Origin of the sequence: Nakamurella flavida (assembly GCF_030811475.1) — a bacterium.
Classification (GTDB): Bacteria; Actinomycetota; Actinomycetes; order Mycobacteriales; family Nakamurellaceae; genus Nakamurella; species Nakamurella flavida.
The window spans coordinates 3643335-3701005 of the sequence record NZ_JAUSQV010000001.1 but is presented as its reverse complement, the minus strand read 5'-3'; the positions used below and the strand labels follow the sequence as shown (position 1 = coordinate 3701005).

The following is a 57671-nucleotide window of genomic DNA, read 5'->3' as shown; positions in this document are numbered from 1 at the left end:
CCCAGCCCGTTGACGTAGGGCAGCGCGATCCCGGCGACCAGTCCGCCCGCCCCGAACGCTCCCAGGATGCCGATGTAGATGGACCGCATGAGCGGGTTCTTGCGGACGAAGGAGATGCCCTCGGCGACCAGGGAGAAGATGTTCGTGGTCGTGCTGCGTTCGCCCACGAACGCCGGGATCATCCCGCGGGAGAGCAGCACGGTGCCGGCCGAGAAGAAGTACGTCCCGGCGTCCACGAGCAGGGCGATGGTGATCGCCGCCGAACTGGTGGTGGTGGCGACCAGCCCGCCGGTGGCACTCGCCTCCTCCCCGGTACCCACCGTCGTCGCGCCGAAGAACTGGGCGATGGTGGACAGCAGCGCGAACAGCACCGCGGCCACCGGGACCATGCCGTACACCGAGACGTAGTTGATCTGGTTGGCCACCGCCAGCCGCTCCCGCGGGACGATGTTCACCCACATCGTCTGCTTGGCCGGGGTGCTGAACAGACCGATGGCCTCGACGAGGAACTGCGCCACGTACAGGAACCCGAGATTGCTGGTCAGCGCGATGGAGACGTACAGCAGGCCCGCGCAGATGTCTCCGATGATCGCGACCTTGCGCCGGTCGAACTTGTCGACCAGCGCGCCGGCCACCGGTGCCAGGAGCAGATCGGGCAGCAACCGGGTCAGCAGCACCCCGGAGACCGCGGCCCCCTGGGCCAGGTTGGAGGAGTTCTGCGTCAGCTGGTAGGCCAGCGCGGAGGTGGCCAGCAGGCCGAGCCAGTCACCCAGGCTGGAGATCGCGATGGCCGCCCACAGCCGCCGGAAGATCGGGATGCGGACCAGCACGCCGAACGAACTCGGCTTGGCCCTGCTCATCGGGTCCCGCCCGGTCGGGCCGGATCATCACGGCGGGGCTGGGGCGTCCCGGGACCCGCGAGCCGGTCGGCGTCGAGCGGGCCCGGCGGGCGGCGGGGCGACATGGGGTGATCGTAGGTGCCCGACCCCCGCCGTCGACCCGTTGCGACGCGGCGTCGGGCGGAACCCGGGTCCACCCCGAACCCACACCCGGGACGGCCCCGGCGGTGCACCGCGCCGGACCGGGGTCTCCCCCGATCCGGCGCTCCCGCTCAGGTGCTCGGTGCCGCCTTCGCCCGCGGAGCCGCCTTGGCCCGGGTGGCGGTGGCGGTGCCCGCCTTGGCCGTCCGGGTCGTCGTCTTCGTGCCCGCCGTCTTGGTGGCGGTCTTGGTCGCCGTCTTGGCACCGGCCTTCGCCGGGGCCTTGCGGGCCGGCGTCTTCTTCGGTGCCGGGCCCCGGGCCCGACGCTCGGCCAGCAGCTCGGAGGCCCGCTCCACCGTCAGCGACTCGACCTCGTCGCCCTTGCGCAGGCTGGCGTTGGTCTCCCCGTCGGTGACGTAGGGCCCGAAGCGGCCGTCCTTGATCACCATCGGCTTCTTGGTGTCCGGATCCTCGCCCACCTCCCGCAGCGACGCGGCCGAGGCGGCCTGCCGACCGCGGGTCTTGGGCTGCGCGTACACGGCCAGGGCCTGCTCCAGGTCGACGGTGAACAGCTCGTCCTCCGCCGTCAGCGACCGGGAGTCGGTGCCGCGCTTGAGGTACGGGCCGTAGCGGCCGTTCTGCGCGGTGATCTCCTCACCGGTGCCGGGATCGACACCGACCACCCGCGGCAGGGTGAGCAGCTTGACCGCGGTGTCGTGGTCGATGGTCTCCAGCGTCATCGACTTGAACAGCGAAGCGGTGCGCGCCTTGATCGCGTTCTTTCCGGTCTTGGGGGTGTCCTCCGGCAGCACCTCGGTGACGTACGGGCCGTACCGACCGTCCTTGGCCACCAGCGGGTAGCCGGACTCCGGGTGCGTCCCCAGTTCCTTGTCCCCCACCTCGGCCTGGGCGAACAGCGCCTCGACCACCTCGGCGGTGACCTCGTCGGGGGCGAGCTCCTCGGGCAGGTTGGCCCGCTCGGTCAGCGGGGCACCGTCCGGGTCCTCCGGGTTCGGGCCGATGACCCGCTCCAGGTAGGGGCCGTACCGACCCACCCGGACCAACGTGCGACGACCCTGCTCGTCGGTCAGCAGCGGGAGCGAGTTCACCTCGCGCGCGTCGATGTCCTCCAGCCGCTCGCCGACCAGCTTCTTGAGCCCGCCGGCGTGGGCGACCGAGCCCTCGGCGCTGGGATGGCCCTCCTGCTCGCCGAAGTAGAAGGACGTCAGCCAGTCGGTGCGGCGCAGGCGACCTGCGGCGATGGAGTCGAGCTCGTCCTCCATGGCCGCGGTGAAGTCGTAGTCCACCAGCCGGGGGAAGTGCTGCTCGAGCAGACCGACCACGGCGAACGCGATCCACGACGGCACCAGCGCCTGGCCCTTGCGCCAGACGTACCCGCGCTCGGTGATGGTGCGGATGATCGAGGTGTAGGTCGACGGGCGGCCGATGCCCATCTCCTCCATCGCCTTGATGAGCGAGGGCTCGGTGTACCGGGCCGGCGGGCTGGTGGTGTGCGAGCCGGGCACCGGGTCCCGGGTGTCCAGCTGCTGCCCGACGGTCAGGTTGGGCAGGCGGCGCTCGGCGTCGTCGGCCTCGCCCCCGGCCTCCGCGTCGACGGTCTCGACATAGGCGCGGAGGAACCCCGGGAAGGTGATGGTGCGGCCGGACGCGGCGAACACCGTCTCCACCGCGGGGGTGGCGCCGGTGCTGACGGCCATCTTCACCGACAACGTCTGCCCCTTGGCGTCGACCATCTGGCTGGCGATGGTGCGCTGCCAGATGATCTCGTACAGCCGGAACTCGTCGCCGGACAGCGACCGGGCCAGCTGGCCGGGCGTCTTGAACGCCTCACCGGCCGGGCGGATGGCCTCGTGCGCCTCCTGGGCGTTCTTCACCTTGCGGGTGTACTGGCGCGGCGCGTCCGGGACGTACTCCGGCCCGTACAGCTCGCGGGCCTGCGTGCGGGCGGCGTCCAGCGCGGTCTGGCTCAACGTGGTCGAGTCGGTCCGCATGTAGGTGATGTAGCCGGACTCGTACAGCCGCTGCGCGGTACGCATGGTGCGCTCGGAGTTGAAACCGAGCTTGCGGCCGGCCTCCTGCTGCAGGGTCGAGGTCATGAACGGCGGGTAGGGCTTCCGGGTGTAGGGCTTGTCCTCGACGCTGGTGACGGAGGCCTCCCGGCCGTCCAGGCCGTCGGCCAGTGCCCGGGCGGCGTCGCCGTCGAGCTGCAGCACACCGGACTGGACCGAGGACGCCTTGAGGGCGCCGGTGGACTCGTCGAAGTCCCGGCCGGAGGCGATGCGGCGGCCGTCGACGGTGGTCAGCGCGGCGGAGAAGGCGGTGGTGGAGGCGGCGTCGGCGCCGGGGGCGAAGGTCGCGTCCAGGCCCCAGTAGGTGCCCGAGCGGAAGGCCATCCGGGCGCGCTCGCGCTCGACGACGATGCGGGTGGCCACCGACTGCACGCGTCCGGCGGACAGCTTGGGCATCACCTTCTTCCACAGCACCGGCGACACCTCGTACCCGTAGAGCCGGTCGAGAATGCGGCGGGTCTCCTGGGCGTCGACCAGGTCGTTGTCCAGGTCGCGCGGCGAGGCGGCGGCGGCCCGGATCGCGGCTGGGGTGATCTCGTTGAACACCATCCGCTTGACCGGCACGGTCGGCTTGAGCGTCTGCAGCAGATGCCAGGCGATGGCCTCGCCCTCGCGGTCCTCGTCCGTGGCCAGGAAGAGCTCGTCGGCGCCGGCCAGCAAGGCCTTGAGCTTCGCGACCTGGGCCTTCTTGTCCGGGGAGACCACGTACAGGGCCTCGAAGTCGTTGTCGGTGTTGACCCCGAGCCGGGCCCACGGCTCGCCCTTGTACTTCGCGGGCACGTCGGCCGCGCCCCGCGGCAGGTCGCGGATGTGACCGACGGAGGCCTCGACGACCCAGCCCTCGCCCAGATAACCCGAGATGGACTTGACCTTGTTCGGGGACTCCACGACGACCAGGCGGACCCCCGTGCCGGGGGCGGTGTTCTTGCGGGTGGCCATCAGGCTCGGCTCCTCAGTTGCTTGCGCGGGTCGACCCGTGGGGTCCGTACCGCGGTGGCCCGTCGGTGGGCCCTGCGGCGGCGGCATCCGATCGTGCTCGGCGACTCGTCGGGTGCAGGATGCCACAGCCCCGTCGATGCTCGGTGTGACTGCTCGGTGTGACGACGGGGCCGCACTGCGCAGCCGTGACGCCTTCAGTGTGCGCCCGCCGCCGTCCGCCGCCGGGGCGCACACCCCCGGGGAGCACCGGCTCGCGGGACGGCGGCGGTGCGGTCGATCGTGATCAGCGCGAGCTCGGCGACCCCGGGAACTCCCCCGGCGGGCACCCCGGCGGGGGCGTTCCGACGAGGTCGGCGAGTCGGTCGAGCCGGCGCCGTCCGACGATCCGCAGGGCTGGATCGGTGGCCGATCCGCCGAGGAGGGACGCCGCCAGACCCAGCTCGGCACAGGCCGCGGCGAGCCCGATGTGCAGCTGGGGGGCGGCCGGGTCGAGCCCGAGGCGGAAGCCCGGGCGGTCGGGGCGACCCGCGGCCAACGTCCAGCACCGCAGGGCTCCCGGGCCGGGGACGAATCCGTCCGGGAGCATCCGACCGCCGGCCCAGTGCTCGGCCAGCCGGTCCACGGCGGCCGTCGGCGCCGTGCGCAGCTGCAGGACACCGCCGGAACCACCGAACTCCACCGGGACGTCGCGCACCTGCAGCTCGCGGTGCAGGGCCCGCGCCCGCCAGTCGGCGTCGACGCTCACCACCATCACCCACCCGGCGGCGGCCCGGGCCAGGTGCGCCCCGGCCGCCAGCAACCCGCTCAGATCGGCCGCCCGGGGGGCCACCAGATCTGCGGACAGATGGGACAGCTGGATCACATCGGGCAGGCTAACCCGCGCTCCGTCACCCGGCCGGGTGACGGAGCCCGCGTCGGGCAGCCGGCGGGAGAACCAGCGGGACGGCTCAGAAGACCCCGTCGCACTCCGGGACGGCGCGGACGGCGTCCTCGAGATCACCGGGGACGGGCGGGAACGCCGGCGCGGCGTTCTGGGCGGCCGTGGCCTCCCCCTCGATGGCGTCGACCGCGTCGCGCAGATCCTGCTCGGTCGGCTCGGGCAGGGCGGCGATCGTGTCCGCGCCCCGGCCGTAGACGTCCGTGAGGGTGAGGAACTGGTTGGACGCGGCCTTGGCGAACTCGTCCCCGCCGGAGAAGGACGGCGGCGGCGAGGAGTCCAGGATGCCCGCGGTGACCTGCGCGCTGCCGGCGATGTTGGAGTAGGCCTCGACCAGGGTGGTCTGTGCCTCCTCGAGCGTCTGGCCGGCGGTGGACGGGCTGGCGTACTGCTTGGCGTCGTTCACCCCACCGCAGAACGCCTGGAAGAAGCCGAGGGTGTCGGCGTCCAGGGCCACCTCGGGATCGACCGTGGAGCTGCCTCCGCCGTCCGTGGTGGGTGCGGTGGCGGCGGAGGACTCCGCGGTGCTCTCCTCGCTCGTCGCGCTCTGCTCACTGGTCGAGCCGTCGTCGGTGCTCGACTCCGGGCTGGTGGCCGATTCGCCGGTGGACGCACCGGAGCTGCTGGGTGCCGGGGACGAACTCGGGGTGGTGATGCCGCCCGAGGAGGAGACCGCCACGGAACCGTTGGGGTCCGGGGTCGCGGTGCCGCTGACGGTCTGACTGCAGCCCGCCAGGAACAGGGTGGAGGCGGCCAGGACGCTCAGCAGACCGCGGGTCGTGGCACGGCGGACGTGGGCAGCGGACATCGGAACTCCTTCACCGGGCCTGAGCGGGCGGCCCTGCAGTGGATGGTCGGCACAGCCCCCCGATCCAACCCGATCGGGCCGGACCGGGGAACCGGTGTCACCCGGGCGGGAGACACGCCGGCCGGGTCACCCGTGGGGTGACCCGGCCGGCCGAGAGGCGATCGAGGTGGTTCAGTCGGTCAGGAGGCCGGGACCAGCGCGGCGCACGACGGCACGGCCGCGATGGCCTGCTGGAGGTCGGGGTTGACGTCGAACGCCAGCAGGCCGGGCAGCTCGCTGAAGGTGGACTGCAGCTCGGTGAGGAACTGCTGGCCACCCGCCTGGTCGGTCGGGCTGATGGTCGCGGCCTTGGCGCCGAGCGCGGAGAGCGCGGGACCGAACTTGTTCAGCGCCTCGGTGGTCTGCGTGGCCAGGGCGTCGCCGCCTTCGAAGGTGGGCGGCGGGGTGCTGCCGAGCTGGGTCGCGGTGCTCGTCATGGCGTCGCCGAGCTGGGTCAGCACGGCGCCCAGCTGGGTCGGGTCGCTGATCGACGACGCGCTCTGGGTGATCTCGGTGAGCGGGGCCAGACCGGAGCAGGTGGTGTCGAACCAGGCCGAGCTCTGCGCGTCGAGCTCGGTGGTGTCGCCGCCGACCGTGGTGGTCGCGGTGGGGGCGGCCATCGACATGGACCCGGACTCGGAACCGGACGCATCCGAGCTCATCTCCATCGAGCTGCTCGGCAGCGAGCTCGGCGTGGTGATACCGGCGGCCGAGCTGCTCGCGGGGCTGGAGGCCGCGGACGTCTGGGCGGCGGTGGTGCTCGGGGCCGCCGTGTCGGAACCGCCGCAGCCGGCCAGGAACAGGGCGCCGGCGGCGCTCAGGCCGACCAGCATCGTGGTGGTGCGCTTCATGGGTTCCCTCTCGACGGGGTCGGCCGTCCGGTTCCGGACGGCGGCGTGCAATCGGTGGTGCTGGACCGGACCACGGGACACCGGCCCGAACTGCGGGAGCTGACCGGACCGTCGTGGTGCCGACCGGACGGATGGTGTCGTCGCCCGGGCGGGGCGATGCGCTCCGGGCCGCCATCCCCATCATCGGACGCGACGGCCGGAGTTCGGTTCGCTCGCTGTCCTGATCGTGATCCGAGTCGTGTGTGCCTGTTGTCTGCGGTCCTGAACGGTGGGCCGGAACCCGCCGGGCGGACCGCCAACCCGAACCGACGACTGCAGGACTGTGGTCGACGAGTGATATCAGCACAGCTCGCGCTACCCGGGCGACGTCGGACGGGACGTCACCGGCCGGATCCGGTCAGGCAACCCGGCCGGTGACGACAGTCCGACCGTCAGGAGTTGTCCAAGATGCCCTCACAGGACGGGATGGCGGCCACGGCCTTCTTGACACCTTCGCTGGCGTCGATGGCGGTCAGGCCCTGCGCCTCGGCGAAGACCGACTCCAAACCACTGAGGAGCTGCTGGCCGGCGGCCGGGTCGTTCGGGTTCACCGCGGCGGCCTGGGTACCGAACTGGCTGAACGCCGGGCCGACCTTGCTCAGGGTGTCGACGAACTGGGCGGCAAGAGCGTCGCCGCCCTCGAAGGTGGGCGGCGGGGTGCTCTGCAGCTGCGTCCCGGTCGCCGTCATCGCGTCACCGATCTGCCCGAAGAGGGTGCCGATCGCCGCGGGATCGTTCCCGAGGGAGTCCCCGGCAGCGCTGAGCTGCTTGAGCGGCGCCAGACCGGTGCAGAAGGTGTCGAAGAAGGTGGTGCTCTGCGCGTCCAGCGTGGTGGTGTCGCCGCCGACCGTGGTGGTGGCGCTCGCCGACATCTCCATCGAGCTCATGTCCTGCGAGCTCATGTCCATGGAACTCATGTCCATCGAGCTCATGTCCATGGAGCTCATGTCCATGGAGGTCGCCATGCTCTCCATCGAGCTCGCACTGCTCGGCGTGCTCACCGCGGCCGAGGTGCTCGCGGCCGAGGTCTGGGCCGCGGAGGTGGCGGAGGTGGCGGGTGCGGCCGCGTCGGAACCGCCGCAGCCGGCGAGGAACAGGGCGCCGGCGGCCCCCAGGCCGGCCAGCATCGTGGTCGTGCGCTTCATGGGACTCCCTCTCGTCGGACATCCGGGTGTCGGACATCTCGGTGGTCGCGTGCTCGGTGGTGATGTGCCGTCGCCGCTCGGCGGGCCGGGTCGGTGGGTGCAGATCGTCGGCGGCTCGGGGTGGTCGGTGGGTGCAGCCGGGCGCGCCCGGTGCGTGCATCGTGCGGGAACGGGTGTCTGGTCCGCCTCAGGCCGGTGGCGGTCGCACCCCCCGGACGGACCGCGGTCCCGCCCGGTTCGACGCTCCACGACGCCGCCCCCCGACCGGCGCCCGGCGATCCTGTCATCGCGTCCGGCCCGTGTCATGCCGAACGGGTACCGATCCGCTAACGGTGTAAGACCGCGGCGGGGGTACGACCCGCCGACCGCGTGCGACGGCCCGGACGGCACAGGGCCGGCCGGGCCGTCGGGCAGAACTCGTCGGTCTACAGGGCGGAAGCGCGTCGCTTCGAGACGACCACCGCGACGACGATGACCGCGACGGCCGCCAGGGCGATGAGCACCCGCACCAGGGTGTTGGCGCCGTCCCCGATGGTCAGCCCGACCACGGCCGGCGCGATCAGCACCGCGACCAGGTTCATCACCTTGATCAGCGGGTTGATGGCCGGTCCGGCGGTGTCCTTGAACGGGTCCCCGACGGTGTCGCCGATGATGGTGGCCTCGTGGGCCGCCGACCCCTTGCCCCCGAACTTCCCGTCCTCGACGATCTTCTTCGCGTTGTCCCAGGCCCCGCCGGAGTTGGCCAGGAAGACGGCCATCAGGGTGCCGGTGGCGATGGTGCCGGCCAGGTAGCCGGCGAGCGGACCCACACCCATGCCGAAGCCCACGGCGATCGGGGCGAAGACGGCGAGCAGGCCGGGGGTGGCCAGCTCCCGCAACGAGTCCCGCGTGACGATGTCGACGACCTTGCCGTACTCCGGTCGGGTGGTGCCCTCCATGATCCCGGGGATCTCCCGGAACTGGCGGCGCACCTCCTGGACCACCGCACCGGCGGCGCGGGACACCGCGTTGACCGCGAGGCCGGAGAAGAGGAACACCACGGCCGCCCCGAGCAGCATGCCGACCAGGGTGCTGGGCTGCACCACGTTGGCCACGAAGAACTGCGTGCCGAGGTCGATGAACTGACCGGCCTGGGTGCGGACCGAGTCACCCATGGTGTCGACGGCACCCAGGGCCTTGATGACGGCCTTGCCGATGGCGTCGGAGTAGCTGCCGAACAGGGCCGTGGCGGCCAGCACGGCGGTGGCGATGGCGATGCCCTTGGTGATGGCCTTGGTGGTGTTGCCGACGGCGTCCAGCTCGGTGAGGATCTGCGCGCCCTCCGGGGAGACGTCCCCGCTCATCTCGGCGATGCCCTGGGCGTTGTCCGAGACCGGCCCGAAGGTGTCCATGGCCACGATGACGCCGACCGTGGTCAGCAGTCCGCAACCGGCCAGGGCGATGGCGAAGAGCGCGACGATCAGCGAACCGGACAGCAGGAACGCCCCGTAGACGGCGGCCGCGATGACCAGCGCGGTGTAGACGGCGCTCTCGAAGCCGACCGAGATGCCGGACAGGATCACCGTGGCCGCGCCGGTCAGCGAGGTCTTGGCGACGTCCTGGGTCGGCTTGGTCTCCGTGCCGGTGAAGTAGCCCGTCAGCCACAGGATGATCGCGGCGAGCACGATGCCGATGACCACGGCGACGAAGGCGATGACCTGGGGGTTCCCGCCCTCGCCGGCGACCGCGGCCACCCCGAGCTCGGCGAAGGAGCCGGGCAGGTAGACGAACGAGGCCACCCCGCAGAGCACCGCGGAGATACCGGCCGAGATGTAGAAGGCGCGGTTGATCGTGGTGAGCCCGCTCTCGCCGACCTTGGCGCGGGTGGTGTACACGCCGATGATCGCGGTGAGCACGCCGATGGCCGGCACGATCAGCGGGAAGATCAGGCCCTTGGTCCCGAAGGCGGCGCTGCCCAGGATGAGCGAGGCGACCAGCACCACGGCGTAGGACTCGAACAGGTCGGCGGCCATACCTGCGCAGTCACCGACGTTGTCGCCCACGTTGTCGGCGATGGTGGCGGCGTTGCGGGGGTCGTCCTCGGGGATGCCCTGCTCGACCTTGCCGACCAGGTCGGCGCCGACATCGGCGGCCTTGGTGAAGATGCCACCGCCCACGCGCATGAACATGGCGAGCATCGCGGCGCCGAAGCCGAAGCCCTCCAACACCTTCGGCGCCTCGCCGACGTAGACCAGCACCACCGCGGAAGCCCCGAGCAGGCCGAGACCGGTGGTGGCGAGCCCCACCGTGCCGCCGGTCCGGAAGGCGATCTGCATCGCCCGTTCACGGCCCTCCCCGTTGGCCGCCGCGGCGACCCGGACGTTGGCGCGGGTGGCCAGCCACATCCCGAGATATCCGATGGAGGCGGAGAATCCGGCGCCCACCAGGAAGAACAGGGAACGGCCGATGCGCTCCCCGGTGGAGTCGGCGGGCAGCACGAAGAGGAGGGCGAAGACGATGACGACGAAGACGCCCAGGGTGCGGAACTGCCGGCCGAGATAGGCGGCGGCACCTTCCTGGACGGCTTCGGAGATCTCCTGCATCTTCGGGGTGCCCTGCCCGGCGGCGAGGACGCCGGCCCGGAGCACGAAGGCGATGGCCAGGGCGATCAACGCGACGACACCGACGCCGATCACGATGACCCGGTCGGTCCCGGAGATGGTCAACTCCGCCGGAATGAAGTCCATGGTTCCCGATCCAGTGCGCGAAGCACCGGTCCCCCGAGGGTGTGGACCGGCGCTGGTCGACAGGTGGGTCCCGGGACAACCGCCGGGACTGGTCGCACTCTCTCACATGACGTGGCGCTCATCACGACATGCTCTGCGTCACATCCGGCGGGTCGCCGCCCGGACCCTGTCCCGACGAGCGGCCGGGCGGATCCGCCCCCTGTCGGTGCCGAGCGTGACAATGGAGGTCATGACCGTCGTCCACCCGCACTCCGACGCCGACCTGCTGTCGGTGCTGCGAGCCGGGGCGCTACTGGCCGACGGGGATCACCCGGACTTCGACCCGTCGATCCCGGCGGTGGTCGGCGCCCGACGTGCCGCCGACGAGCCGGTGCTCGAGAAGATCCTCGCCGGGGGCGGGAGGGACGACGAGGCGGACGGGCCCGTCCGCCACGTGGAGCGACTGCCCTTCCGCGCGGGCCGCACGGCCGATTGGCCCGCGTGGGCCCATCCCGATGTCGTCTCGGCCCTCACCGCACGGGGCATCGAGGTGCCGTGGACCCACCAGAGGGAGGCGGCCGACCTGGTCCACGAGGGGCAGGACGTGGTGCTGGCGACCGGGACGGCGTCGGGCAAGTCGCTGGCCTACCAGCTGCCGGTGCTCAGCGAACTCCTCGCCGACCCCCGCGCCTGCGCGCTGTACCTGGCGCCGACGAAGGCCCTGGCCGCCGACCAGATCGAGGCCCTGCACGAGTTCGACCTGCCGCAGATCCGCCCGGCCGTCTACGACGGCGACACCGGGACGGCCGACCGTGACTGGGCCCGGTCGCACGCACGGTGGATCCTGACCAACCCGGACATGCTGCACCGCGGGATCCTGCCGTCCCATCGGCGCTGGGCCAGGGTGCTCGGGTCGTTGAAGTTCGTGGTCGTCGACGAATGCCACGCCTACCGCGGGGTGTTCGGGTCGCACGTCGGTCTGGTCCTGCGCCGGCTGCGTCGGTTGGCCGCCCTCTACGGATCGGACCCGGTGTTCGTGCTCGCTTCGGCGACGGCTGCCGACCCGGCCGCCGCGGCCGAACGTCTCACCGGCCGCCCGGCGCGGGCCGTCACCCAGGACGGCGCACCCCGTCCCGCGACCGACTTCGTGCTGTGGGAGCCGGCCGTGGTGAGCGGACGCACCGGGGAGCACGGCGCCCCGGTGCGCCGGTCGGCGCCGGTGGAGGCGGCCCGGATGATGGCCGACCTGGTCGCCGCCGGGGCACGGACGTTGACGTTCGTCCGGTCGCGGAACAGCGCCGAGCAGACGGCGTTGAGCGCGCGACGACAGCTCGCCGCCACCGACCCGCACCTGGCCGACTCCGTGGCCGCCTACCGGGGCGGCTACCTCCCGGAGGACCGCCGGGAACTCGAACGCGCGCTGGGCACGGGCGAGCTGCGGGGCATCGCCTCCACCAACGCGCTCGAGCTCGGCGTCGACATCGCCGGTCTGGACGCCGCCGTCCTCGCCGGCTACCCCGGCACGCTGGCCTCCGTGTGGCAGCAGGCCGGCCGCGCCGGTCGACGGGTGCGCCCGGACGCGCCGCGCCCCCTGGTGGTGTTCATCGCCCGCGACGACCCGCTCGACACCTATCTGGTGCACCACCCGGAGGCCGTGTTCGGTCGGCCCGTGGAGGCCGCCGTCACCGACCCGGGCAATCCGTACGTGCTGGGCCCGCACCTGGTGTGCGCCGCCTCCGAGCACCATCTGTCCGAGGCGGACCTGAGCCTCTTCGGACCGGCGACAGCCGGGGTGCTTGCCGACCTGGTCGCCACCAAGGGCCTGCGACGCCGGGCCGCCGGCTGGTTCTACGCCGGTCACGCCCGCCCGACCGACGAGGTGGACCTGCGCGGCAGCGGGGGCGGGCAGGTGGCCATCGTGGAGGCGGACACCGGCCGCCTGCTGGGCACGGTGGACGGTGCGCGGGCTCCCGCCGCCGTGCATCCCGGGGCGCTGCACCTGCACCAGGGCCGGACATATCTCGTCCTGGACCTGGACCTGCACGAGGGCATCGCCCTGGTCCAGGAGGACTACCCCGAGTGGACCACCGTGCCCCGGTCGGTCTCCACGGTCGCGATGACGGACTTCGACACCGCCCACGCGGTCACCGATCTCGCCGGCGGGGTGCGGGTGGGGGTCGGGCCGGTGTGCGTGACCGAGCAGGTCGTCGGCTATCTCCGGCGTCGACCGAGCGGGGAGACCATCGACCAGATCGGTCTGGACATGCCCGAGCACACCCTGCACACCCGGGCCGTCTGGTACTCCGTGGACCTGGCGACCCTGCTGGCCACCGGGGTGCGGGAGGCCGATCTCTCCGGCGCCCTGCACGCGGCCGAGCACGCCGCCATCGGGTTGCTCCCCCTCTTCGCCGGGTGCGACCGGTGGGACATCGGCGGGCTCTCGACCCTGCTGCATCCGGACACCGGAGACCCCACCGTGATCGTGTACGACGGCTATCCCGGCGGGGCCGGGTTCGCCGATCGTGGACACGACGTCCTCGCGGCCTGGCTCACCGCCGTCCGGGACGCCGTCGACGGTTGCTCGTGCCCCACCGGGTGCCCGAGCTGCGTGCAGTCGCCCAAGTGCGGCAACGGCAACGACCCCCTGCACAAGGCCGGCGCCGTGGCCGTGCTGGACCTGATGGTGCGGACACTCGCCGATCTGCCCGCCCCACCCTCCCGCTCCACCCCGGCCGCCGGAGGGGCCAGACGTACGCTGCAGGGATGAGCGAGAACGCTGTCCCCCGTCCCGATCTGGTGGCCCGGTCCGTGGACCTGGCCCGGCGCAACGTGGCCGACGGCGGAAAGCCGTTCGCGTGCCTCGTCGTCGACGCCACCACCGGCGAGGTGCTGCAGGAGTCCACCAACCAGGTCGTCCAAAGCGGCGACAAGACCGCCCATGCCGAGATCGCCGCCATCCGCGCACTGGCCGCGGCCGGCCGCACCGACCTGCACGGGTGCGACGTCTACGTCACGGCCTATCCGTGCCCGATGTGCCTCGGCGCGCTCTATTACGCCGAGCCGGAGAAGGTGGTGTTCGCCGCCACCCGGGAGCAGGAGGGCGAGCACTACGAGGACGGCGGGCGCTACATGGCCCTGGCGACCTTCTACGGCGAGTACGCAGCCGCCCCTGCCGACCGAGCCCTGCCCGGCGTCCAGGGCGAACATCCGCACCCCACCGCACCTTTCGAGGACTACGCGGCTCGACACCAGGACTGACGACCCGCGTCACCCGACGACCTCGCCCACGGGTCCGGCCAGGGCATGCCCGGTGGCGGCCCCGTCGAGCAGACCCACCTCGACCTGCACACTGGTGGTGATCCACACCCACAGCCCCGCCACCCGGCAGGACACCATCCGTGCGCCGTTCGCCGTGGCCACCCGACCTGCTGTGGCGCAGGCGATCTCCGATCCGGACAGAGCCTGCCCGGCCGCGGCGAGGGCGGCAAGATCGGCGGATCCACCCGCCCGACCGCGCGCATCGATCGCCGCCGCCAGGCCGATCACCACCACGGTGACGGCGACCAGAACCGCCGCGACCGCACAGGTCAGCACGGTGCTCACCCCGCCGTCGGCCGGGCCGTCCTCGACGGAACGATCCGGCCGCGGCCGCCGCCACGACCACCGCAGCCACCGCAGCCACCGGCCCCACCCCGTCGACCGACCGGGACGCGGGCGTCGTCGCCCTCGGTCTGTCCGTCCGTCGTCCTCCTCCCACGCCCGACGCCGACCCTGTCTCCACCCGAACCTGTTCACCCGGCGACCCCGTCCTCGCGGGCGGCGACCGCCGAGGCATGCAGCGGACCGATGGGCAGCACTCCGCCCGGTGCGGGCGCCCGGACGGTGACGACGACCAGATCGCCGTCCTGCGTGAAGGACACGGTGGCACCGTCCGGTGCCAGGGCGGTCACCGCGGCCCGGGCCGCTGCGTCGTCGCCACGGCCGGCGAGCCTGGCCGCCTCCTGGGCGGCGTCCTGACAGCGCAGATGCGCCGTGAGAACGGCGATCCCGCTCAAGCAGCACATCAACACCACCATGACCGCGGAGAGGCCGATCGCGGCCTCGACCGTGACCCCGCCGCGATCCCCGGGGTGGATCACCGTTCTCCGCACCGGTGACGGCCCCGGTCCCGGTGGGCGCGGGTGGCGGCGGGCGGACATCAGAAGGCGGTGTCCAGCGCCGAACGCACCAGGGCGGTGAGACCGGCGACCACCGAGTCGCCGGTGACGATCTTGTAGAGGACCGCGGCGAAGGCGGCGGCCACCACGGTGCCGACCGCGTACTCGACGGTGCTCATCCCGGCATCGGCCAGGTCGAGCTCGGGATCGGCCCGGTAGGCCCGTGCCCGGCCGGCGGTACGGGGTCGCCCACCGTCGGCGATCGGGCGCGTGCCCACCCCCTCGGCGTGGGACCCGGCGCCACCTCCGTCAGGACCGGGCTTCTCTGGCTCCGGGCTGGGGGCCGGAGGTGAGCCCGGGGACCCGGCCATGACGGACGGCACGGCGCCCCGACCCCGCCCGGTGGATCGGCACGGCACGCTCTCGGCCGGACGGACGGTGTGCAGGCTCATGTTTCGGCTCCTCTGTCGACTGGGGCCGCGTCGTCGGGCCCGACCTCGAGCCTGGTCGACACCCGACGTCGCCGGGCCTGCCGGTGGCCGGGTGTGCACGGGTAACGGACATGGGGACAACTGCTGCATCACAACGGCATTCGATGGATCACCACGGGACCATGCCCGATCGGGGACGGGATGCCGGACGCCCGCTGCCCGTGGGTCCGACCAAACCACCGGGTAACCGAATGCCAAGGGCAACCGGACCGCCGGCCCGTCCCGCGGGCCGGCGCACCGGCGAACCGGATTGCACCTGGTCCCTCAGAACAGGTGCAGTCCGCCGAACAGGCCCAGGACGACCGGGGCCAGCCCGAGGCACAGGAAGGCGGGCAGGAAGCAGAGCCCGAGCGGAGCGGTGATGACGACGCCGCTGCGGCCGGCGGCGCGTCGGTCCGCCGCCGCCGATTCCCCGCGGAGGGCGGTCACGTGCTCCCGAACGGCCCGGGCGAGCGCCGAGCCGCCGTCGGCGGAACGTCGCGCGGCGCCGGCCAGATCGGCCAGGCGGGGATCGGCGTCGGCCGGACGCCAGGCGGTGTCCGCGGCGGCTCCGAGGGCCAGCATCGCCGCGACCGCGTCGAGGACGACGGCCGGATGACCGCCCCGCCCTCCGGGTGATTGCCCGGGCCCACCGGGCGGGGGGAGATCGGACGGGTCCGTCCCGCGGGTGGCCACCGTGCCGGCGGCGGTCAACGCCGCCGACATCGCCAGACCGGATTCCAGACAGGCCGCCAGCACTTCCCCGTGGGTCACCAGCCAGGACCGCTGGGCGGCCGACTCGACCGGGGTCGCCCGGCCCGCGCTCCGCGCCACCCAACCGCCCGCGGCCGCGGCGAGCGGGAGCACCACCCACCACTGCCCGGGGACGACGAGCAGCCCGGCGCCGGCCACCCCGGCGGCGGCGAGCAGGCCGCGTCCGACGGGGCCGCGGATGCGGGGCGAGCTCCGCCCCCTGCCGGTCCGCCCGGCGACGAGGCCCCGCGGTCGGTCCGGCAGCACCAGTAGAGCGGACGACAGCAGCAGAGCGACGAGCGCCGCGCCGGACCCGGTCACCGCCGGCCCGGGCCGGCGACGAGCCGGTCGGTCCAGAGCAGGCCCACGCACGTCAGCAGCACCCCACCGACCAGCAGGAGTTGACCCACCGTCGTCGCCGTGAGCACCCGGATCGGGTCCGCTCCCATGCCGGCCCCGAGTAGCAGCCCCAGGGCGGGCAGGGCCGCGAGCAGATGCCCGGACAGCCGGGGACCGGCGGCTTCCGCGTTCCGCGCCTCGATCCGATCCACCTCGGACTGCAGATCGACCCGGAGGGCCTCGACCAACCGCGCCAGCGGAAGACCGTGCCGGTGGGAGACCGCCCAGCACGCGGACAGGCGCTCCCCCACCACCTGCCGGACGGAACCGGAGGGAGTGCGACCCGGTCCTGTCACATCGCCGGCCGTCGCCGCCACCCCCTCGAGAACGGCCCGAGCCGCGCCCTGACCCGTCGCGGCCGCCGCCGACAGGGCCCGGACCGGCGGGGCACCGGCCTGCAGATCCCGCGTCACCATGCCCAGTGCGGCAACGAGATCCGTGCGCTCCCTCCCGGTGCGGCGGGCGTCCAGCGCCCTGCGCACCAGCGTTGCCGTCGTCCACACCGCGGCGGCGCCGGCCGCGGCCGGCGCCACCCCGGCCAGCGTCCAGAGACCTGCCCCAGCGGCGGCGGCCAGCATTCCCGGCCTCACCCGCACGGCACGCGCTGAGGGCCACCGACCGGTGCGGGTCGGGTGGTCGCCGTCCCCTCCCCGGCGGTGTCGGGGAGGGACCCGCCGTCGGCCCGGCCAGCACAGCAACCCTGCTGCGGCCAGCAGCGCGATCACCACGGTGCGGCGACCTCACGCTGCCGGAGGACGGCGGCCAGCAGCGAAGCGCCCGGCTCCACCGGCAGCCCGTCCACCACGGCCGGCCGGGCCGTCACCAGCCCGTCGGCATCCCGCTGCAGCACGGCGATCTCCCCCAGCACCCGCCGCGAGCCCCGCCGGGTCAGATGCAGGACGACCTGGACCGCGGCCCCCAGCTGAGCGTGGGCCGCCGCCCGCGGGAGCCCGGCCGCGGCGGCCAGCGCCTCGATCCGTTGCGGGACATCGGCTGCGGTGTTGGCGTGCACGGTGCCCGCTCCGCCCTCGTGTCCGGTGTTCAGGGCGGCGAGCAGGTCGACCACCTCGTCCCCGCGCACCTCCCCGACCACGATGCGATCGGGTCGCATCCTCAGCGCCTGGCGGACGAGGTCCCGCAGCAGTACGGCGCCGACCCCTTCGACATTGGCCGGCCGGGCCACCATGTGCAGGACGTGCGGATGGGGCGGCGCCAGCTCGGCTGCGTCCTCGACGACGACCACCCGGTCGGCGGGAGCCACCGAACCGATCATCGCGCCGAGCAGGGTCGTCTTCCCCGACCCGGTCCCGCCGCTGACCAGGAAGGCCAGCCGAGCACGGACGATCGCGGCGATCGCCGGAGCGGTGACCCCGGGGAGGCCGCCGGACCGCTCGAGGGTGGTGAGGTCGTGGCGCACCGGACGCAGGACGCGCAGGGACAGACAGGTGCCGCCGGTGGCGACGGGAGCGAGGACCGCGTGCAGTCGCGCGCCGTCGGGCAACTGGGCGTCCACGAAGGGGCGGGCGTCGTCGAGCCGGCGTCCGGCGGTCGCGGCGAGCCTGCGGGCCAGGCGCTGCACGGCGGCCTCGTCGGCGAAGGTCACCGTGGTGGCCTCCCAACCGTTCCCGCGGTCGACCCGGACGTCCCGGGGCCCGTTGACCACGACATCGGTGGTGGCGGGATCGGCGAGCAGATCGGCCAGCGGGCCGGTGCCCACCAGTTCCCGCTGCACACCGCGGATGAGGCCGACCATCTCGGCATCGGAGACCAGGACGGGGAGCTCTGCACGCAGGGCCCGGGCCACCGCCGTCGACGTCGGGTCGGCCCGCTCCTGGACGAGTCGACGTTGCACCCGTTCGACCATGCCCTCGGTCAGCGCGGTGGCGTCCGGCGGGCCGACGCCCGCACGGCCGGGGCTCATCGACCCACATCCAGGTGGTCCAGCACGATCTCGGCGGTGCGGGCCAACGCGCTGCGCGCCTCGGCACCGGGGACGCGGGACTGCTCGATCTCCCGCGCCAGCGAGGGCTGTGACCGCAGGGTCGCCAGCAGGGACAGCCCCAGGGACTCCGCGACCTCGTCGGCTCCGAGGTTTCCCGGAGCGGGGCCCCGCACGACCAGAGCGCAGTCGATCCCCGCCCCGCGCAGGTGACGGACGACCCGGTCCGCGGCGAAGCACCCCCGGACGTCGGCCGGGACGACCAGGACGGCCAGGTCGACCGTCTCGAGGACGGCCGCGGTCTCCGCCGGCGGACGCGGCACGTCCAGCACGGTCGTGCCCCCGGCGCGCCGACCCGCGTCCAGGACGGCGGACACCGCCGACGGACCGACCGCCTCGCCGCCCACCCGGCGTGGGGCCAGGACGGGCACGACGGACCGCCCGACGTCGGCGGTGGGCAGGGCGCGACGCAGAGTGGCGGCGGCCAGTCGGCCGCCGACGACGAGGTCCTCCCACCGCATGCCGTGGTCCTGCTCGACCCCGAGCAGCAGATCGAGACCGGCGCCCCACGGATCGGCGTCCAGGAGCAGGGCCTCCGCGCCCCGGCGGGCGGCCGCCACGGCCGTGGCCACGGCGAGCACGGACGCCCCCGCCCCACCGCAGGCCCCCATGAAGGCGACGCTGCGCCCGCCCCCGGGACCGTCGTCGGTCGCATCGACCAGCAGGTCGACCATGCGGTCCTGGTCCTGCGGCAGGTACAGGGTGTCGCTGACGCCGAGTCGGACGCAGTCCTGCAGCACCGCGGACCCGAGCTCCCCGGTGGTGACCACGACCACCGCGGCGCGGCGCGGCAGACCGGCCGCCACGGCCCGCGGCACCAGCGCCGCATCCAGGACGACCACCGAGGCGGCACGCCAGGCGGAGCGATGGGACGGGTCCCGCCCGTGGCCCATCTCCACCCCGGCGGCGGCCGCGATGCGCAGGACGTCGTCGAGGACGTGGTCGTCGTCGGTGACGACGAGGGGGCGTGGCGGCATGGCGGGCCTGTCCGTCCGGGTCCCGGGCGGGACCGTGCCGTCGCAGTGCACCGGTGACCGCACCGCAGGAGCGAGGCGGCCGCCGGGTTTGTGCAAGGAATCCGGACATGGGGACGGATCCGACACCGCCCGTCCGCAAGGCCTTGCGGTAAGGCTTCGCCGTGCATTGATATTCACGCGGACGACGCCTTTTCCCCGCCGTGCCGGATATCGACCCGCCGGCCGCTCCGGGGACATTCCTGGCGTGCCCGGAAGCAACGTGGCCTCGACGGGGTTCGGGCGGGAGCGGACACCGGCCGGAAGTAAGGCGCGACCCCCGCCAGGGGGGAGGGCGGGGGTCGCGGGGGTTCAGCTCCGGGGGGTTGAGCTGAACCGGGTGGTCGGCTCCGGGGGGGTGGAGGCCGACTCGACCACTGTAACCCCGTTCCGTCGACGCCGTCATCCTGCGGCGCAGCCGAAACGGACCGGTCTCGGAACGATCATGAGCCGCACCGACATCCGCTCGCTCATTCGGGTGCATCTGAATCGGTCAGGGTGGACCCTGGGCCCGTCTTCGCTTGCCGGACAACGGGTCGCGGAGTATCACTGACTCAGGGACCCCCGTTCGGCCGGGGACGGCATGGGAGAGAAATGCCGCCCACCCCGATCGGAGCTCTCCGACGTGGATACCGGTACCCACTCACCGCCATGAACCGCGGAGGTACGTCGTCGGGGCGATGACGACAATCGTGACGCCCATTACGACGAGCAGTGGTGCAGCCTGGTAGCCGGGATTCTGCGCCGACGGCGCCCCACCGCAGGTGGGGCGCCGTCTCATGTCCCCGGACGCCTGTCTCCGGGCCCCCGGTCGGCCACGCGGGTCGGCCCTTCGACCCCCGTACTCCTCCCCGCGTCCCGGACCGCCCGGAGACCCTCCCCCACGATCGGCCGTCACGGCCCCGACACAGCCGGCCGCACTGCGGTCGGAGCCCCGGGCGGAGCCCGGAACCACCCGGTCGGGCGTGCCCCCCGCCCCGAAGCCCGGCGCAACGGCCCATCCCGGGAGGTCCCGCCCCGGAGTCGCTCCGAGGACTTTCTCCGCTGCGCCGCGCCGGATTTCACCCGGTCAGCCTGGAACCGGATTGTCCGGATCGGCCGCCGAGGGCGAGGTTCACCCCGGTGGGGACGGTCAGGCCAGCGTGTCGGCCACCGAACGGGCCTCCCGCGCCCCCTGGAGCTGAGCCCGGCAGCAGAGCAGCACCCACTCCCGCACGCCGTCCGGCGCACCGATCCGGTAGGCCTCCAGGGCGGCGTCGTAGCCCGGTCCCGCGGCGAGGAAACCCGCCTCGGGCACGCCGAGGCCGCGGGGGTCCAACCCCGCCGTCATCGCGGTGAGTCGGGCGGCGGCCCGGGCCAGCACACCGTTGGCGCCGACGAAGGGGCTGACGGCCAGCAGTTCGGCGTGCACGACAGCCACCGTCACCGCCGACGGCCAGGGCGGATCGAGGACCAACCGCCCCACCCGGACCAATCGGGCCCGGGGGCCCGCGTCCTCCCGGGGTCGCCCCAGTTCCCCCTCCGTCACCAGGTCGGCGGCGGCCAGGGTGTGCAGCCGGGCGAGCGCCTGCAGGGGCGCCCGGCGCCAGACCGGTACCAGCGCGGCGAGTTCGGCCGCCACCCGCAGCGCGCCGGCCAACACCGGGTCCTGCACGACGGCGACCTCGTCGTCCATCCGGCCGGGACCGCCGTCCAGCAGGGCGGAGGCCCGCGCGGCCCGCACGGACGCCGCGGCCGCGGTCCGGGGCCACCCACGCAGGTTGGCCGGGTGCCGGTAGATCGCCGCCACCGTCGTCTCCGCCTGCTCGGCGGCGGCCCGCACGTCGGGCAGGGCGAGCAGGTCGGGCCACGCAGCAGTCACCGTGGCACCCTAGCCGCCCGGGCGGTTCCCCACCGAGAAATGTTGCTGTGCAGGGATACTCGTGCTCCCCACCAGGGTCGGGTCGGGGCACTGTGGCGCGGCCCGGACGGCGGGGATACCGTCGCGGCAACCCACCACCGGACACTGCGGCGCGTCCCGCACGCACCCGGCGAAGACGATGGTGGGCGCACTCGACGCCGAGAAGGAGCAACCGTGAGCGACATCCCGACGCCCGCCACCCCGTCCGGAACCACCGGGGGACCGCACGGCGCCGAGGGCGGGCGGCCCGGGTCCGCGCTGGACAACCTGTCGGTGGAGGACCGCACCTTCCCCCCCTCGGCGGAGTTCGCCGCCCAGGCCAACCTCGGTGAGGAGGCCTACCAGCGCGCGGCCGACGACCCGGAGGCGTTCTGGGCCGAGCAGGCCCGGCACCTGAACTGGGCCACCCCGTTCACGCAGGTGCTGGACTGGTCGGAGAAGCCGCACGCCCGCTGGTTCGCCGACGGCACCCTGAACGTGGCCGAGAACTGCGTCGACCGGCACGTGCGCGACGGGTACGGGGACACCGTCGCCTTCCACTTCGAGGGCGAGCCCGGCGACTCCCGCTCGGTGACCTACGCCGACCTGCTCGTCGAGGTGTCCCGGGCGGCGAACGCGCTCACCTCCCTGGGCGTGCAGGCCGGCGATCGGGTGGCGATCTACCTGCCGATGATCCCGGAGGCCATCGTCGCGATGCTGGCCTGCGCACGGCTGGGCGCGGCCCACTCGGTGATCTTCGGCGGCTTCTCCGCCGAGGCGCTGCGCTCGCGCATCGGGGATGCCCAGGCCCGCCTGGTGATCACCAGCGACGGACAGTTCCGCCGCGGCCGGGCCGTGTCGCTCAAGGCCGCCGTCGACGAGGCCGTCGCGGCACCGGACTCCCCCGTCGAACACGTGCTCGTGGTGCGACGCACCGGCATCGACGTCGCCTGGACCGACAAGGACGTGTGGTGGCACGAGCTCGTCGACACCCAGTCCGACCGGCACGAGGCGCAGCCGTTCCCGGCCGAGCAGCCCCTGTTCATCCTCTACACCTCGGGCACCACCGGGAAGCCCAAGGGCATCCTGCACACCTCCGGCGGGTACCTCACCCAGGCCGCGTACACCCACCGCGTCGTCTTCGACCACAAGCCCGGCCAGGACGTCTACTGGTGCACCGCCGACATCGGCTGGGTCACCGGGCACAGCTACATCGTCTACGGGCCCCTGGCCAACCGGGTCACCCAGGTCATCTACGAGGGCACCCCGAACACCCCGCACGAGGGCCGGCACTGGGAGATCGTCGACAAGTACGAGGTGTCGATCTACTACACCGCGCCCACCCTGATCCGGACGTTCATGAAGTGGGGCGCGGAGATCCCGGAACGCTACGACCTGAGCTCGCTGCGGGTGCTGGGCAGCGTCGGTGAACCCATCAACCCCGAGGCCTGGATGTGGTACCGGCAGACCATCGGTCACGACCGCTGCCCCATCGTCGACACCTGGTGGCAGACCGAGACCGGCGCGATCATGATCTCCCCGCTGCCCGGGGTCACCGCGACCAAACCCGGGTCGGCCATGCGCCCGCTGCCGGGCATCAGCGCCGTCGTCGTGAACGACGAGGGCGTGCCCGTCGGCGACGGGGAGGGCGGGTACCTCGTCGTCGACAAGCCGTGGCCGGCCATGCTCCGCACCATCTGGGGCGATGACGAGCGCTACGTGGACACCTACTGGTCGCGCTTCGCCGCCCAGGGCTATTACTTCGCCGGTGACGGCGCCAAGTACGACACGGACGGCGCCCTGTGGCTGCTCGGCCGCGTCGACGACGTCATGAACATCTCCGGTCACCGCATCTCCACCACCGAGGTGGAGTCGGCCCTGGTCGCCCACCCCTCGGTCGCCGAAGCGGCGGTCGTCGGGGCATCGGACCCGATGACCGGCCAGGGGATCGTGGCGTTCGTGATCCTGCGCGGCGCGGCCGTGCAGGCCGCCGAGGACGCCGCCGAGCGGGACGGCGACGACGGCTCCGCGGCCAAGGCCCTGATCGACGAGCTCCGTGCCCACGTGGCGAAGCAGATCGGGCCGATCGCCCGACCCCGGCAGATCATGGTCGTCGCCGAACTGCCCAAGACCCGGTCGGGCAAGATCATGCGACGCCTGCTGCGGGACGTGGCCGAGAACCGCGAACTCGGCGATGTCACCACCCTGCAGGACTCCGCGGTGATGAACATGATCACCTCCGGGCTGGGTGGCGGCTCGGCGGACTGACGACACCGGCCGACCGGATCCCGACGCGGCCCCCTGGGGGCGGTCGGGACCCGGTCGGCGTGGCACGATGACCCCCAGACCTGCGGCCGGCCGGGACGATGCGGTGCCCCGGTCGCGCCATCACCGTTGTGACGAAGCGATCGAGGAGCCCGCCGTGGCGATGTCCGGGACCCCCCACCAGACGAACCGGTTGACCGTGCCCGGGGCGGCGAACGCCGCGATCCCGCTGGTCACCGAGCCGGACGTGGATCGTTCCGCCTCGATGGGCTCGCTGGTCAAGCAGGCCACCGAGCACATGTCCACCCTGGTCCGCTCGGAGATCGAGCTGGCCAAGATGGAGGTCACCGCCAGCGTCAAGAGCGGGGTGCGCGGCGGCATCTTCTTCGGACTCGCCGCCGCCATCGGGGTGTTCTCCCTCTTCTTCTTCTTCTTCATGATCGGCGAGATCCTCGCCATCTGGCTGCCCCGATCGCTGGCCTTCGCCATCGTGTTCATCGTGATGGTGCTGGCGGCCGGTGCCCTGGCGTTCCTCGGCTGGCGCAAGGTCAAGCAGATCAAGAAGCCCGAGCAGACCATCGCCTCGCTGACGGAGACCGCGTCCACCCTGAAGTACGCCGCCACCCACACCCCGGAGACGGCGACCCAGGGCGCCGTCCAGCCCACCACCCTCCCGCGGCGCTGACCCGGGTACCGACCGGCCCCCCGATGTGGCTCACGCCGGACGCGCGATGACGCCGGTGCCGCCCTCCTCCGTCCGCGAGGCCGGCCCGTGGACCCACCGGGACGTGAGCGCCAACGGCATCCGGTTCCACCTCGCCGAGGCCGGTTCCGGCCCCCTGGTGCTGCTCGTGCACGGTTTCGCCCAGTACTGGTGGTCCTGGCGGCACCAGCTCGCCGGCCTGGCCGAGCGGGGGTTCCGCGCCGTCGCGGTCGACCTCCGTGGGTACGGGGACACCGACAAGACCCCCCGCGGGTACGACGCCCGCAATCTCGCCGCCGACCTGGCCGGTCTGGTCCGTGCGCTGGGTGAACGGGACGCCGTCATCGTCGGACAGGGTCAGGGTGGCGTCACCGCATTCGACACCGCCGTGCTCAGCTCGGCCCAGGTCCGGGCGGTGGTGGCCATCTCCGCGCCGCACCCGGCCAGCGTGGCGCGGGTCGCCTGGCCGCTGGCCACCGATCGCTACCGGCGGCTGCTGTCCTGGTCGGCGCTCCCGGTCTGGCCCGAGCGCCACCTGCAGGCCGGTCACGGCGCGCTGGTGGAACGCCTGATGCGGTCGCAGGCCGGACCGGCCTGGCGGGCCTCGGCCGATTTCACCGAGACCGCGGCACGGATGAGACGGGCGATCCAGATCCCGGGCGCCGCCCGCGGCGCGGTCGAGCACCTTCGGTGGGTCGCCCGCTCTCCGGTGCGTGCGGACGGATTCCGTCACCGCGAGGCGCTCACCACACCGATCCGCGTGCCCGTGCTGCACGTGACCGGGGACGGTGACCGGTTCGTCCCCGCGTCCGCGCTCGTCGAGGCCCGTCAGTGGTGTCTCGGGCCGTACCGGATGACCCGTGTCCCGGCCGTGGGTCACTTCCCGGCCGAGGAGGCACCCGATCTCCTCACCGAGCTGATCGCCCAGGTCGCGGCGGACACCGACCGGGGCCGGCACGAGATCGGCACCCGCCGGGCCCGGCCGCCTCAGGCGGCGGTGCAGGCCCCGGTCCCCGCGGCGGTGTCGTCCACCAGTCCGGCGGCCACCACCGGCGCCACCTCCGCCGCGGTCAGCGCGAACCCGACCTCGGGTTCGGCCACCGATGCGCCGAACACCACGCCGAGCACGGTGCCGTCCGGGTCGAGCAGCGGTCCACCGGAGTTCCCGGGCCGCACCGACCCACGCACCGTGTAGACCTCCCGCTGGACGGTGTCCGCGGCATAGATGTCCGGCCCGCGCAGCGTGAACTCGGAGCTGATCCGGGCGGCGCCGAGCGTGTACGGGCCACCGAGGGGGTAGCCGGCGACCACGGCGTCATCACCGCTGCCCGCCGGCGTGTCGGCGAAGGTCAGGGCCGGAGCCGTCAGTCCGGGCACGGCCAGCACGGCCAGGTCACGCTCGGGGTCGTAGACCACCACGCTCGCGTCGACGGTGCCGGCTCCGGTCTCCACCACCGCCCGGAACGAACCCGCGACCACGTGGGCATTGGTGAGCAGTCGCTCCGGACCGATCACGAAGCCGGTGCCGGACATGGTGCGGGAACAGGAATCGGACTGGGCCCGGATCTTCAGGACCGAACCCTGGACCGCCTGCAGCGCCGGGTCACCCGCCAGGGCGGGATCCGGCTCCGGCACCGTGACGTCCGGGGTGGGCGCCAGCGGGTCCAGGATGGCCGGGAAGCCGGAGTCGTCGAACACCGTCCGGAGCCCGTCGGACAGGTCGCGGACCGGGGCGGGCATCACCGTGTCGACCCGGCCGAGGACCTCGGAGGAACGGATCGCCGAGGAGACGGCGGGGTACGGCACCGAGGCCAGGGGCACGGCGACCATCCAGATGACCACCAGCACGGCGGCGGTGTGCACGAGCAGCCCGAGGGTGCGTTCCACCGCCTTGGCCGGCCGCCAGGTGATGCGTCGGGCGATCCGGCGGCCGACGGCCGACCCGATCAGCTCCCCGGCCCCCACCCCGACGACGACGCAGGCCACGCCGATCGCGACCTTGGCGGCCGAGTCGTCCACCCTGGTCATCAGCATCGGCGACAGGCGGATGGCCAGGACCGCGCCGCCGACCGCGCCGAGCAGGGTGAGCATCGCGGTGATCAGGCCCTGCCGGAACCCGGAGACGGCCGCCAGGAGCAGCATCGCCACGACGACGACGTCGACGACGTTCATGCGGCGGCCCGGGCCGGGTCACGCCGGCGAGGGACGGTGATGCGGAGGTCGTCCATGCCGAACCAGACGCCCGTCACCCGGTCGAGGTTCATCCGGCGGTGGACACCGGACCGGGCGGATGGACGAGACCGGGGGGATGCAGCCGACGATCGGGGTCCCAGGGCCGCTCCCAACCGCCGGCCCGCACCAGCAGATCGACCAGCGCGCCGGTGAACCCCCACACGATCGTGCCGGCGACGTCGAAGGCCGGCGAGACGAAGCCGTCGCGCAGGGCGACCTGACCGCGCCGATCGGGATCGGCCAGATCGGCGATCGGGACCCGGGCCACCTGCGCCGTCTCCGCGGGGTCCACCGGTCCGACCTCGCCCGGGGTGTGCCAGTACGCCAGCACCGGCCGTACCCGGTAACGGGACGGCACCACGTACACCTCGGGGAACAGTGCCACCGGGGTCACCCCCTCGGGGTGCAGGCCGGTCTCCTCGGCCCCCTCCCGCAGGGCGGTGGCCACCGCGTCCTCCCCGGGATCGGCGCCGCCGCCGGGGAAGGCGGGCTGCCCGGGATGGGCCCGCAGCGTGTCGGCCCGGACGGTCAACAGCAGATCGGGCCCGGCCGGCCCCTCGCCCAGCAGCATCAGCACCGCACCCCGGCGCGCGTCGGCGGGCGCGCGCTGGGCCATCGCCCGGGGCAGCGGTGGCAGCCCAGCGCCGTCCACCCGCTGCGCCAGCGGCCGGAGCCAGCCGGGCAGCGCGGTGGGGTCGACCAGCAGCCGGCCGGTCGTCGGATCGCCGTCCCGACCGGCCCCGTCACCGACCCCGGCGGGAACGGTCATCCGTGGTCCCCGGGCTCGACCAGGCCCAGCAGGTGCTCGCGTTCCGACCCGGTGATCAGGGCAGCGGCAGCGACCGGATCCGTGGGCCCGGTGCCGTACGACGGGCAGGTGGACGCCAGGACGCAGGCTCCGCAGGCCGGCTTGCGGGCGGTGCACACCCGCCGCCCGTGGAAGATGACCCGGTGGGAGAACATCGTCCACGTGGCCGGCCGCAGCAGGGCCCCGATCTCGTGCTCGATCTTCACCGGATCGGTCTGCTCGGTCAGCCCCCACCGCTGGGTGAGGCGCTGGAAGTGGGTGTCCACCGTGATCCCGGGGACACCGAAGGCGTTGCCCAGCACGACGTTCGCGGTCTTGCGACCGATGCCGGGCAGGGTGACGAGCTCGCCCAGGGTGCCGGGGACCACCCCGTCGAACCGCTCCACCAGGGCCTGCCCGAGCCCGATGAGCGAGGATGCCTTGTTCCGGAAGAACCCCGTCGGCCGGATCATCTCCTCGAGCTCGGCCCGCTGCGCGCCGGCGTAGTCCGCCGCCGTGCGGTATCGCGCGAACAACGCCGGGGTGGTCAGGTTGACCCGCACATCGGTGCACTGCGCGGACAGCACGGTGGCCACGGCCAGCTCGAGCGGCGTGGTGAAGTCCAGCTCGCAGTGCGCATCGGGAAAGGCGACCGTCAGCTGCGCGTCGATCCTGTGGGCCCGGCGGGTACGCGCCAGGGGCGTGCTCGGGATGCGTGAGGCGATGACCACCGCACCACCCTCGCACAGCCCCCCGACACCCCCGGGCCCCGCGCGCCTGCGTCGACACGGTCCGCCCGGTGCGGGACACTGTGCGGGTCATGACGGTCTTCCTGGTGCTCCTCATCCCGCTGCTGCTGATGGTCTTCGCCATCCTCATGGAACGGGTGGAGAACCGGCTGCGCAGCCCCACGGTCAGCGAGGGCGAGGTCGAGGAGTTCCTGGACCAGGCGCGACCGGACGAGGTGAACACCTTCATCCGGTACGGCTGGTCCCGCGCACTGGACACCTTCCGGCGCCGTCGGCGCCCCCGCGCACGCCGCCGCTCGCGCGGCTGACCGCCCGGTCGTCCGGTTCGCCGAACCGCCGGCCGACGCCGGGTGGCGCCCCGCGCCGCCGGTCCGCCCGCAGGCCCCTAGACTGACCCATCGTCGCCTTGTGACGGGCGACACTCGACATTCGCCGCTGCATGCGTTCGCCAGGAGGACAGGTGGAGGAAACCCTCGCCAGGGCCGGCATCTTCCAAGGAGTCGACCCCGACGCCGCCATGGCTCTGGGGACCCAACTGGAGACGGTGGAGTACCCGCGTGGCAGCTCCATCTTCGCCGAGGGCGAGCTGGGTGACCGGCTCTACGTGATCCTCTCCGGGAAGATCAAGCTGGGCCGGCACTCGCCCGACGGCCGGGAGAACCTGCTGGCCGTGATGGGCCCGTCGGACATGTTCGGCGAGCTCTCGGTCTTCGACCCGGGGCCCCGGACGTCCTCGGCGACGGCGGTGACCGACGTGCGCCTGGCCACGATGGACCGTGGCGCGCTCAAGGAGTGGATCAACAAGCGCCCGGAGATCGCCGAGCAGCTGCTCCGCGTGCTGGCCCGTCGCCTGCGGCGGACCAACAACTCCCTGGCCGACCTGATCTTCACCGACGTCCCCGGCCGGGTCGCCAAGGCCCTGTTGCAGTTGGCCCGTCAGTTCGGCCAGCAGGAGGGTGGGCACCTGCGGGTCACCCACGACCTCACCCAGGAGGAACTGGCCCAGCTGGTCGGGGCCTCGCGGGAGACGGTCAACAAGGCCCTGGCCGACTTCGGCCACCGCGGTTGGCTGCGCCTGGAGGGCAAGTCGGTGGTCCTGCTCGACGCCGACCGGCTGTCCCGCCGGGCTCGCTGAGGACTATCGGGTCGGACGCTGCAGCACCGTGCAGGTGACGGACACCGTCACCGCACGGGCTGCGCGGGAGGTCGCGGCCACCGTTGCGACGTCGAGATGGCGCGCGGTCGGGCCCATCCGGATCAACGCACCGACCTGCGGGCCGGTCAGCTCCATCCGGTACTCCACCTGCGTGGATCCGACCGGTTCGAGCAGGCCGGCGAACGCCCCGACGAGCGCGTCCTGTTTGCCCGCGTCCACGGCGAGCAGCGGGACGACGTCCCGGAGCTCGGCCAGGTGACCCGGCCGCGGCGTCACGCAGACCAGCCGGCCGCCCGGGGTCAGGATGCGGTGGATCTCCGACGGGGTCCGCGGTGCGAAGACACTGAGCACGACGTCGGCACAGGAGTCCCGCACCGGCAGGGCCGACCACGCGTCGGCCAGCACCGCGCCGACCCGGCGATGGACGGCGGCCGCACGGCGCGAGGCGTAGCGGGACGAGTCGATCGCCAGCCCGGTCGAACCGGGGACGGCCCCGACGCACGCGCCCAGGTAGTACCCGGTCCCGGCACCCAGCTCGACCACGGCACCCCCGTCCCCGGTCGACCCGCGGACGGCCTGCACGACGGCGTCGACGATCGGGGCGTACGCCCCGCTGCCCAGGAGGTCGACCCGCGCCGCGACCATGTCGGCCGAATCACCGGTGTCGGTCCGGGCCCCCGGGCCGAGCAGCGCGACGTAGCCCTGGCGTGCGACGTCGAACCGGTGCCCCGAGACACACGCCAGCACAGCGGGTTCCGGCCGGCTCAGCTCGAGCCGACAGTGGGGGCAGACGAGGAGCGGAAGCACGCCGTCCAGACCGCCGGGCGACGGACTCACCGTCCCCCACCGGCCAGGTACCGCAGCTGCGCGGCGACCGACGACTCGGCGGCGCCGCGCACCGACGGATCCACCTCCCCGTAGACCCGGTCGGTCACCACGCCCACCGCCGCCGGGTCCCCGGGGTCCAGCGACGCCGCCGTCACCGCATCGCGCACCTGGGCCAGCCGCTCCTCCCGGTGCCGGCGGTAGGCCCGGCACACCGCGGCGAGATCGGGCAGCTCGGGGCCGTGGGCCGGCAGCACCCGGGCGGCACCGAGACCCGCGAGCAGGTCCAGCGTGCGCAGGTAGTCCGCCAGCGAGCCGTCCGGCGGCGCGAGGACGGTGGTGCCGCGACCCAGGATCGTGTCCCCCGTCAGCACCGAGCCGGAGCCGGGGCCGGGGAGCCGGAAGCAGGCCGAGTCGGCGGTGTGACCCGGGGTGGCCAGCACCGTGATGGTCAGACCGGCGGCGTCGATCCGCTCGTCGGCCGTCAGCGGGGACGCACCGAGGCAGTGCACCGGGTCGACGGCCCGGACCGGAGCGCCGGTCATCGCGGCGAACGCCGCGGCGCCGGCCGTGTGGTCGGCATGGCGATGGGTGATGAGGACGAGTTCCACCGGGCCGGCGGCGGCCAGCGTCCGCAGGTGATCGGTGTCGTCCGGCCCGGGATCCACCACCACCGCCGCCGCGGTCCCCGGAGCGGCCAACCGGTAGGAGTTGGTGCCGTCCAGGGTCATCGGCCCCGGATTGGGCGCGAGCAGCACGGCCACCTGGGGGTCCAGCACGCGCAGCGACGACATGGGGCCACCGTAGCGAGCGCCTCGGGATGGCCTACCGTGCGCCCGTGAGCTGGCGCGAGGTGGTGACCGGGCCCGACCTGCGGGTGCTGGTGCGGACGGCCCGACGGGACCGGACCACGGCGACGGTGATCGCCTGGGCCGGCCGGGCGGTGCTCGTGGACCCCTCGTGGGATCCGGACGAGCTCGCCGACATCGCCGACCGGCTCGAGGCGGAACGCCTGACGGTGGTGGCCGGGTTCGCCACCCACGCCCATCACGACCACGTGCTCTGGCATCCGCGATTCGGGTCGGCCCCCCGGTGGGCGTCTCCCGCGGCGGCGGACCGCAGCCGCCGCGACCGGCCGGGCCTGGCCGTGGCGCTGGGCCCGGACTTCCCGCCCGAGCTCGTCGCGCTGGCCGGGGACGTCCGTGCCCTGGATGCCGACCGCATCCCGTGGGACGGGCCGGAACTACGGCTCGTCACCCACCGGGCCCACTCCCCGGGACACACCGCGGTGTGGCTCCCGGACGCGCGGGTCCTGCTGGCCGGCGACATGCTCAGCGACGTCGAACTCCCGCTGCCCGATCAGGGGCCGCACGCACTCGCCGACCACGAGCACGCGCTCACCCTGCTGCACCCCTACGTCCGGCGCGCCGCCCTGCTCGTGCCGGGCCACGGCACGGTGAGCGACGCACCGATGGACCGGTGGGCGGCCGACCGGAACTACCTGACCGCCGTGCTGACCGGGGCCGATCCGGTGGACCCCCGCCTGACCCTCCCGGGGATGAGCGAGGTCCACCGGGACACCGTGCGGCAGGCGTCAGCGCACCTGGACGACGGCCTCGATCTCGACGGGTGAGCCGAGCGGCAGTTCGGCCACCCCCACCGCGGACCGGGCATGCCGACCGGCGTCACCGAACACCTCGACCAGGAAGTCGGACGCCCCGTTGACGACGCCGGGGGCACCGGTGAAGCCGTCCGCGGACGCCACGAACCCGACGACCTTGACCACCCGGACCACCTGGTCCACCCCGACGGCCGCGTCGATCACGGCCAGCAGGTTGAGCGCGCAGAGCTGGGCATAGGTACGGGCGTCCTCCGGGGACACCTCGGCGCCGACCTTCCCGGTGGCCGGGAGCGCCCCGTCCACGAACGGCAGCTGACCGGCGGTGAAGACCAGGTCGCCGGTCCGGACGAACGGCAGGTAGCTGCCGGCCGCGGCCGGGACCGCGGGCAGCGTGATGCCCAGTTCGTCCAGGCGGGCCTGCACGCTCATGCGCGCTCGCGCTTCAGATAGGCCACCAGCTGCTCGGGGTTGGGGCCGGGGACGACCTGCACCAGCTCCCAGCCGTCCTCCCCCCAGGTGTCCAGGATCGCCTTGGTGGCGTGGGTGATCAGCGGAACGGTCGAGTACTCGAACCGGCGGGGGCCGGCCGGACCTGCGGGAGTCGTCATGGGGGCAACTCTAGGACGCCGCACCCCGGCGTCCCGTCGGCCGGTCGACCCGCGCGGGCCCGGGACGGCCCGCCGGGCCCGGCCTCTACCCTGGGGCGATGGACTGGTGGCACTGGGTGGCGGCAGGCGTCGCGGCACTGATGGTGCTGGTCCTGGTGCTGCTGCGGATGGACACCGCCCGGGAACGACGGGGGTCGGCCCTGCCGGGAGCCTGGCGGGCGCACGCGGTCGGCGTTCTCGCCGTCCCCGTCGTCTTCGCCGTGGTGCTCTTCTCCCCCCTGTGGTTGGCGCTGGTGATCATCGCGGTGCCGGCCCTGGCCATCGCCGTGATGGCACTGGCGTCCTGATCCTGACGTGGCCCGCTCCATGACCCCGCATCGCGACCCCGCCCCGCCCGTCAGAGAGGACCCGATGACCACCGCCCCCTCGCCGGTCGTGGCCGACCCGCAGGCCCGGCCCGGCTGGGACACCGCCGGCCGGCGCGCCCGGCTGCACGTGGTCACCGGCAAGGGCGGGACCGGCAAGACCACGGTGGCCGCCGCGCTGGCGCTGGCCCTGGCCGCCGACGGACGCCGCGTGCTGCTCATCGAGGTCGAGGAACGGCAGGGCATCGCCCGACTGTTCGACGTCCCCCCGCTGCCCTACGCCGAGCGCAAGATCGCCATCGCCTCCGGCGGCGGTGAGGTCCGCGCGCTGGCCGTCGACGTGGAGGCCGCCCTGCTCGAGTACTTCGCGCTCTTCTACAACCTGGGATTCGCCGGGCGCAGCCTGAAGAAGATGGGCGCCATCGAGTTCGCCACGACCCTGGCTCCGGGTCTGCGGGACGTCCTGCTGACCGGCAAGGCGAAGGAGACGGTGACGCGCACCGGTCCCGACCACCAGCCCGTCTACGACGCGGTCGTCATGGACGCCCCGCCCACCGGGCGCATCGCCACCTTCCTGTCCGTGACGGTCGCCATGTCCGACCTCGCCCGCCGGGGCCCGATCCGCAACCAGGCCGACGGGGTGGTCGCCCTGCTGCACTCCCCCGACACCCTGGTGCACCTGGTCGCCCTCCCCGAGGACCTTCCGGTGACCGAGACCGTCGAGGCCGTCGAGGAGCTGCGGGCCGCCGGGCTGCCGGTGGGGTCGATCGTGGTGAACGCCCTCTCCGATCCCCTGCTGCCGGGGGACGAGCTGGACGTGCTGGCCGGCGACGACCGGACCGGCGACGGCGACCTGATCCAGGCGCTGCGTGCCGCCGGGGTCGAGCCGGCGGATCCGGATCTCCCGGCCGGTCTCGTCGCCCAGGCCCGCGAGCACGCGGCCCGCGTCCTGGACGAACGGGACTGCCTGCGCCGCCTGGTCGAGACGGGCCTGCCCGTGCTGCGTCTGCCCCGGCTGATCGACGGCGCCGATCTGGGCGGCGTCTACGAGCTGGCCGACCGGCTCGCCGAGCAGGGGGTGCGCCGATGAGCGCCGACCGGCTGGACATGGGACGACTGCTCGGCGACCCGGCCACCAAGGTGCTGGTGACCTGCGGTGCGGGTGGCGTCGGCAAGACGACCACGGCCGCGGCCATGGCGCTGTGGGCCGCCGACCGGGGTCGCACCGTGGCCGTGCTGACCATCGACCCGGCCCGCCGGCTCGCGCAGTCGCTCGGCCTGGGCGAACTGGACAACGAGCCCCGCCGGGTGACGGTGGACCTCGCCCACCCCGACGGTCAGCTGTGGGCGATGATGCTGGACACCCGGCGCACCTTCGACGAGATGGTCGCTGCGCACTCCAGCCCGCAACGGGCCGAACAGATCTACGCCAATCCCTTCTACCAGTCGATCTCCTCGTCGTTCTCCGGGACGCAGGAGTACATGGCGATGGAGAAGCTGGGGCAGCTGGCCGCCACCGGCTCCTACGACCTCATCGTGGTCGACACCCCGCCGAGCCGGTCGGCGCTGGACTTCCTGGACGCCCCGCAACGCATGTCCTCGTTCCTGGACGGCCGGATGATCCGGATGCTGGGCACCCCCGGGCGCGGTGTGCTCAAGGTGGTCGGGGCGGGGTTCTCGCTGTTCACCCGGGCCGTGACGTCGGTGATCGGCGGTCAGATGCTCACCGACGCGGCCGCCTTCGTGACCCTGTTCGAGGACATGTTCGGCGGCTTCCGGGCGCGGGCGGAGACCACCTACCGACTGCTGCGGGCCCCGGGCACGAGCTTCGTGGTGGTGTCGATCCCGGAGGCGGACGCGCTCCGCGAGGCCTCGTACTTCGCGGACCGGCTGCGCGCCGAGCGGATGCCACTGGCCGGCCTGGTCCTCAACCGCACGCATCCCGCCGTCGCGGGCCTGAGCCGGGAGAGCGCCGAACGGATCGCCGACGACGTGGCCGGGAGCGATCCGGTGAGCGCCGGGATCCTCCAGGTACACGCCGCCCGGGCTGCGGTCCGGGCCGCCGAGCGACGGATGCGCGCCCGGTTCGTCCGGCAGCACAGCGATCTCGCGGTGGTCGAGGTACCCGCCCTGCCGTCCGACGCCCACGACGTACCGGCGCTGCGCGAGGTCGGCCGCCGGCTCACCACCGGCTGACGGCCGGGTCGGGCCGGCCACACCGGCCGGACGACGCCCCGGCCGCGTCCGGGTTGCCCGGTGAGGAGCTTCTCACCTGGGCCGACCCCGCCGGTCCGGCGGACCGGGCGGTGTCGGTGTCCGCCGGTACCCTGGCCCACGTGCGAGTGATGACGGGTCTCGGTCGGCTGGTGATCGGCACCCTGCTCGCGGGGGCGCTGGTGGCCGGACTCCTCCTGCCCTACACCCTGGGTCTGGGCATGGCGTCGAACAAGGTGGCCACGGCCGTGCAGGGTGCGGAGGCCGCCGCCCTGGACGAGCCGGTCCCGTTGACCACGACGTTCACCGACTCCCAGGGCACGCCGATCGCCTACGTCTACAACCAGAACCGGGTCCAGCGGCCGCTGGCCGGCATCTCGGACTACCTGCAGAAGGCCGTCGTCGCGGTCGAGGACCGCCGCTTCTTCACCCACAACGGGGTCGACTGGCGAGGGACGGTCCGGGCCCTGCTGGTCAACGCCCAGGGCGACCAGGGCCCGCAGGGCGGGTCCACCCTCACCCAGCAGTACGTGAAGAACTACCTCTACCTGGTGCAGGCGAAGACCGAGGCCGAGAAGGCCGACGCGATCGCGGCGACCCCCATCCGCAAGCTCCGCGAGGCGCGGATGGCGCTGGCCCTGGAGGCCCAGCTCAACAGCAAGGACGCCATCCTCGAGCGCTACCTCAACCTGGTCGCGTTCGGCCCGTCCACCTACGGCGCGGAGGCGGCCAGCAAGCGGTACTTCGGGGTCGACGCCGACCAGCTCACCCTGCCGCAGGCGGCGCTGCTGGCCGGGATGGTCAACAACCCGAACAAGTTCAACCCGCTCAACCCGGACCGCATCGAGGACGCCAAGAAGCGCCGGGACACCGTGTTGACCCTGATGGCCCAGCAGAAGTGGATCAGCCCCCAGGCTGCGGACGAGGCCAAGGCCGCCGATCTCGGGCTCAACCCGCAGACGGTGCCCAACGGGTGCGTGGCCGCGCCGAACTCGGAGACCGACGGCTTCTTCTGCACCTACGTGACCGACTACCTGGCCGGTGTCGGCCTGGACTACGACACGGTCGCCTCCGCCGGGTACACGGTGAAGACGACCCTGGATCCGACGGTGATGGCCGCGGCCAAGGCCGCGACGACCTCCAACGCCGACCCGAACGACCCCGCTGTGGCCCGGATCGCCAACGTGACCGCCGTGGTGCAGAAGGGCGAGCCCCGCAAGGTGGCCGCCCTGGCCAGCAACCGGCCGTTCGGCCTGAACGCCGAGGCCGGGCAGACGGTGCAGAAGCTGACGACCACCTTCGCCCCGCTCGGCGCCGGCTCGACCTTCAAGATCTTCACCGCCGCCGCGGCCCTGGAGGCCGGCTGGGGGACCAACAACGTTGTCGACGTGCCGGCCGAGTACCCCAGCACGATCAATCCCGGGTCGATCACGAGGAATGCCGGCACCTTCCCGACGCGGATGACGATCGCCCAGGCTCTCGCCACCTCCCCCAACACCGCCTTCGTGAACCTGGAGGAGTCGGTCGGCCTCGGCAAGGTGGCCGAGATGGCTGTCCGCCTCGGGATGAAGGGCTACCTCCTCGACGCGGGCGAGGTCGTCCCGTCGTTCGCCGGGACGGGCACCGACTACGAGCAGCAGATCACCGCCCAGAAGATCGCTTCCTTCACCCTCGGGGTCTCCCCGGTGAGCCCGCTGGAACTGGCCAACGTGGGTGCCACGATCGCCTCGGACGGACGCTGGTGCCCGCCCACCCCGGTGGACACCATCACCGACCGGGACGGCCGCCTGGTCGCCTGGAACTCCATCCCGTGCGAGGAGGCGGTTCCCAAGGAGCTGGCCCGCACCCTGGCCGTGGCCATGGAGGGCGACCTGGAGAACGTGAACGGGACGAAGGGGACCGCCTTCGACGCCGCGAGCGCCGCCGGCTGGAACTTCACCGCGGCCGGCAAGACGGGGACCACCCAGACCTACCGGTCCTCGGCGTTCCTGGGCTTCACCCCGCAGACCAGTGCCTCGGTCCTGGTGTGGGACTACCTCCCCCAACCGCAGTCCATCTGCCGAGACCCGCTCCGTTCGTGCTCCGAGGACGAGGCACTGCAGGCCGGCAACGGTATGTCCGGTGGCTCGGTCCCCGCGCAGACCTGGTTCTCCATGATGAATCCGCTGGTCCAGGGAGCCGAACCCCAGCTCTTCGCCCCGGCCTCCTCCACCTACATCACCGGGTCGCAAGCCACCCAGGTGCCGAATGTGGTGGGGCGACCGCTGGAGGACGCCACCGCGGAGCTCACCTCGCGAGGCTTCCTGGTGGCCACGAGCTCCAAGCAGGGCACGGGCGCAGTGGCGAACGTCGTGGTGGGCCAGACGCCGACCGGGAACGCCCCGGCGGGCTCCACCATCAACCTGACCATCTCCGCCGGCGGGGCCAACTGAGCCGACCGGGAGCCCGCACGACCGCCTCTAGGCTGGCGGCCATGTCCTCCCGTTCCACCCCGTCCGTCCGTCGTCCCGCCCGATCCCGGGCGGCCCCCCTGCTCGGAGCGGCCGTCGCTGCGGGAGCCGCCGCGGCCGGCTGGGGGCTGGTCGAGCCGTCCCTGTTCGCGTTGCGCCGGATCGACGTGCCGGTGCTCGCGCCCGGCGCCTGGCCGATCCGACTGCTGCACATCTCCGATCTGCACCTGGTGCCGGGACAGGACCGCAAGGCGCGGTGGGTGTCCGGGCTGGCCGATCTGCGACCCGATCTGGTGATCAACACCGGCGACACCCTCTCCCACGCCCGTTCGGTGCCGGCCGCGGTGGCCGCCTTCGGCGGTCTGCTGGACCTGCCGGGCGCGTTCGTCTTCGGCAACAACGACTACTACGCGCCCATCCGGAAGTCCCCGCACCGGTACTTCTTCGGGGCCCAGCCGTTGCCCACCCGTCCGGTCGACCTGCCCTGGCAGGATCTGCGCGCCGCGCAGGCCGAACGGGGCTGGGTGGACCTGGACAACACCCGGGCGACGCTGACCGTGCTCGGTCAGCGCATCGCGCTCGCCGGACTCGACGACCCGTTCACCCGGCGCGACCGGTACGCCGAGATCGCCGGGCCGGCCGACCCGGAGGCGGTGGTGCGCATCGGCGTCGTCCACGCCCCGCAACCGCGCGTGCTGGACCGGTTCGCCGACGACGGCTACGACCTGGTCCTGGCCGGGCACACCCACGGCGGCCAGGTCCGCCTGCCCGGCGTCGGTGCGTTGACGACCAACTGCGACCTGGACAGGTCGCGGGCGCGGGGCCTGTCCCGGTGGGGCGCCCACACCCGACTGCACGTGTCGGCGGGCCTGGGCTGCAATCCGTACGTGCCGGTCCGGTTCTGCTGTCGGCCGGAGGCGACCCTGCTGACCCTCGTCCCCCGGGCCTGAGCCCGTCCGGGCCCTGGCCCGGGTCGAACCGGGCCGGGGCTGACCGGCCCGGGGCAGGCGCCGGACGGTCAGGACCACCCCCGGGGATCGGCTATGGTTGTCCACGGTTCCCTCGGGGTGTGGCGCAGCTTGGTAGCGCGCTTCGTTCGGGACGAAGAGGCCGCAGGTTCAAATCCTGTCACCCCGACCAGACACGGGCCCCCCGGATTTCCGGGGGGCCCGTCGTCGTTCCCGACCATCCGCTCCCGCCCTGCCGGACGAGCCCGGTCCGACCGTCTCCGATCGCCCCGAACCCTGTTCGTCCCCGGTGGTCACGGTCGCTGCCGTCGGTCGCCTGCGGAGCGTTACGCTGAGCGGACGATCCGTGCGGCGTGACCGGACGATCCCCTTCCCCCCGAGGTGTCCTGGGCCAGCGCGGCGGACCGGTGTGCCGCTGCGCTCCCCCGAGTCCGGAAGGCTGAGCGTGGGCGCGAGCACTGGGGCCGATGAGGTCAGCGGTCGGGAGTTCGTCTTCGGCGCGTACCCGCTCCGCGCCGTGGACCGTGTGTGCGACGTCCTGGAGGCCCTGGCCCGGACGGAGCACGGCGCCACCCTCTCCTCGGTCGCCGCCGGCGCCGCGTTGCCGAAGAGCTCCGCCTACCGGTACCTCGCTGCCCTCGAGGGGCGCGGCTGGGTCGCCCGGGAGGACGACGGCCTCACCTACCGGCTGACCGCCTCCGCCGCCGTCCGCCGCATCCCGTCGCGGGCCGAACACACGGACCGGATCCTGCAGGCGGCCCGGCCGCTGCTGGCGCAGATGCGGGCGACCAACCGGTTGGCCGCCGGTCTGACCGATCTGGACGCCGGTGCGGTCCGCGTGCTCTGGATCGAGACCCCGCCGCGGCTCGCCGCCATCGGGGTGCTGCCGGGCGACCGTCTGCCGGTGTTCGGCTGCGCGAGCGGACGGGCCCTGGCCTCCCAGTTGTCCGATCCCGAGGTCGCCGAGCTCCTCGGTGCCCTCCCCGGTCACCCGGCGACCGCCCCGGCACACCACCTCCAGGACCTGCACCGGGTCCGCGGAGACGGCTTCGCCGTCGGGGACTGCGAGACCACGGCGGGGGTGCGCTCGATCGGCGTCCCGGTACCCGGGACGCCGCCGATGGCCCTGTCGGTCACCGGGACGGAGCAGGACATCCCGGCCGAGCGCATCCCCACCCTGATCCGGATGCTGCGCCGGGCCAGTCTGGTGCTGAGCCACAAGGTGGCCGGCTGACGGGGACCCGCCCGTGCTGTCCGTCCGTCCCGGCCGTGCGGGGCAGGATGGGGGCATGGATTCCGTGTCACCGTCCCCGTCCGTCCCGGCCCCCGCCGCCCCCGCCCCTGCGGACGACGCCGTCCGGGCCGATCCCGGGCACGGGTCGACCCCGGCGGACGCACCCGCACGACGCCACCCCCGGGCCGTCGTCCCGGACACCCTGTTCACCGATCCGGCCGACGAACAGCGCTGGCGGGCACGGTTCTCGGCCGTCCGGCTGGGGCTGCCCACTCCCGCACGGGACGCCGAGAACCGCACGGTGTTCGTCACCAACGCCTCGGGTCGCTACGAGCTCACCTGCTGGGCGGTCGACACCGATGTCCGCACGCAGGCGACCGACCGACCGGACGGCACCACCCACGGCGCCCTGACCCCCGACGGCGGGCAGCTGTGGTGGTTCGACGACGACGCCGGCAACGAGTTCGGCAGCTGGCAGGTGCAGCCCTTCGGCAGCGGACCGGGCAGCGCACAGCCCGCGCCGGCACTGCAGGGGGTGGCCCCGGGCTATCCCGCCGGTCTGGAGCTGGGTGACCGCGTGGTGCTGGCCGGATTCTCCGACGACGACGGGACGCGGGTGCACCGGGCCGTTCCGGGGTCGGCCGACTCCGCGGAACTGGTCTACGAGCACGAGACCGACGGCGGGGTCGGCGCCCTGTCGGCGGACGAGACCCTGTGGGTGCTGGCGCATTCCGAGCACGGCGATTCCCGGTATCCGGCGCTGCGGGTGTTCACCACGGACGGGAACGACGTCGTCGCCGAGCTGGACGACGGCCCCGGGAAGGGTCTGAACCCGGTCGCGTTCTCCCCCGTCCCGGGCGATCAACGGCTGCTGGTCGGCCACGAGAGGCGCGGCCGCGACGAGCTGCTCGTCTGGGACCCGACCACCGGTGCGGTCCAGGAGCTGGTCGTCGACCTGCCCGGCGATCTCGACGGTGATTTCGAGCCGGACGGCGGGGCCGTGCTGGTGCTGCGGACCCACGCCGGCCGCACCACCCTGCACCGCTTCCAGCCCGCCACCGGGGAGCTGGACCACCTCCCGGCGGCCAAGGGCGAGGTGGCCGGTGCGGTCACCCGCCGGGACGGCAGCGTCTGGTACCGCTGGTCGAGTGCGGCCAGCCCGGCTCAGGTCCGCGTGCTGCATGCCGACGGCAGCGACGCCACCCTGCTCACCGCGGACGGCCCGGCCGCGCCGGACTCCGAACCGGTGACCGACGTGTGGGTCGACGGCCCGGGCGGGTCGATCCACGCCCTGCTCGGCATGCCGGCCGGTCCGATGCCCGACGGCGGCTGGCCGACGGTCTTCTTCCTGCACGGCGGCCCCGCCGCGGCCGACGAGGACTCCTACGACGCGACCCGCGCCGTGTGGCTGGACGCCGGCCTGGCCGTCGTCCAGGTCAACTACCGCGGCTCGACGGGGTACGGATCGACCTGGCGGGACGCGTTGACCGAACGCATCGGACACACCGAGCTCGCCGATGTCGCCGCCGTCCACGACCGGCTGATCGCCGACGGGGTGGTCGATCCCGCCCGGTCGGTGGTGGCCGGCTACTCCTGGGGCGGGTTCCTGACCCTGCTCGCGGTGGGTAGCCAGCCCGACCGGTGGGCGGCCGGGGTGGCCGGGGTGCCGGTGGCCGACTACATCGCGGCCTACGAGGACGAGATGGAGCCGCTCCGGGCCTACGACCGGGCGCTGTTCGGCGGTTCCCCGCAGGAGCGGCCGGAGGCGTACCGCGATTCGTCGCCGCTCACCTGGGTGCAGGACGTCCGGGTGCCGGTGCTGATCCTGGCCGGCGAGAACGACCCCCGCTGCCCCATCCGGCAGATCGACAACTATCTGGACGCGCTGGCCGACCGGGCCGCGCACGAACCGGCCGCGCCGCGCTACGCCGAGTACCGCTACGAGGCCGGACACGGGTCGATGGTCGTCCAGGAACGGATCCGCCAGGTGGCGTGCGAGGTCGACTTCGTCCGGGCCGCGCTCGCGCTCACCCCCGCGACGCCGTCGACGGGCTGACCCGCCGCCCACCCGTCCGACGGGGGCGGGACGGGTGCGGTCTCAGTCCGCGGTTCGGAACCGCTCCGCGAAGTCGATGAGCTGGTCGGCCACGGTGCCGATCAGCTGGCCGGCGTTCTCGTCCGGGGTACTGCCGTCGGCCTCGAACCGGGTGACGCTGCCGTTCAGGGCGAGGCCGATCGGGGTGGGCCAGCCCCGCAGGGCGTGCACCACCTGGCGCAGGGTGCCCAACGTGGTGACGGCGGCCTGCCAGCCCTTGGCCACGGCGACCGGGGCCACCGCACGGCCGGACAGGTAGGGACGCTCGTCCTGCGCCAGCTCCTCCAGGTAGTCGACGGCGTTCTTGACCAGTCCGGACAGGGTCCCGTGGTACGCCGGCGAGGCGATGACCACCCCGTCGGCGCGGCGCACCGCCTCCAGGTAGTCGCGGGTGCCGTCCGGCAGGTGCACGCCGTAGTGGTACGGCGGGAGGTCCAACTGGGCGCCGGTGAACGCCTGGACGGTCGCACCCCGCCGCTCCGCCGCGCCCAGCACGGCGCGCAGTGCCCGCTCGGACTGCGAGTCGGGATCGACCGACCCGCCCAGACCCACGATGAAGACCATGGGCCGATCATGCCCGGCGCGCGGACCGGGCCCCGCCCCGGCCGGGTGTGACGATGTCCGACGGGCACAATCGCAGGACCGCCGGGCACGGGTTCGGCGTTGCGACGAGCGCCGGGGGGTGCAGGACATGGCGGTGGCTCGACCGGACGCCGCAACCCGCACACCGGGCCTTCGTCGAACCTCCCCGGCCGCCGTGGTCGTCTCGTTGCTGATCACCGTGCTCGCCGGCTGTTCGACCGGGGCGCTCGCCGAGGGCAACCGGACATCCGTACCGGCTGGATCAGCCGCGGCCGCCTCCCCGGTGTCGGAGTCGAGGCGCACCGAGCCGGCGTCGGAGGCACCGACCGCCTCGACGGCCGGCTCCCCGGACACCACACCGGCACCGGCACGGCAGATCAGCGTGTTCCCGCTGCCCGCAGGACTGACCCCGGAGGCCAGCGGCATCGCCCGGTCCGCCGCCGACCCGGGCGTCTTCTTCCTCGTGGACGACGCGAACGGCCCCGCCACGATCGACGCCGTCCGCCTCGCCCCGGACGGTGCCCGCCGCGCCGGCCGCTGGCTCGTCGACCAGGTGACCGTCGGCAACCCGGAAGCGCTGGCCACCGGGTCCTGCGGACCGCGGGGACCGGCCGACACCCGGTGCCTGTACCTCGGGGACATCGGGGAGGCCGACCGGGACGACATCGCCGTCCTGCGGGTCGCCGAGCCGCCGGTGACCGACGACCCCGCTGCGTCGGGAACGGTCGACGACCCGGCGGTGCTGGTGGCTCAGGAACTGGTGCGCTTCACCTACCCGGACACCCCGCAGGACGCCGAGTCGATGGCCGTCGACACCGACGGAGCGATGCTCATCCTGTCCAAGCCACGCAAGCCGGCGCTCGGCGAGCAGGGTGATCCGGTCCGGCTGTACCGGGGTGACCCGGGAGGTGGGGTGCTCACCCTGGTCACCGAGTTCCGGCTGCCCGCTCCCCTGCGGCCCCTGCAGTCGCGCCTGGTCGGGGTCCGCCCCACCGACATGGCCGTGGACGGTGACCGGGTGCTGGTGCTCACCTACGACCAGGTGCTGGAGTACCGCCGCCCCGATCCGGCGGCCCCCCTCACCGACTTCCCGACCTGGCCGGTGCAGGAATTGACCTCCGCGTCGCTGCCGCAGGCCGAGGGCATCGCGGGCGCCGGCGACGGATGCGGATTCGTGGTCGCCTCCGAGGCCGGTCCGGGCGGGTCGGTCGGGTCCCTGGCCACCGTCACCTGCTGACCCCCCCCCGGACTTCCGGAGGAGGACCGGCGTCAGAAGGTCAGCGTCAGCAGCAGGGTCGGCAGCACCCAGGCGCCGGTCCTGTCGGTGAGGACCAGGGTGTCCCCGCGCCACGTCATGCTCGGGGCGACCGGCGGCGCCTGCACCCCGAGAACCTGCCCGAACACCGGGATACCGGTCTCCAGGTGCACGATCTGCAGCACGTATCCCCGTGGGGTGTTCACGGTCATCGCGAGGTACTCCCCGTCGCCGGACCAGGCCACGGCCGAGCAGCGGTCGGTGGCGTCCGTCGCGGTCCGGGTGGTCCCGCTCGCCAGCTGGGTCACCAGCATCGGTCCCTGGACACCGCCGGCATCGGTCGGGCAGGCCATGACCGAGACGCCCCGCGGATCCGCGCCCTGGAGCACCAGCCGCTTCCCCCGTCGGCCATGCCCACGTCCCGCGCCTGCCCGGTCACCCGGTCCACCGACCACACGTGTCCGCGTTGCGGTCCCGCACCCGGTGACAGGAACAGCTCGAGGTCGGTCGTCCACATCTCGGGACCGTTCGCGGTGATGTCGCGAGGCAGCCCGGTCAGCTCCGTGGTCGTCTCTCCCGTGGCCCGGTCGACCCGCACCACCTCCCCGGTCGCCCCCACCTCGGGGATGACGAGCAGGGCGTCGTCCCCGTCCCACACGGCACTGGACAGGCTCCACGAGACGTCGCCGGTGGAGCCGGGGGGACGCACGGCCAGCACCGTGCCGTCGACGGCGTCGAGGATGGACACCGTGGCCGAGGACGGCGGCCCGGCGACGACGACCGCGGACAGCCCGCCCGGTGCGAACGCCCACCAGGTCGGCCCGGCGGCCCCGGCGAGGTCGAGGACGCACCGGGTGGGGCCGGGGGCCAGGACGGTCGGTTCCAGGCACACCTGACCGTCCTGCACAGCCAGGGCCACCAGCCCGGTGGGCGACACGGGGCCGGTGTGGCCGGACAGCATCATCAGCTCGGCCGACCAGCTCTGCGCCGTGGGCACCTGATCGGCCGGCGGCCACACGGCGGGAGCCGGGACGGGCAGAGCAGGGGCGGCGTCGAGGACCGGTGCCGGGTCGACGAGGTCGTCGTCCGCCGTCCCGACGGACGCTCCGACCGACTCCCCCACCGGCCCGGTGACCATCGGGGCGGGCGCCGGGACCGCCGGGGCGAGCGACGAGGGCCCGACTGTGGGGGATGTCGGGGACGTCTCCGCTGAGGATGCCGCAGCACCGGCCGGGGGCATCGACGGCGCGGACGAGCAGGCGGCGAGCAGGGCGGTCACCACCGTGAGCAGCCCGACCAGGAGCGGAGGTCTCCACGAGACGCGGTGCGCAGCAAATGATCCGACAGGACCGGTGGACCGGGAGGGAAGCAGCAGCATGGCCAGGACGGTAGGGCGGACGGCACCCTGGAGTCGGGAGTTGTCCACAATGGCTGCCCCGCAGGCCCACGTGCCCCGGATTCAGGCGGGCTCGGGCCGGGCCAGGAAGTCCTCGTCGGGCAGGTGCACCCAGCCCTCGATGGCAGCGGCGGCGAGCTGGCCGGGACGGGGCGGCCTCGTCCGGCCGAGCACGGCGGCCCCGGCGACCAGCGCCACGATGACGGCGTCCAGCGCGTCATGGCTGCGCGCGCAGAGCTCCACGACTGCGGGCTCCCACGTGAGCCACGGCGTGGCCGCCTGCAGTCGCGCGAAGAGGTCCGCGGTCACCCCGTCCCTCTTCTTGGCCCCGATCATCTTCAGGCCCCACTGCCGCAGGGCGGCGGCCGGGTAGCACTCGACCACCACCGAGCCGATCCCACTGCGGGACAACGGATGTCCGGCCCGTTCGATCATCGCGAGCAGCGTCGCGGCCCGCATGGCCGGGTAGGCGATGAGATCGGCGGACACGCTGAGCGGCCAGAGCTTCGTGAGCCGATGCACCTCGTGGTCGGTCAGCCGGTGGGTCAACCGCTTCTCCCGCATCGCGGCCAGCACGGTCTCCGGTTCGACGGTGCCGGTGCGCTGGGCGGTCAGCAGGTCCTGGAAGGCCACCGGCCAGCCGAGCGGACTGTCGATGCCCAGCAGCTCCACCCGGCCGGCCAGCTCGACGATCCGCTCGTTCGTCCCGCGCAGGGCGACGGCCTGCACCTGAGCGGTCACCGCACCGAGATCGTCGATCCGCCAGTCGATCTCGGCCAGGCCGGTACCCGCGTCCTGGGACGCGAGATCCACCCCGCCGGTCCGGAACACCGCCACCGTCAGAGGCGGGCGGCCACCAGCTCGGCGATCTGCACGGTGTTCAGGGCGGCCCCCTTGCGGAGGTTGTCGTTGGAGACGAACAGCACCAGCCCGCGACCCTCCGGCGCGCCCTGGTCGGGGCGGATCCGACCGACGTAGGACGGGTCGTTCCCGGCCGCCTGCAACGGATTCGGCACGTCGGTCAGCTCGACCCCGGGCGCGGTGGAGAGCAGCTCGGTGGCCTCGTCGGCACTGATCGGCCGGTCGAACTCGGCGTGGATGGACAGCGAGTGCCCGGTGAAGACCGGGACCCGCACGCAGGTGCCGGAGACGAGCAGGTCCGGGATGTGCAGGATCTTGCGGGACTCGTTGCGGAGCTTCTGCTCCTCGTCGGTCTCGCCGCTGCCGTCGTCGACCAGGTTGCCGGCCAGCGGGATGACGTTGAAGCCGATGGTACGCACGTACTTCTGCGGCTCGGGGAAGCTCACCGCGGAACCGTCGTGGGCCAGCGCCGGCGCGTCGGACCCGGCCGCCCGGATCTGCGTGTCCAGCTCGGTGACCCCGCCGATGCCGCTGCCGGACACCGCCTGGTAGGTGCTGACCAGCAACCGGCGCAGGCCGGCCCGGTCGTGCAACGGCCGGAGCACGGGCATGGCCGCCATGGTCGTGCAGTTGGGGTTGGCGATGATCCGGCCGCCGCCCGCGCCGATGGCCAGGTCGATGTCGTCCGGGTTGACCTCGGAGACCACCAGGGGGATCGCGTCGTCCCGCCGCCAGGCCGAGGAGTTGTCGACCACGACGACACCGGCGGCGGCGAACCGCGGCGCCTGCACCTTCGACGTGCTCGCCCCGGCCGAGAACAGGGCGATGTCCAGACCCCTGGGATCGGCCGTCGCGGTGTCCTCGACCACGACGTCCTCGCCGCGCCAGTCCAGCGTCGAACCGGCCGACCGGGCGGAGGCGAAGTACCGCATCTCCGCGACCGGGAAGTCGCGCTCGGCCAGGATGCTGCGCAGCACTCCGCCGACCTGCCCGGTGGCGCCGACGATTCCGATCCGCAGTCCGCGCGGAGTGGTCAGGGCCTGGCTCGTCATGCTCATCGTCCCGTTCCGCCGTAGACCACGGCCTCTTCGCCGCCGCCGAGCTCGAACGCCGCGTGCAGCGCCGTCACCGCCCGGTCGAGCTCGAGATCCCGCACGAGCACGGAGATCCGGATCTCCGAGGTGGAGATGATGTCGATGTTCACGCCCGCCTCGGCCAGGGCCTCGCAGAACGTGGCCGTCACGCCGGGGTGGCTGCGCATGCCCGCACCGATCAGCGAGACCTTGCCGACGTGGTCGTTGTAGACGATCTGGTCGAAACCGATGTCTCCGCGCCGGTTCTCCAGCGCCTCGACGGCCCGCGGACCGTCGGACTTGGGCAGCGTGAAGGTGATGTCGGTGCGGCCCTCGGCGGCCCGGGACACGTTCTGCACGACCATGTCGATGTCGATCTCCGCGTCGGCGATGGTGCGGAAGATGCGCGCGGCCACGCCGGGATGGTCGGGCACGGCGACGACGGTCACCTTGGCCTCGCCCCGCTCGTGCGCGACGCCGGTGATCAGGGCCTGTTCCACGGGAAGATCCTCCATGCTGCCTTGGACGATGGTGCCCTCGAGGTCGGAGTACGAGGAGCGGACGTGCACGGGGACGCCGTAGCGGCGGGCGTACTCCACGCACCGCAGCATCAGGACCTTGGCCCCGGAGGCGGCCATCTCGAGCATCTCCTCGTAGGTGATGCGGTCGAGCTTGGCGGCGTCCGGGACGATCCGCGGGTCGGCGGTGAAGACGCCGTCCACGTCGGTGTAGATCTCGCAGACGTCGGCGTCCAGGGCCGCGGCCAGGGCGACGGCGGTGGTGTCCGACCCACCGCGCCCCAGCGTGGTGATGTCCTTGGTGTCCTGCGAGACGCCCTGGAACCCGGCGACCAGGGCGATGTGCCCCGCGTCGAGCGCGGCGCGGATGCGTCCGGGGGTGACGTCGATGATGCGGGCCTTGCCGTGGGTGGACGTGGTGATCACCCCGGCCTGCGACCCGGTGAACGACTGGGCCTGCGCGCCGAGTGAGTGGATGGCCATGGCGACCAGGGCGTTCGAGATGCGCTCACCGGAGGTCAGCAGCATGTCCAGCTCGCGGGCCGGTGGGACCGGCGCGACCTGCTGGGCGAGGTCCATCAGCTCGTCGGTGGTGTCCCCCATGGCCGAGACGACGACCACGACGTCGTGACCGTCCTTGCGGGTGGCGACGATGCGCTCGGCCACGCGCTTGATGCGCTCGGCCGTGGCCACCGACGATCCGCCGTACTTCTGGACGACGAGGCCCACCGCTCCTCCTGACCTGAGCACGCCCGAACGCGCTCGCGCACGACCCGACGGGATGTCGACGGGTCTGTCTGCTGTCCGGCCGGTCGGGCCCTCGCGACCCCCGCGCCGACCCCGGGTCGACGACCTCCGAACGGCCCCAGATTACCGTCCGGCGCGCCGCTGTCCGGCCGCGCAGGAGCGGCCCGGACGCGACGGGCGGGCTTGCGGCCGAGCGCCACCGGAACCGGACGACCTCCCGTCCACCGGCTCAGTGCCGTGGTTCTTCTCCCCCACTGCTGGTGCCGGGCAGCAGGTGCTCGTCGGCCCACAGCAGCCGGAGCCACAGATCGGTGAACCCGGGGACCACCGCGGTGAGCGGGGCGAGGTCGTCGACGACCAGACCGGGCACCCGCAGACCGAGGACAGCGCCGGCCATCGCCACGGCGGCGGACCCCGCCGTGGGCCAGCTCCCGCCCGTCGGCGGCCCCGGATCGACGATCAGGACGTCACCCTCCCGCCGGACCCGGCCGCCGACCGCCGTCACCGCCGCGAGGACCGCGGTCACTTCGGGTACGTCGCCGACCCGGAGTTCGGATCGGCCGTCGGCCAGCGCGGCGAGGACCACGAGCACCGGCACCGGTCCCGGCAGGCCGCGGAGGTCGGCGCGGACCCCGGTCAGCTCGCCGGAGGTCGACCGGCTCGTGCAGGTCAGACCTTCGGCGGTGCGCACGACGTACGTGCCGAGATCGGCGAGCACCGCGCGGACACGGTCGCCGGCCGGGTCGTGCGCCGGCCAGGTGCGGACCACCACCGTCCCGGTGGTCAGCGCGGCCGCGGCGAGGAACCCGGCGGCCACGGCGAGATCCGGGGCCACGGGTCGCACGGTGGGGTCGACGGCATCGACCGGCCGGGGGCCCGCGCCGGCCGGGACGACCAGCCAGCCGTCCGGCCCCGTCCGGACGTCCGCCCCCGCCGCCCGGGCCCGGTCGCACGCGGCGAGCGTGGCCGGCGTGTGGGCGGGATCGGTGAGCAACACCGGGCCGACGCCCGCGGCGGCCCGGGCCACCTCGGCCAGGGTGGCGGTCGGGGATCCCGGCACGGAGACCCGCCCGCGTACCGGGATCAGGGCGGTGGGCGCCGACCACCCCGACGGCCTGTCGTCCCGCTGCCACGCGTCCCGTCCGGTCACCTCGTCCGTCCTTCCTGCGCCCCGTCTTCCGGTCCTCTGTCTTCCGGTCCTCTGTCTTCCGGTCCTCTGTCTTCCGGTGCTCCGTCCACCCCTGACCCGGCGACGACGGCCGGGCCGAGCGCCCCGTCCGGACCGGGGGATCCGGTCTGGTACCGCTCCTTGATCACCGACAGGTGCACCCAGCTCTCCAGCGAGCTCACCCCCGGCAGCTGACGGACCTCGTCGACGAGTTCGACGGCCCGCGCCATGGTCGGCGCGTGCACGGTGGCGACGAGGTCGAACCGTCCCGTGGTGGTGGCCAGGAAGCGCGTCGACTCCCGACCGGACAGGGCCTCGACGAGGTCGCGGTCCCCGTCGGCCGGACCGGACAGGGTCACCCCGACCCCGACCGCGTACTCCTGCTCCCCCACGCCGGCCGAGACCAGCACGCCGACCCGGACGATCCGCTCGTCGATCAACCGCCGGACGCGGGTGCGCACGGTGCCCACGGCAAGCCCGGTCTGCCGGCTCATCTCCACCAGGGACATCCGGCCGTCGGTCTGGAGCAGTTCCAGCAGGGCACGGTCCACCCGGTCGATGTCCTGGGCGGAGCCCGCGGTGGGCCGCATGACGTCCAGGACGAGCGAGGTGACGGTCAACGTGCTCACCCGCCGCACCCCCGGGACGGCGCGGATCCGGGTCAGCGCCCGCGCGAGGGCGACCGGGTCGGGCACCCGGACCTCGGCGATGAGGTCGACCGCGCCGGCGACCAGCGAGACGAACGGGGTGTCCGACTCCGCGGCGAGCCGCTCGGCCACCGCCCGCACCGGTCCGTCCACCGTCACCGAGATGTGCGCGACGCTGTGCAGCCCGAGCACCGAGGGATGCACGACACCGACGACCCGGATGGTGCCGGCGGCCAGCATCGCGGACAGCCGCAGGGCCACCGCGGACCGCGACATCCCCACGGCTGCGGCCAGTTCCTGCTGACGGGCCCGACCGTCCGTCCGCAGCGCCGAGATGAGCGCGGCATCCAGGTGGTCCATCCGCACCTCCGACACAGGATGTTTACACGGCCCGATCGGTGCCGCCCGGCTGACAGAAAGACCGTCCGGCGGCACTCTAGCCGACCGTTCTGCTCACTTGCGCGTGTTCATCGGAGCAATTCAGGCACGAAACGTGGCCGTCATCAAACCGGGCCATGGTGCACGGGCGGTCCGGTCGTTAGCGTCACCGCCCAGCGAGGCGCCCCCGCCGACGTCGGCGCCACGACCCGTCGCGATTCCGGCCGGACAGCAGTGCCCACGTCCCGGTCCGCACCGTCCCGCCCGCACCCGTCCCGCCCGCCCCGGCCGCCCGGCCACCTGGAGGAACCTGCATGAAGCGCATCACCGCGGCCGCCGCGCTCGCCGCCGCCGCCCTCACCCTGGCCGCCTGCGGCTCGTCGTCCACCACCGCCGGATCGTCCGCGAGCAGCGCCACGAGCGCCGCCGCCTCGGCCGGGTCGTCGGCCACGTCCGGGTCGGCCGCCTCCGGCTCCGCCGTCGCCGCCCCCGCCGGTCTGATCTCCGACGGCGAGGTGAGCCTGTGCATCGACCCCGAGTACGCGCCCATGGAGTACTACGAGAACGGCACCAGCGGTGACCCGATCGGCTTCGACGCCGACGGTGCCCGCGCCCTGGCCGAGCTGTGGGGACTCCCGCTGACCTTCCAGGTCACCACCTTCGACGGGCTGATGCCGGCGCTGCAGGCCAAGCGCTGCGACATCCTGTGGTCGGCGCTCTACATGAGCGAGGAGCGCCTGCAGGTCGCCGACGCGACCGCCTTCATGAACACCGGCCCCGGGCTCATCGTGCCCACCGGTTCGGCCATCGCCACCGCCGACGACCTGTCCGGCAAGACCGTCGCGGTGCAGGGCGGCGGGGCGAACGAGAAGACCCTGGTGGACCTCTCGGCCGAGTTCGAGGCGGCCGGCAAGGCCCCGATCACCGTGCAGCCGTACCCCAAGACGGCCGAGACCGTCGCCGCCGTCACCAACGGCAAGGCCGATGCCCTCATCGAGACCGACGTGGCCTGCGCCGACATGGTGTCCAAGTCCGGCGGCAAGCTGACCATCGCCCCCGGGGTCTTCCCCACCGAGACCCAGTTCGGCGTGTTCACCGTCAAGGGCTCGCCGATGAGCGCCGCCGTGGCCGAGGGCATCGCCACGCTGACCGAGAACGGCACGCTGGCCACCATCGCCGAGAAGTACGGCCTGGACCCCAGCAAGATCCCCGCCGCGTCCTGATCACCGGGTAATTCCTCCGGCCGGGCCCGTCCGCGGCCCGGCCGGAGGTCTCGCACGAACACTCCCGCCCCGCCCCGTCCAGCCCGGAAGGTCTGCCCGCCATGGAGTTCGACACCACGATCTTCTGGGACGCGCTGACGTCGCAGGAGTACCTGGACGGCGCGGTGCTCTCGCTGGTGCTGGCCGCGGCCGCCCAGATCCTCGCCGTGATCATCGGTTTCGTGGTCGCCCTGGGCCGGGTGTCCAAGCGGCGCATCCCCCGCGGGATCGCCGCGGTCTACGTCTGGTTCTTCCGGGCCATCCCCACCCTGCTGGTGCTGTTGCTCATCTGGAACGCCGGGCCGCAGCTGTTCCCGGCCCTGCGCGAGGACTGGTTCTCCCCGTTCCTGGCCGGCCTGATCGGTCTGGCCGTCGTCGAGGCGGCGTACATGGCCGAGATCATCCGGTCGGCGCTGCTCAGCGTGGACGAGGGACAGGCCCTGGCCGCCCGGGCCCTGGGCCTCACCCCGGCCAAGGTGATGCGCAAGGTGCTGGTGCCGCAGGCCATCCGGGTCGCCCTGCCGCCCACCGGCAACGAGTTCATCGCGATGATCAAGTACACCTCGCTCGCGTCGGTGATCTCCCTGCGCGAGCTGCTCACCACCGCGCAGGTCGGGGTGTCGGTCACCTTCCGGTACGCCGAGTACTACGTCGCCGCCCTCGTCTACTACCTGGTGATCGTGAGCGTCGTGATGGCCCTGCAGGCGATGCTGGAACGCCGGTACCGGTGGGTGTCCAGGACCCCGCGCACCTGGCGACCGGGCCGCACCGCCTCGTCGGCCCTGGCTCCGAACGCGCCCGCCCCGAAGGAGGTCTCGGCATGAGCACGCCCACCACGGACGGCCCCCTGCTGCGGGTGACGGACCTGCACAAGACCTACGGTCGCACGGAGGTGCTCAAGGGGGTCGACTTCACCGTGGAGCGCGGCGAGGTCAAGGCCCTGCTCGGCCCGTCCGGCTCGGGCAAGTCGACCATCCTGCGCCTGATGGCCCTGCTGGAACGGCCCGACCGCGGCGAGATCCTGCTCGGCGGGCGACGTCTGGGGGTCCAGGCCACCGGTGGTCGCGTCGTGCACCTCGGCGAGCGGGAACTCGCCCGACAGCGGACCGACATCGGCATGGTGTTCCAGAAGTTCAACCTGTTCAACCACCTCGATGCCCTGCACAACGTGATGCTCGGGCTCACCCAGGTCCGCGGGGTCAAGCGTGCCGAGGCCAAGGAGCAGGCCGCCGCGATGCTGGCCCGGGTCGGCCTGGCGGAGCGGGCCCGGCACTTCCCGAGCGAGCTGTCCGGCGGGCAGCAGCAGCGGGTGGCCATCGCCCGCGCCCTGGTGATGAACCCGTCCGTGATGCTCTTCGACGAGCCGACGTCCGCCCTGGATCCGGAGCTGGTCGGCGAGGTCCTCGCCGTCATGGAGCAGCTCGCCGCGGACGGCATGACGATGGTCGTCGTCACCCACGAGACCCGGTTCGCCCGCCGGGTGGCGAACGAGGTGGCCATGTTCGACTCCGGTTCCATCGTCGAGCAGGCCCCGCCGGACGAGTTCTTCGACCATCCCCGGCACGAGCGCACGCGGAAGTTCCTCGAACACGTGCACTGACCGTCCCCGGCCCCGCACCCCGCCGTGATCCTCGTCCTGCCCTGACACAAGGAAGGCTCTGCTCAGCCATGCCCGCAGCCCACCCGACCCCGGCCGGGCCGTCCGCCCCCGCGGCCCGGCCGCTCGCGGTCTACACCGACCTGGACGACCTGGACGCCGGCCCCGGCGTGGACGTGCTGGAGCGGGCCGGGTTCGCGGTCAGCGTGCTGGAGACCCGGGACGCCGACGAGATCGTCGCGGCAGCCCGGGGTGCGGTGGCCCTGCTCGTCGGATACGCCCCGATCACCGCCGCGATGCTGGACGCCCTGCCCGACCTGCGGATCATCGCGCTGCTCTCCCGCGGCGCCGACACCGTGGACGTCCCCGCGGCGACCGCCCGCGGCATCTGGGTGGCCAATCTGGACGACCTGTCGTCCGACGAGGTCGCCGAGCACACCTGGGCGATGACGCTGACCCTGCTGCGCCGACTGCCGTTCTTCGCCGCCGCCGTCCGCCGCGGTGCGTGGCTGGCCCGTCCCGAACCGCCGCCGCGCCGGCTGTCGGAGGTGACGATCGGCCTGCTCGGTCTGGGCCGGATCGGGGCCAAGGTGGCCGCCCTCGCCGACGGGCACGTCGGCGGGATCGTCGGCTACGACCCGTACCTGCCGGAGTCCGCCACGCCGGCCGGGGTGCGGCGCACCGACCTGGACGAGGCGGTTCGCACCGCCGACGTGCTGTGCCTGCACCTGCCGCTGACCGCGGAGACCGGCGGCCTGGTGGACGCCGATCTGCTCGCCCGGATGCCCGCCGGGTCCTTCCTGGTCAACCCCTCGCGCGGCGGTCTCGTCGACCCCGCGGCGCTGGTCGCGGCACTGGACTCCGGGCATCTGGCCGGTGCCGCGCTCGACGTGCTGGACGTCGAGCCGCCGCCCGCCGACCACCCGCTGCTGCACCGCGACGACGTCGTCCTCACCCCGCACATCGGGTATCTCTCGGCCACCACCCGGCGCAGCTACCCGGAGTTCCAGGCCGGCAACGTCGTGGCCTGGCTCGAGACGGGCACCCCGCTCTCACCCCTCAACTCCCCCGCCCCCCGCTCGACAGAACGGAGCCTGTCGTGAAGTTCGGCGGCGCCATCCTCGACCTGCTCCACCGGACCTACGACGTGGACACCGTCTTCGGCATCCCCGGCGTGCACACCATCGAGCTGTACCGGGGCGTGCACGACGCCGCGCTGACCTCGGTGGTCCCCCGGCACGAGCAGGGGGCCGGGTTCATGGCCGACGGGTACGCCCGGGTCACCGGCCGACCCGGTGTCTGTCTGCTCGTCTCCGGGCCCGGCATGCTCAACGCCCTGACCCCGATCGCCCAGGCCTGGCACGACTCGGTACCCATGCTCGTCGTGGCGGCGACCACGGCCACCGCCGACCTCAAGCGGGGCCGCGGACCGCTGCACGACGTCGGCGACCAGGCCGCGATCGCCGAGCAGGTCACCGGGATCAGCCGCACCATCACCGACCCGGACGAGTTCGCGCAGGCGATGGCCGACGCCGCGACCCTGTGGGCCACCGGCCGCCCCCGCCCGGTGCACCTGGCCGTCCCGGTCGACCTGCTGTCCGCCGACACCGGCCCGATCACCCCGATCGCCCACGAGACCACCCCGCCCGCCGCCGATCCCGCCCTGGTGGCCCGGGCCGCCGGCCTGCTGGACGGAGCCGTGCGACCGCTCATCCTGGCCGGCGGCGGCGCCGGGCGGGCCGCGGCGCAGCTGCGCGCCCTGGCCGAACGCCTGGACGCCCCGGTGATCACCACCGGCAACGCCAAGGGTCTTCTGCCCGAGGACCACCCGCTGTCCATCGGCACCCTGCTGCCGTTCGCCCCGGTGCTCGACCTGCTCGCCGACGCCGACGTGGTGCTGGCCGTGGGCACCGAGTTCAGCGAGATCGACCGGCTGTACACCGGGGCGCCGCTGCGCATCCCGGGCGCCCTGATCCGGGTGGACATCGACCCCGGCCAGCTCGACGAACCCGTCCCGGCCACGATCGGCCTGGCCGCCGACGCCGCGACCACGCTGGATGCGTTGACGCAGACTGTGTCCACGTCGCCGGGGCGACTCGGCGCGGAACGGACCGCCACGGCCCGGGCCGTCACCTTCACCGCCCAGACGCAGGGCCACCGGCCGTGGCTCGACGCGGTGCGGAGCTCGCTCACGCCGGACAGCCTGGTCGTGCTGGACTCCACCCAGCTCGCCTACAGCGCCCTGCACGTCGTCCCGGCCACGTCGCCCGGGAGCTGGCTGGCCCCGTACGGGCTCGGCACCCTCGGGCCCGCCCTGCCGATGGGCATAGGCGCCCGGGTCGGTCGGCCCGGCGCCCCGGTGCTGGCCGTGGCCGGGGACGGCGGGGTGCTGTTCACCCTCCCCGAGCTGGCCACCGCGGTGGACGTGACCGCGTCCACCGGCACCGGGCTGACCCTGCTCGTCTGGGACAACCGCGGGTACGCCGAGATCCGCGACTCCTTCGACCGGGCCGGGGCTCCCCGGGTCGGCACCGAGACCAGCGCCCACGATCTGGTGGCCATCGCCGCCGGGTTCGGCGCCCACGCCGAGCGGGTCGACGACCCGGCGGCGCTGGCTACGGCCCTGTCGGCGGCCGCAGAGCGGCCCGGGGTGTCCGTCGTGGTCGCCACCGATCCCACGGGGCCGGCCGGCTGACCCACGCCCCGTTCCGCGTCACCCGGCCCCAGCACGACCATCGCGCACCGACACCGCAGGAGCTGCCCGTGTTCTCCGTCCACACCCCCCGGATCCAGGCCGGCCCCGACGCCCCCCTCGGCCCGGTGAACGCCGCCCTGGTCCCGCGCTACGCGGGGGCGGCCACCTACGCCCGGCTGCCGCGGCTGGACGAGGTCGGCCACGCCGACATCGCCCTGCTGGGCATCCCTTTCGACACCGGGGTCTCCTACCGACCCGGGGCGCGGTTCGGTCCGGCGGCCATCCGTGAGGCGTCCCGGTTGCTGCGCCCGTACCACCCGGCTCTGGACACCAGCCCGTTCGCGGCGGTGCAGGTGGCCGACGCCGGCGACCTCGCCGTGAACCCGTTCGACATCGCGGAGGCGTTGGCCACCATCGAGACCCAGGTCGGCGAGCTGATCGCCGACGGAACGGTGCCGGTCTGCATGGGCGGCGACCACACCATCGCCCTGCCGCTGCTGCGGGCCATGCACCGCGCCCACGGCCCGATGGCGGTGCTGCACTTCGACGCGCACCTGGACACCTGGGACAGCTACTTCGGTGCCGACTACACCCACGGCACCCCGTTCCGCCGGGCGTCGGAGGAGGGGCTGCTCGACCTGGACGCGCTCAGCCACGTCGGCACCCGCGGCCCGCTGTACGCCGCCGAGGACCTCAGCGAGGACGCCCGGCTCGGCTTCGGCATCGTCACCTCCTCCGACGTCGGGCGGCGCGGGGTCGACGCGGTGGCCGCGAGCCTGACGGAGCGCATCGGCGACCGGCCGTTGTACCTGTCCATCGACATCGATGTGCTCGACCCCGCCCACGCCCCCGGCACCGGCACCCCGGAGGCGGGCGGGCTGACCAGCCGGGAGCTGCTGGAACTGCTGCGCGCACTGGACGGGGTCAACCTGGTCGGCGCCGACGTGGTCGAGGTGGCCCCCGCCTACGACCATGCCGACATCACCGCCGTGGCCGCTTCGCACGTGCTCTACGACCTGGTGACGCTCATCGCCCGGCGGCTCGGCCGGGCGCGCTGACCGGCGCCTCCCCGGCTCAGCCCGCTCCGTCCTGGTAGCGCTCCTTGACCAACCGCAGATGCGTCCAGCTCCGCAGCCCGCTCACCCCGGGAACCTGGCGCAGCGCGTCGAGCTCGTCGGCGAGGCCGGCCGGGGAGTCGGCGCGCACCGTGCAGATCACGGACCACCGGCCGAGGGCAGAGGCCAGGTAGGTGACGCGCGGGCGACGGCCGATCGCGTCGAGGACGGCGGGCAGGTCGCCGCGCACGGTCAACGCGGCACCGGCCTGCAGGACGCCCACAGCCGCGGGGCGCAGCCGTACCCCGATGTGCAGCACCCCCTCCTCGCGGAGCCGCAGCACCCGCATCCGGGTCGCCCCCACCGACAGTCCGACGGCCTCGGCCAGGGCCGCGAACGACAGCCGCCCGTCGACCTGGAGCCGGGCCAGCAGCGACCGGTCGATCGCGTCCACGGCCACCGGCCCGGCGGGCCGGGGCGGGACCGCCGCGTCGGTGAGGATGTCCACGTAGCTGCAGGTCTCGATGCCGGCCACGGCGGGCAGCGCGGCGAGATCGGCGACGACGGCCGCCACCCCCCGCTGATCGGCGGCCCGCACCTCGGCCACCACCCCGACCGCACCGGAGACCACCGACACGAACGGGACCTCCGCCCGGGCGGCGAGGGCCTGCGCGGTGGCGAGCGCGGGCCCGGCGGGCTCCACGAGCAGCAGGGCGTAGGCGTCGAGACCGAAGACGGTGGGGTGCACGATGCCCAGGACGTCGACCACCTCGGTCAGCAAGCGGGCGGTCCGGGCGCGCACGGTCGACCGATGCAGGCCGGTCACCCGCGCCAGGGTCTCCAGCGACGCCCGGCCGTCCTGGCTGAGCGCCGCGAGCAGGGCCTCGTCGGCGACGTCCAGCGGTGCGCCCGTCATCCCGCCCCCGTGTTTCCGTCGGATCAATTCTGCCGTTCGTGACGGT

At 73.5% G+C, this 57671-nt stretch carries 52 protein-coding genes, 1 tRNA gene and 1 pseudogene (1 of these 54 only partly in view); 23 read left to right on the top strand and 31 right to left on the bottom strand.

Annotated features, from left to right (window positions below):
• From J2S58_RS16410 to J2S58_RS16380, 7 genes are all read right to left on the bottom strand, one after another.
• Positions 1–860 carry the 5' end (the start) of a bifunctional MFS transporter/dTMP kinase gene (locus tag J2S58_RS16410; protein WP_205256329.1) on the bottom strand. The gene continues 1447 nt to the left of window position 1, outside the view, so only the first 860 of its 2307 coding nucleotides appear in the window; it begins with the start codon at positions 858–860; its stop codon lies off the left edge, out of view.
• Between the two features lie 251 nt (positions 861–1111).
• Positions 1112–4009: a type I DNA topoisomerase gene (gene topA / locus J2S58_RS16405; protein ID WP_205256330.1), complete on the bottom strand. Its 2898-nt coding sequence runs from the start codon at positions 4007–4009 to the stop codon at positions 1112–1114.
• 283 nt (positions 4010–4292) lie between these two features.
• Complete coding sequence (locus J2S58_RS16400; protein WP_205256331.1) at positions 4293–4871, bottom strand: hypothetical protein; 579 nt, start codon at positions 4869–4871, stop codon at positions 4293–4295.
• Between the two features lie 85 nt (positions 4872–4956).
• Positions 4957–5754 carry a hypothetical protein gene (locus J2S58_RS16395; RefSeq protein ID WP_205256332.1) on the bottom strand — a complete coding sequence of 266 codons (798 nt, stop codon included), beginning with the start codon at positions 5752–5754 and terminating at the stop codon, positions 4957–4959.
• 179 nt (positions 5755–5933) lie between these two features.
• Entirely contained in the window at positions 5934–6644 is a 711-nt protein-coding gene (locus tag J2S58_RS16390) for a hypothetical protein (protein WP_205256333.1), read from the bottom strand.
• Positions 6645–7075: 431 nt separating this feature from the next.
• Positions 7076–7828 carry a hypothetical protein gene (locus tag J2S58_RS16385; RefSeq protein ID WP_205256334.1) on the bottom strand — a complete coding sequence of 251 codons (753 nt, stop codon included), beginning with the start codon at positions 7826–7828 and terminating at the stop codon, positions 7076–7078.
• Positions 7829–8253: 425 nt separating this feature from the next.
• Positions 8254–10554 carry a sodium-translocating pyrophosphatase gene (locus tag J2S58_RS16380; RefSeq protein ID WP_205256335.1) on the bottom strand — a complete coding sequence of 767 codons (2301 nt, stop codon included), beginning with the start codon at positions 10552–10554 and terminating at the stop codon, positions 8254–8256.
• A gap of 229 nt (positions 10555–10783) precedes the next feature.
• On the opposite strand from J2S58_RS16380, the gene J2S58_RS16375 reads away from it, so the two are divergent.
• Positions 10784–13300, top strand: coding sequence for a DEAD/DEAH box helicase (locus J2S58_RS16375; RefSeq protein ID WP_205256336.1), 2517 nt, complete (start codon positions 10784–10786; stop codon positions 13298–13300).
• Positions 13297–13791, top strand: a complete 495-nt coding sequence (locus J2S58_RS16370) for a deaminase (protein WP_205256337.1) — start codon at positions 13297–13299, stop codon at positions 13789–13791. Before J2S58_RS16375 ends, J2S58_RS16370 begins: the two co-directional genes overlap by 4 nt.
• A 9-nt stretch (positions 13792–13800) precedes the next feature.
• Here J2S58_RS16370 and J2S58_RS16365 read toward each other — a convergent pair whose 3' ends face one another.
• From J2S58_RS16365 to J2S58_RS16330, 8 genes are all read right to left on the bottom strand, one after another.
• Positions 13801–14136 carry an Rv3654c family TadE-like protein gene (locus tag J2S58_RS16365; protein WP_205256338.1) on the bottom strand — a complete coding sequence of 112 codons (336 nt, stop codon included), beginning with the start codon at positions 14134–14136 and terminating at the stop codon, positions 13801–13803.
• 188 nt (positions 14137–14324) lie between these two features.
• Entirely contained in the window at positions 14325–14672 is a 348-nt protein-coding gene (locus J2S58_RS16360) for a TadE family type IV pilus minor pilin (protein ID WP_306828934.1), read from the bottom strand.
• Positions 14673–14731: 59 nt separating this feature from the next.
• Positions 14732–14968, bottom strand: a complete 237-nt coding sequence (locus J2S58_RS16355) for a DUF4244 domain-containing protein (RefSeq protein WP_306828931.1) — start codon at positions 14966–14968, stop codon at positions 14732–14734.
• A gap of 477 nt (positions 14969–15445) precedes the next feature.
• Positions 15446–16234: a type II secretion system F family protein gene (locus tag J2S58_RS16350; RefSeq protein WP_205256339.1), complete on the bottom strand. Its 789-nt coding sequence runs from the start codon at positions 16232–16234 to the stop codon at positions 15446–15448.
• Positions 16231–16890, bottom strand: coding sequence for a hypothetical protein (locus J2S58_RS16345; protein ID WP_205256340.1), 660 nt, complete (start codon positions 16888–16890; stop codon positions 16231–16233). The genes J2S58_RS16350 and J2S58_RS16345 overlap by 4 nt, the downstream gene beginning before the upstream one ends.
• 143 nt (positions 16891–17033) lie before the next feature.
• Complete coding sequence (locus tag J2S58_RS16340) at positions 17034–18233, bottom strand: TadA family conjugal transfer-associated ATPase (RefSeq protein ID WP_205256341.1); 1200 nt, start codon at positions 18231–18233, stop codon at positions 17034–17036.
• Positions 18230–19288: a septum site-determining protein Ssd gene (gene ssd / locus J2S58_RS16335; RefSeq protein WP_205256342.1), complete on the bottom strand. Its 1059-nt coding sequence runs from the start codon at positions 19286–19288 to the stop codon at positions 18230–18232. Before ssd ends, J2S58_RS16340 begins: the two co-directional genes overlap by 4 nt.
• Positions 19289–20456: 1168 nt before the next feature.
• A complete protein-coding gene (locus J2S58_RS16330) occupies positions 20457–21185 on the bottom strand; it encodes an oxidoreductase (RefSeq protein ID WP_205256343.1) in 729 nt (242 codons plus the stop codon).
• A gap of 312 nt (positions 21186–21497) precedes the next feature.
• Between J2S58_RS16330 and acs the strand changes: the two genes are divergently transcribed.
• From acs to J2S58_RS16315, 3 genes and pseudogenes are all read left to right on the top strand, one after another.
• Positions 21498–23471, top strand: coding sequence for an acetate--CoA ligase (acs, locus tag J2S58_RS16325; RefSeq protein ID WP_370881877.1), 1974 nt, complete (start codon positions 21498–21500; stop codon positions 23469–23471).
• Positions 23472–23631: 160 nt separating this feature from the next.
• Positions 23632–24153, top strand: coding sequence for a phage holin family protein (locus J2S58_RS16320; protein WP_240188774.1), 522 nt, complete (start codon positions 23632–23634; stop codon positions 24151–24153).
• A 46-nt stretch (positions 24154–24199) separates the two neighbouring features.
• Positions 24200–25021, top strand: a pseudogene (locus tag J2S58_RS16315) (alpha/beta fold hydrolase); the annotation flags it as partial.
• A 137-nt stretch (positions 25022–25158) separates the two neighbouring features.
• Here J2S58_RS16315 and J2S58_RS16310 read toward each other — a convergent pair.
• The 3 genes from J2S58_RS16310 to nth all read right to left on the bottom strand — a co-directional run bounded on the left by J2S58_RS16310 (position 25159) and on the right by nth (position 27921).
• Entirely contained in the window at positions 25159–26343 is a 1185-nt protein-coding gene (locus tag J2S58_RS16310; RefSeq protein ID WP_205256345.1) for a MarP family serine protease, read from the bottom strand.
• A gap of 88 nt (positions 26344–26431) precedes the next feature.
• A complete protein-coding gene (locus J2S58_RS16305; RefSeq protein WP_205256346.1) occupies positions 26432–27172 on the bottom strand; it encodes an NUDIX hydrolase in 741 nt (246 codons plus the stop codon).
• Complete coding sequence (gene nth / locus J2S58_RS16300) at positions 27169–27921, bottom strand: endonuclease III (RefSeq protein ID WP_306828924.1); 753 nt, start codon at positions 27919–27921, stop codon at positions 27169–27171. The genes J2S58_RS16305 and nth overlap by 4 nt, the downstream gene beginning before the upstream one ends.
• Positions 27922–28010: 89 nt before the next feature.
• Here nth and J2S58_RS16295 point away from each other — a divergent pair, with 89 nt between their 5' ends.
• Together J2S58_RS16295 and J2S58_RS16290 are read left to right on the top strand one after the other, a co-directional pair.
• Positions 28011–28247, top strand: coding sequence for a hypothetical protein (locus tag J2S58_RS16295; RefSeq protein WP_205256347.1), 237 nt, complete (start codon positions 28011–28013; stop codon positions 28245–28247).
• Positions 28248–28399: 152 nt separating this feature from the next.
• Positions 28400–29074, top strand: coding sequence for a Crp/Fnr family transcriptional regulator (locus tag J2S58_RS16290; protein ID WP_205256348.1), 675 nt, complete (start codon positions 28400–28402; stop codon positions 29072–29074).
• Between the two features lie 3 nt (positions 29075–29077).
• Here J2S58_RS16290 and J2S58_RS16285 read toward each other — a convergent pair whose 3' ends face one another.
• Positions 29078–29932: a putative RNA methyltransferase gene (locus J2S58_RS16285; RefSeq protein ID WP_205256349.1), complete on the bottom strand. Its 855-nt coding sequence runs from the start codon at positions 29930–29932 to the stop codon at positions 29078–29080.
• Positions 29929–30714 carry an MBL fold metallo-hydrolase gene (locus J2S58_RS16280; protein WP_205256350.1) on the bottom strand — a complete coding sequence of 262 codons (786 nt, stop codon included), beginning with the start codon at positions 30712–30714 and terminating at the stop codon, positions 29929–29931. The genes J2S58_RS16285 and J2S58_RS16280 overlap by 4 nt, the downstream gene beginning before the upstream one ends.
• 44 nt (positions 30715–30758) lie before the next feature.
• On the opposite strand from J2S58_RS16280, the gene J2S58_RS16275 reads away from it, so the two are divergent.
• Positions 30759–31553, top strand: a complete 795-nt coding sequence (locus J2S58_RS16275; RefSeq protein WP_205256351.1) for an MBL fold metallo-hydrolase — start codon at positions 30759–30761, stop codon at positions 31551–31553.
• Here J2S58_RS16275 and J2S58_RS16270 read toward each other — a convergent pair.
• Positions 31515–31970, bottom strand: coding sequence for a RidA family protein (locus J2S58_RS16270; protein ID WP_205256352.1), 456 nt, complete (start codon positions 31968–31970; stop codon positions 31515–31517). The genes J2S58_RS16275 and J2S58_RS16270 overlap by 39 nt on opposite strands.
• On the bottom strand, positions 31967–32149 hold the full coding sequence (locus J2S58_RS16265; RefSeq protein WP_205256353.1) for a DUF4177 domain-containing protein: 183 nt from the start codon (positions 32147–32149) through the stop codon (positions 31967–31969). Before J2S58_RS16265 ends, J2S58_RS16270 begins: the two co-directional genes overlap by 4 nt.
• Positions 32150–32247: 98 nt before the next feature.
• Here J2S58_RS16265 and J2S58_RS16260 point away from each other — a divergent pair, with 98 nt between their 5' ends.
• The 8 genes from J2S58_RS16260 (at position 32248) to J2S58_RS16225 (ending at position 41436) form a co-directional block, all read left to right on the top strand.
• Positions 32248–32496, top strand: coding sequence for a hypothetical protein (locus tag J2S58_RS16260; protein ID WP_205256354.1), 249 nt, complete (start codon positions 32248–32250; stop codon positions 32494–32496).
• Positions 32497–32560: 64 nt separating this feature from the next.
• Positions 32561–33604, top strand: coding sequence for an ArsA-related P-loop ATPase (locus tag J2S58_RS16255; protein WP_205256355.1), 1044 nt, complete (start codon positions 32561–32563; stop codon positions 33602–33604).
• Positions 33601–34710, top strand: a complete 1110-nt coding sequence (locus J2S58_RS16250; protein ID WP_205256356.1) for an ArsA family ATPase — start codon at positions 33601–33603, stop codon at positions 34708–34710. Before J2S58_RS16255 ends, J2S58_RS16250 begins: the two co-directional genes overlap by 4 nt.
• Before the next feature lie 149 nt (positions 34711–34859).
• The gene (locus J2S58_RS16245; RefSeq protein WP_240188778.1) at positions 34860–37160 is read left to right on the top strand and encodes a transglycosylase domain-containing protein; all 2301 of its coding nucleotides are present in this window, start codon (positions 34860–34862) and stop codon (positions 37158–37160) included.
• Between the two features lie 41 nt (positions 37161–37201).
• Positions 37202–38128: a metallophosphoesterase gene (locus J2S58_RS16240; protein ID WP_205256358.1), complete on the top strand. Its 927-nt coding sequence runs from the start codon at positions 37202–37204 to the stop codon at positions 38126–38128.
• A 113-nt stretch (positions 38129–38241) separates the two neighbouring features.
• Positions 38242–38318: transfer RNA gene (locus tag J2S58_RS16235), tRNA-Pro, on the top strand.
• Between the two features lie 273 nt (positions 38319–38591).
• Positions 38592–39380, top strand: a complete 789-nt coding sequence (locus tag J2S58_RS16230) for an IclR family transcriptional regulator (RefSeq protein WP_205256359.1) — start codon at positions 38592–38594, stop codon at positions 39378–39380.
• Positions 39381–39435: 55 nt separating this feature from the next.
• Complete coding sequence (locus tag J2S58_RS16225; RefSeq protein ID WP_205256360.1) at positions 39436–41436, top strand: alpha/beta hydrolase family protein; 2001 nt, start codon at positions 39436–39438, stop codon at positions 41434–41436.
• Between the two features lie 42 nt (positions 41437–41478).
• Here the strand turns inward: J2S58_RS16225 and J2S58_RS16220 are convergent, their stop codons facing one another.
• Positions 41479–42039: an NADPH-dependent FMN reductase gene (locus J2S58_RS16220; RefSeq protein WP_205256361.1), complete on the bottom strand. Its 561-nt coding sequence runs from the start codon at positions 42037–42039 to the stop codon at positions 41479–41481.
• 133 nt (positions 42040–42172) lie between these two features.
• On the opposite strand from J2S58_RS16220, the gene J2S58_RS16215 reads away from it, so the two are divergent.
• Positions 42173–43294, top strand: coding sequence for a hypothetical protein (locus J2S58_RS16215; protein WP_205256362.1), 1122 nt, complete (start codon positions 42173–42175; stop codon positions 43292–43294).
• 32 nt (positions 43295–43326) lie between these two features.
• On the opposite strand, the gene J2S58_RS16210 is transcribed toward J2S58_RS16215, so the two are convergent.
• The 7 genes from J2S58_RS16210 to J2S58_RS16180 form a co-directional block, all read right to left on the bottom strand.
• A complete protein-coding gene (locus J2S58_RS16210; protein WP_205256363.1) occupies positions 43327–43620 on the bottom strand; it encodes a hypothetical protein in 294 nt (97 codons plus the stop codon).
• Entirely contained in the window at positions 43617–44690 is a 1074-nt protein-coding gene (locus tag J2S58_RS16205) for a hypothetical protein (protein WP_205256364.1), read from the bottom strand. Before J2S58_RS16205 ends, J2S58_RS16210 begins: the two co-directional genes overlap by 4 nt.
• 81 nt (positions 44691–44771) lie before the next feature.
• Positions 44772–45545 carry a DUF429 domain-containing protein gene (locus J2S58_RS16200; RefSeq protein ID WP_205256365.1) on the bottom strand — a complete coding sequence of 258 codons (774 nt, stop codon included), beginning with the start codon at positions 45543–45545 and terminating at the stop codon, positions 44772–44774.
• A gap of 2 nt (positions 45546–45547) precedes the next feature.
• Positions 45548–46627 (bottom strand): aspartate-semialdehyde dehydrogenase, encoded by a 1080-nt coding sequence (locus tag J2S58_RS16195; protein ID WP_240188687.1) that lies wholly within the window; start codon positions 46625–46627, stop codon positions 45548–45550.
• On the bottom strand, positions 46624–47889 hold the full coding sequence (locus J2S58_RS16190; protein ID WP_205256366.1) for an aspartate kinase: 1266 nt from the start codon (positions 47887–47889) through the stop codon (positions 46624–46626). The genes J2S58_RS16195 and J2S58_RS16190 overlap by 4 nt, the downstream gene beginning before the upstream one ends.
• Positions 47890–48136: 247 nt before the next feature.
• Entirely contained in the window at positions 48137–49057 is a 921-nt protein-coding gene (locus tag J2S58_RS16185; RefSeq protein ID WP_205256367.1) for a 3-phosphoshikimate 1-carboxyvinyltransferase, read from the bottom strand.
• Positions 49054–50082, bottom strand: coding sequence for an Lrp/AsnC family transcriptional regulator (locus tag J2S58_RS16180; protein ID WP_205256368.1), 1029 nt, complete (start codon positions 50080–50082; stop codon positions 49054–49056). The genes J2S58_RS16185 and J2S58_RS16180 overlap by 4 nt, the downstream gene beginning before the upstream one ends.
• Before the next feature lie 332 nt (positions 50083–50414).
• On the opposite strand from J2S58_RS16180, the gene J2S58_RS16175 reads away from it, so the two are divergent.
• From J2S58_RS16175 to speB, 6 genes are all read left to right on the top strand, one after another.
• Positions 50415–51323 (top strand): transporter substrate-binding domain-containing protein, encoded by a 909-nt coding sequence (locus J2S58_RS16175; RefSeq protein ID WP_205256369.1) that lies wholly within the window; start codon positions 50415–50417, stop codon positions 51321–51323.
• A gap of 101 nt (positions 51324–51424) precedes the next feature.
• A complete protein-coding gene (locus J2S58_RS16170; RefSeq protein WP_205256370.1) occupies positions 51425–52186 on the top strand; it encodes an amino acid ABC transporter permease in 762 nt (253 codons plus the stop codon).
• Positions 52183–52962 (top strand): amino acid ABC transporter ATP-binding protein, encoded by a 780-nt coding sequence (locus J2S58_RS16165; protein ID WP_275889325.1) that lies wholly within the window; start codon positions 52183–52185, stop codon positions 52960–52962. Before J2S58_RS16170 ends, J2S58_RS16165 begins: the two co-directional genes overlap by 4 nt.
• Before the next feature lie 68 nt (positions 52963–53030).
• Positions 53031–54062 carry a C-terminal binding protein gene (locus J2S58_RS16160; RefSeq protein ID WP_205256371.1) on the top strand — a complete coding sequence of 344 codons (1032 nt, stop codon included), beginning with the start codon at positions 53031–53033 and terminating at the stop codon, positions 54060–54062.
• Positions 54059–55654, top strand: coding sequence for a 5-guanidino-2-oxopentanoate decarboxylase (locus J2S58_RS16155; protein WP_205256372.1), 1596 nt, complete (start codon positions 54059–54061; stop codon positions 55652–55654). The genes J2S58_RS16160 and J2S58_RS16155 overlap by 4 nt, the downstream gene beginning before the upstream one ends.
• Before the next feature lie 68 nt (positions 55655–55722).
• On the top strand, positions 55723–56712 hold the full coding sequence (gene speB, locus J2S58_RS16150) for an agmatinase (RefSeq protein ID WP_306828909.1): 990 nt from the start codon (positions 55723–55725) through the stop codon (positions 56710–56712).
• Between the two features lie 16 nt (positions 56713–56728).
• Here the strand turns inward: speB and J2S58_RS16145 are convergent, their stop codons facing one another.
• Complete coding sequence (locus J2S58_RS16145) at positions 56729–57625, bottom strand: AsnC family transcriptional regulator (protein WP_205256373.1); 897 nt, start codon at positions 57623–57625, stop codon at positions 56729–56731.
• Positions 57626–57671: the final 46 nt, after the last annotated feature.

Bases quoted from the DNA above. Each gene is read 5' to 3' on its own strand.
- J2S58_RS16195 (WP_240188687.1), bottom strand. From the start codon at position 46,627: ATGAGCATGACGAGCCAGGCCCTGACCACTCCGCGCGGACTGCGGATC.
- J2S58_RS16170 (WP_205256370.1), top strand. From the start codon at position 51,425: ATGGAGTTCGACACCACGATCTTCTGGGACGCGCTGACGTCGCAGGAG.
- J2S58_RS16240 (WP_205256358.1), top strand. From the start codon at position 37,202: ATGTCCTCCCGTTCCACCCCGTCCGTCCGTCGTCCCGCCCGATCCCGG.
- J2S58_RS16385 (WP_205256334.1), bottom strand. From the start codon at position 7,828: ATGAAGCGCACGACCACGATGCTGGCCGGCCTGGGGGCCGCCGGCGCC.
- J2S58_RS16160 (WP_205256371.1), top strand. From the start codon at position 53,031: ATGCCCGCAGCCCACCCGACCCCGGCCGGGCCGTCCGCCCCCGCGGCC.
- J2S58_RS16145 (WP_205256373.1), bottom strand. From the start codon at position 57,625: ATGACGGGCGCACCGCTGGACGTCGCCGACGAGGCCCTGCTCGCGGCG.
- J2S58_RS16305 (WP_205256346.1), bottom strand. From the start codon at position 27,172: ATGACCGTTCCCGCCGGGGTCGGTGACGGGGCCGGTCGGGACGGCGAT.
- topA (WP_205256330.1), bottom strand. From the start codon at position 4,009: ATGGCCACCCGCAAGAACACCGCCCCCGGCACGGGGGTCCGCCTGGTC.
- J2S58_RS16225 (WP_205256360.1), top strand. From the start codon at position 39,436: ATGGATTCCGTGTCACCGTCCCCGTCCGTCCCGGCCCCCGCCGCCCCC.
- J2S58_RS16395 (WP_205256332.1), bottom strand. From the start codon at position 5,754: ATGTCCGCTGCCCACGTCCGCCGTGCCACGACCCGCGGTCTGCTGAGC.
- J2S58_RS16165 (WP_275889325.1), top strand. From the start codon at position 52,183: ATGAGCACGCCCACCACGGACGGCCCCCTGCTGCGGGTGACGGACCTG.
- J2S58_RS16320 (WP_240188774.1), top strand. From the start codon at position 23,632: ATGTCCGGGACCCCCCACCAGACGAACCGGTTGACCGTGCCCGGGGCG.
- J2S58_RS16310 (WP_205256345.1), bottom strand. From the start codon at position 26,343: ATGAACGTCGTCGACGTCGTCGTCGTGGCGATGCTGCTCCTGGCGGCC.
- J2S58_RS16280 (WP_205256350.1), bottom strand. From the start codon at position 30,714: ATGTCGTCGCTGCGCGTGCTGGACCCCCAGGTGGCCGTGCTGCTCGCG.
- J2S58_RS16340 (WP_205256341.1), bottom strand. From the start codon at position 18,233: ATGAGCCCCGGCCGTGCGGGCGTCGGCCCGCCGGACGCCACCGCGCTG.
- J2S58_RS16295 (WP_205256347.1), top strand. From the start codon at position 28,011: ATGACGGTCTTCCTGGTGCTCCTCATCCCGCTGCTGCTGATGGTCTTC.
- J2S58_RS16250 (WP_205256356.1), top strand. From the start codon at position 33,601: ATGAGCGCCGACCGGCTGGACATGGGACGACTGCTCGGCGACCCGGCC.
- J2S58_RS16260 (WP_205256354.1), top strand. From the start codon at position 32,248: ATGGACTGGTGGCACTGGGTGGCGGCAGGCGTCGCGGCACTGATGGTG.
- ssd (WP_205256342.1), bottom strand. From the start codon at position 19,288: ATGCCGCCACGCCCCCTCGTCGTCACCGACGACGACCACGTCCTCGAC.
- J2S58_RS16255 (WP_205256355.1), top strand. From the start codon at position 32,561: ATGACCACCGCCCCCTCGCCGGTCGTGGCCGACCCGCAGGCCCGGCCC.
- J2S58_RS16220 (WP_205256361.1), bottom strand. From the start codon at position 42,039: ATGGTCTTCATCGTGGGTCTGGGCGGGTCGGTCGATCCCGACTCGCAG.
- J2S58_RS16375 (WP_205256336.1), top strand. From the start codon at position 10,784: ATGACCGTCGTCCACCCGCACTCCGACGCCGACCTGCTGTCGGTGCTG.
- J2S58_RS16245 (WP_240188778.1), top strand. From the start codon at position 34,860: ATGACGGGTCTCGGTCGGCTGGTGATCGGCACCCTGCTCGCGGGGGCG.
- J2S58_RS16270 (WP_205256352.1), bottom strand. From the start codon at position 31,970: ATGAGCGTGCAGGCCCGCCTGGACGAACTGGGCATCACGCTGCCCGCG.
- J2S58_RS16175 (WP_205256369.1), top strand. From the start codon at position 50,415: ATGAAGCGCATCACCGCGGCCGCCGCGCTCGCCGCCGCCGCCCTCACC.
- J2S58_RS16370 (WP_205256337.1), top strand. From the start codon at position 13,297: ATGAGCGAGAACGCTGTCCCCCGTCCCGATCTGGTGGCCCGGTCCGTG.
- J2S58_RS16345 (WP_205256340.1), bottom strand. From the start codon at position 16,890: ATGCTGGCCGCCGCCGCTGGGGCAGGTCTCTGGACGCTGGCCGGGGTG.
- J2S58_RS16380 (WP_205256335.1), bottom strand. From the start codon at position 10,554: ATGGACTTCATTCCGGCGGAGTTGACCATCTCCGGGACCGACCGGGTC.
- J2S58_RS16390 (WP_205256333.1), bottom strand. From the start codon at position 6,644: ATGAAGCGCACCACCACGATGCTGGTCGGCCTGAGCGCCGCCGGCGCC.
- J2S58_RS16265 (WP_205256353.1), bottom strand. From the start codon at position 32,149: ATGACGACTCCCGCAGGTCCGGCCGGCCCCCGCCGGTTCGAGTACTCG.
- J2S58_RS16205 (WP_205256364.1), bottom strand. From the start codon at position 44,690: ATGCTGCTGCTTCCCTCCCGGTCCACCGGTCCTGTCGGATCATTTGCT.
- J2S58_RS16180 (WP_205256368.1), bottom strand. From the start codon at position 50,082: ATGGACCACCTGGATGCCGCGCTCATCTCGGCGCTGCGGACGGACGGT.